The 57,671-nt window shown below is 44.0% G+C and carries 52 protein-coding genes, 1 pseudogene and 1 riboswitch (1 of these 54 running past the window's edge); of the genes and pseudogenes, 7 read left to right on the forward strand and 46 right to left on the reverse strand.

The window, feature by feature from the left end; genetic code table 11:
* The 6 genes and pseudogenes from NE638_RS04530 to NE638_RS04555 all read right to left on the reverse strand — a co-directional run.
* A pseudogene (locus NE638_RS04530) lies at window positions 1-427 on the reverse strand (ABC transporter ATP-binding protein); the annotation flags it as partial.
* A 111-nt stretch (window positions 428-538) separates the two neighbouring features.
* Window positions 539-1,168: a TetR/AcrR family transcriptional regulator gene (locus NE638_RS04535; protein WP_008369863.1), complete on the reverse strand. Its 630-nt coding sequence runs from the start codon at window positions 1,166-1,168 to the stop codon at window positions 539-541.
* A 398-nt stretch (window positions 1,169-1,566) separates the two neighbouring features.
* Window positions 1,567-1,752: a hypothetical protein gene (locus NE638_RS04540; RefSeq protein ID WP_256137123.1), complete on the reverse strand. Its 186-nt coding sequence runs from the start codon at window positions 1,750-1,752 to the stop codon at window positions 1,567-1,569.
* A gap of 78 nt (window positions 1,753-1,830) precedes the next feature.
* Complete coding sequence (locus NE638_RS04545) at window positions 1,831-3,321, reverse strand: ABC transporter ATP-binding protein (protein ID WP_005333781.1); 1,491 nt, start codon at window positions 3,319-3,321, stop codon at window positions 1,831-1,833.
* 11 nt (window positions 3,322-3,332) lie between these two features.
* Window positions 3,333-4,070 (reverse strand): energy-coupling factor transporter transmembrane component T, encoded by a 738-nt coding sequence (locus NE638_RS04550; RefSeq protein ID WP_005333779.1) that lies wholly within the window; start codon window positions 4,068-4,070, stop codon window positions 3,333-3,335.
* Window positions 4,070-4,654: an MptD family putative ECF transporter S component gene (locus NE638_RS04555; protein ID WP_005333775.1), complete on the reverse strand. Its 585-nt coding sequence runs from the start codon at window positions 4,652-4,654 to the stop codon at window positions 4,070-4,072. Before NE638_RS04555 ends, NE638_RS04550 begins: the two co-directional genes overlap by 1 nt.
* 192 nt (window positions 4,655-4,846) lie before the next feature.
* On the opposite strand from NE638_RS04555, the gene NE638_RS04560 reads away from it, so the two are divergent.
* The gene (locus NE638_RS04560) at window positions 4,847-5,836 is read left to right on the forward strand and encodes a helix-turn-helix domain-containing protein (RefSeq protein ID WP_173745832.1); all 990 of its coding nucleotides are present in this window, start codon (window positions 4,847-4,849) and stop codon (window positions 5,834-5,836) included.
* A gap of 214 nt (window positions 5,837-6,050) precedes the next feature.
* Here the strand turns inward: NE638_RS04560 and NE638_RS04565 are convergent, their stop codons facing one another.
* The 5 genes from NE638_RS04565 to NE638_RS04585 form a co-directional block, all read right to left on the reverse strand.
* A complete protein-coding gene (locus NE638_RS04565) occupies window positions 6,051-6,764 on the reverse strand; it encodes a DUF6040 family protein (RefSeq protein WP_242981852.1) in 714 nt (237 codons plus the stop codon).
* Window positions 6,697-7,938, reverse strand: a complete 1,242-nt coding sequence (locus NE638_RS04570; protein WP_227189164.1) for a relaxase/mobilization nuclease domain-containing protein — start codon at window positions 7,936-7,938, stop codon at window positions 6,697-6,699. The genes NE638_RS04565 and NE638_RS04570 overlap by 68 nt, the downstream gene beginning before the upstream one ends.
* Window positions 7,887-8,267 carry a plasmid mobilization protein gene (locus NE638_RS04575; RefSeq protein WP_172675350.1) on the reverse strand — a complete coding sequence of 127 codons (381 nt, stop codon included), beginning with the start codon at window positions 8,265-8,267 and terminating at the stop codon, window positions 7,887-7,889. The genes NE638_RS04570 and NE638_RS04575 overlap by 52 nt, the downstream gene beginning before the upstream one ends.
* A 511-nt stretch (window positions 8,268-8,778) precedes the next feature.
* A complete protein-coding gene (locus NE638_RS04580) occupies window positions 8,779-8,913 on the reverse strand; it encodes a hypothetical protein (protein WP_015540887.1) in 135 nt (44 codons plus the stop codon).
* A gap of 111 nt (window positions 8,914-9,024) precedes the next feature.
* Window positions 9,025-9,288, reverse strand: a complete 264-nt coding sequence (locus NE638_RS04585) for a hypothetical protein (protein ID WP_005333764.1) — start codon at window positions 9,286-9,288, stop codon at window positions 9,025-9,027.
* Between the two features lie 106 nt (window positions 9,289-9,394).
* Between NE638_RS04585 and NE638_RS04590 the strand changes: the two genes are divergently transcribed.
* Entirely contained in the window at window positions 9,395-9,628 is a 234-nt protein-coding gene (locus NE638_RS04590; RefSeq protein WP_015540886.1) for a helix-turn-helix domain-containing protein, read from the forward strand.
* Between the two features lie 51 nt (window positions 9,629-9,679).
* Here NE638_RS04590 and NE638_RS04595 read toward each other — a convergent pair whose 3' ends face one another.
* From NE638_RS04595 to NE638_RS04620, 6 genes are all read right to left on the reverse strand, one after another.
* Window positions 9,680-10,132, reverse strand: coding sequence for a hypothetical protein (locus NE638_RS04595; protein WP_005333760.1), 453 nt, complete (start codon window positions 10,130-10,132; stop codon window positions 9,680-9,682).
* Entirely contained in the window at window positions 10,129-11,073 is a 945-nt protein-coding gene (locus NE638_RS04600) for a ParM/StbA family protein (protein WP_044998622.1), read from the reverse strand. The genes NE638_RS04595 and NE638_RS04600 overlap by 4 nt, the downstream gene beginning before the upstream one ends.
* Window positions 11,074-11,268: 195 nt before the next feature.
* Complete coding sequence (locus tag NE638_RS04605) at window positions 11,269-13,107, reverse strand: DNA primase family protein (protein ID WP_233420475.1); 1,839 nt, start codon at window positions 13,105-13,107, stop codon at window positions 11,269-11,271.
* Window positions 13,108-13,218: 111 nt separating this feature from the next.
* The gene (locus NE638_RS04610) at window positions 13,219-13,566 is read right to left on the reverse strand and encodes a TnpV protein (protein WP_040015519.1); all 348 of its coding nucleotides are present in this window, start codon (window positions 13,564-13,566) and stop codon (window positions 13,219-13,221) included.
* Window positions 13,567-13,761: 195 nt separating this feature from the next.
* The gene (locus tag NE638_RS04615; protein WP_173745833.1) at window positions 13,762-15,483 is read right to left on the reverse strand and encodes a S8 family peptidase; all 1,722 of its coding nucleotides are present in this window, start codon (window positions 15,481-15,483) and stop codon (window positions 13,762-13,764) included.
* Window positions 15,465-15,740 carry a hypothetical protein gene (locus tag NE638_RS04620; RefSeq protein ID WP_147238614.1) on the reverse strand — a complete coding sequence of 92 codons (276 nt, stop codon included), beginning with the start codon at window positions 15,738-15,740 and terminating at the stop codon, window positions 15,465-15,467. Before NE638_RS04620 ends, NE638_RS04615 begins: the two co-directional genes overlap by 19 nt.
* On the opposite strand from NE638_RS04620, the gene NE638_RS18195 reads away from it, so the two are divergent.
* Window positions 15,685-15,849: a helix-turn-helix domain-containing protein gene (locus NE638_RS18195; protein WP_180214222.1), complete on the forward strand. Its 165-nt coding sequence runs from the start codon at window positions 15,685-15,687 to the stop codon at window positions 15,847-15,849. The two genes, NE638_RS04620 and NE638_RS18195, sit on opposite strands and share 56 nt — an antisense overlap.
* 107 nt (window positions 15,850-15,956) lie before the next feature.
* On the opposite strand, the gene NE638_RS04630 is transcribed toward NE638_RS18195, so the two are convergent.
* The 6 genes from NE638_RS04630 to NE638_RS04655 form a co-directional block, all read right to left on the reverse strand.
* On the reverse strand, window positions 15,957-17,654 hold the full coding sequence (locus tag NE638_RS04630) for a carbon starvation CstA family protein (RefSeq protein ID WP_022426195.1): 1,698 nt from the start codon (window positions 17,652-17,654) through the stop codon (window positions 15,957-15,959).
* 540 nt (window positions 17,655-18,194) lie between these two features.
* Window positions 18,195-18,416 (reverse strand): hypothetical protein, encoded by a 222-nt coding sequence (locus tag NE638_RS04635; protein WP_059086708.1) that lies wholly within the window; start codon window positions 18,414-18,416, stop codon window positions 18,195-18,197.
* 179 nt (window positions 18,417-18,595) lie between these two features.
* Entirely contained in the window at window positions 18,596-19,093 is a 498-nt protein-coding gene (locus NE638_RS04640) for a nitroreductase family protein (RefSeq protein WP_173745834.1), read from the reverse strand.
* 33 nt (window positions 19,094-19,126) lie between these two features.
* Window positions 19,127-19,261 (reverse strand): hypothetical protein, encoded by a 135-nt coding sequence (locus NE638_RS04645; protein ID WP_256137117.1) that lies wholly within the window; start codon window positions 19,259-19,261, stop codon window positions 19,127-19,129.
* Window positions 19,262-19,523: 262 nt separating this feature from the next.
* Window positions 19,524-20,552 (reverse strand): zinc-dependent alcohol dehydrogenase, encoded by a 1,029-nt coding sequence (locus NE638_RS04650; RefSeq protein WP_015526214.1) that lies wholly within the window; start codon window positions 20,550-20,552, stop codon window positions 19,524-19,526.
* A gap of 381 nt (window positions 20,553-20,933) precedes the next feature.
* A complete protein-coding gene (locus NE638_RS04655) occupies window positions 20,934-22,118 on the reverse strand; it encodes an SAM-dependent methyltransferase (protein WP_015526215.1) in 1,185 nt (394 codons plus the stop codon).
* A 348-nt stretch (window positions 22,119-22,466) separates the two neighbouring features.
* Between NE638_RS04655 and NE638_RS04660 the strand changes: the two genes are divergently transcribed.
* Window positions 22,467-22,988: a hypothetical protein gene (locus NE638_RS04660; RefSeq protein WP_118608861.1), complete on the forward strand. Its 522-nt coding sequence runs from the start codon at window positions 22,467-22,469 to the stop codon at window positions 22,986-22,988.
* Window positions 22,989-23,033: 45 nt separating this feature from the next.
* Here NE638_RS04660 and NE638_RS04665 read toward each other — a convergent pair whose 3' ends face one another.
* A complete protein-coding gene (locus tag NE638_RS04665; protein ID WP_173745835.1) occupies window positions 23,034-23,645 on the reverse strand; it encodes an NUDIX hydrolase in 612 nt (203 codons plus the stop codon).
* A 183-nt stretch (window positions 23,646-23,828) separates the two neighbouring features.
* On the opposite strand from NE638_RS04665, the gene NE638_RS04670 reads away from it, so the two are divergent.
* Window positions 23,829-25,217, forward strand: coding sequence for an MATE family efflux transporter (locus tag NE638_RS04670; protein WP_022426190.1), 1,389 nt, complete (start codon window positions 23,829-23,831; stop codon window positions 25,215-25,217).
* A gap of 127 nt (window positions 25,218-25,344) precedes the next feature.
* Here the strand turns inward: NE638_RS04670 and NE638_RS04675 are convergent, their stop codons facing one another.
* The 14 genes from NE638_RS04675 to NE638_RS04740 form a co-directional block, all read right to left on the reverse strand.
* Window positions 25,345-25,980 (reverse strand): ECF transporter S component, encoded by a 636-nt coding sequence (locus NE638_RS04675; protein WP_147602659.1) that lies wholly within the window; start codon window positions 25,978-25,980, stop codon window positions 25,345-25,347.
* Window positions 25,981-26,116: 136 nt separating this feature from the next.
* Window positions 26,117-26,234: riboswitch (FMN riboswitch) on the reverse strand.
* 110 nt (window positions 26,235-26,344) lie between these two features.
* Window positions 26,345-29,485 (reverse strand): fibronectin type III domain-containing protein, encoded by a 3,141-nt coding sequence (locus NE638_RS04680; protein WP_173745836.1) that lies wholly within the window; start codon window positions 29,483-29,485, stop codon window positions 26,345-26,347.
* Between the two features lie 295 nt (window positions 29,486-29,780).
* Window positions 29,781-31,085: a phosphomethylpyrimidine synthase ThiC gene (thiC, locus tag NE638_RS04685; RefSeq protein ID WP_118608864.1), complete on the reverse strand. Its 1,305-nt coding sequence runs from the start codon at window positions 31,083-31,085 to the stop codon at window positions 29,781-29,783.
* 475 nt (window positions 31,086-31,560) lie between these two features.
* Entirely contained in the window at window positions 31,561-32,562 is a 1,002-nt protein-coding gene (locus NE638_RS04690; protein ID WP_173739473.1) for a bile acid:sodium symporter family protein, read from the reverse strand.
* Window positions 32,563-32,565: 3 nt separating this feature from the next.
* Window positions 32,566-33,405 (reverse strand): pantoate--beta-alanine ligase, encoded by an 840-nt coding sequence (panC, locus tag NE638_RS04695; RefSeq protein ID WP_022426185.1) that lies wholly within the window; start codon window positions 33,403-33,405, stop codon window positions 32,566-32,568.
* 101 nt (window positions 33,406-33,506) lie between these two features.
* Complete coding sequence (panD, locus tag NE638_RS04700; RefSeq protein ID WP_015526224.1) at window positions 33,507-33,899, reverse strand: aspartate 1-decarboxylase; 393 nt, start codon at window positions 33,897-33,899, stop codon at window positions 33,507-33,509.
* A 512-nt stretch (window positions 33,900-34,411) separates the two neighbouring features.
* Entirely contained in the window at window positions 34,412-35,275 is an 864-nt protein-coding gene (locus tag NE638_RS04705) for a mechanosensitive ion channel family protein (protein ID WP_330383034.1), read from the reverse strand.
* Between the two features lie 284 nt (window positions 35,276-35,559).
* Window positions 35,560-37,716 (reverse strand): Tex family protein, encoded by a 2,157-nt coding sequence (locus NE638_RS04710; protein WP_173745837.1) that lies wholly within the window; start codon window positions 37,714-37,716, stop codon window positions 35,560-35,562.
* 72 nt (window positions 37,717-37,788) lie between these two features.
* Window positions 37,789-38,736: an L-lactate dehydrogenase gene (locus NE638_RS04715; RefSeq protein WP_015526226.1), complete on the reverse strand. Its 948-nt coding sequence runs from the start codon at window positions 38,734-38,736 to the stop codon at window positions 37,789-37,791.
* A 347-nt stretch (window positions 38,737-39,083) separates the two neighbouring features.
* Window positions 39,084-40,688, reverse strand: a complete 1,605-nt coding sequence (locus NE638_RS04720) for an FMN-binding protein (RefSeq protein ID WP_173745838.1) — start codon at window positions 40,686-40,688, stop codon at window positions 39,084-39,086.
* A gap of 143 nt (window positions 40,689-40,831) precedes the next feature.
* Window positions 40,832-43,081 carry a penicillin-binding Tp47 domain C-containing protein gene (locus NE638_RS04725; protein ID WP_173745839.1) on the reverse strand — a complete coding sequence of 750 codons (2,250 nt, stop codon included), beginning with the start codon at window positions 43,079-43,081 and terminating at the stop codon, window positions 40,832-40,834.
* 126 nt (window positions 43,082-43,207) lie between these two features.
* Window positions 43,208-44,272 carry an FAD:protein FMN transferase gene (locus NE638_RS04730; protein ID WP_173745840.1) on the reverse strand — a complete coding sequence of 355 codons (1,065 nt, stop codon included), beginning with the start codon at window positions 44,270-44,272 and terminating at the stop codon, window positions 43,208-43,210.
* 3 nt (window positions 44,273-44,275) lie between these two features.
* Window positions 44,276-45,049 (reverse strand): 4Fe-4S binding protein, encoded by a 774-nt coding sequence (locus NE638_RS04735; protein ID WP_173745841.1) that lies wholly within the window; start codon window positions 45,047-45,049, stop codon window positions 44,276-44,278.
* Window positions 45,046-45,648: an FMN-binding protein gene (locus NE638_RS04740; protein WP_173745842.1), complete on the reverse strand. Its 603-nt coding sequence runs from the start codon at window positions 45,646-45,648 to the stop codon at window positions 45,046-45,048. The genes NE638_RS04735 and NE638_RS04740 overlap by 4 nt, the downstream gene beginning before the upstream one ends.
* Before the next feature lie 447 nt (window positions 45,649-46,095).
* On the opposite strand from NE638_RS04740, the gene NE638_RS04745 reads away from it, so the two are divergent.
* Entirely contained in the window at window positions 46,096-46,470 is a 375-nt protein-coding gene (locus NE638_RS04745) for a NusG domain II-containing protein (protein ID WP_129974765.1), read from the forward strand.
* A 115-nt stretch (window positions 46,471-46,585) separates the two neighbouring features.
* The gene (locus NE638_RS04750) at window positions 46,586-47,074 is read left to right on the forward strand and encodes a Gx transporter family protein (protein WP_173745843.1); all 489 of its coding nucleotides are present in this window, start codon (window positions 46,586-46,588) and stop codon (window positions 47,072-47,074) included.
* Between the two features lie 1,148 nt (window positions 47,075-48,222).
* Here the strand turns inward: NE638_RS04750 and NE638_RS04755 are convergent.
* The 8 genes from NE638_RS04755 to NE638_RS04790 all read right to left on the reverse strand — a co-directional run.
* A complete protein-coding gene (locus NE638_RS04755) occupies window positions 48,223-49,011 on the reverse strand; it encodes a DUF975 family protein (protein WP_092069774.1) in 789 nt (262 codons plus the stop codon).
* Between the two features lie 100 nt (window positions 49,012-49,111).
* The gene (locus tag NE638_RS04760) at window positions 49,112-50,320 is read right to left on the reverse strand and encodes an aspartate kinase (protein WP_118608874.1); all 1,209 of its coding nucleotides are present in this window, start codon (window positions 50,318-50,320) and stop codon (window positions 49,112-49,114) included.
* Between the two features lie 21 nt (window positions 50,321-50,341).
* On the reverse strand, window positions 50,342-51,553 hold the full coding sequence (locus tag NE638_RS04765; protein WP_021652697.1) for a homoserine dehydrogenase: 1,212 nt from the start codon (window positions 51,551-51,553) through the stop codon (window positions 50,342-50,344).
* 4 nt (window positions 51,554-51,557) lie between these two features.
* On the reverse strand, window positions 51,558-52,010 hold the full coding sequence (locus NE638_RS04770; protein ID WP_021652696.1) for an ACT domain-containing protein: 453 nt from the start codon (window positions 52,008-52,010) through the stop codon (window positions 51,558-51,560).
* 171 nt (window positions 52,011-52,181) lie between these two features.
* Window positions 52,182-53,301, reverse strand: a protein-coding gene (gene prfB, locus NE638_RS04775) for a peptide chain release factor 2 (RefSeq protein ID WP_110104007.1) whose coding sequence is annotated in 2 segments (ribosomal slippage) — window positions 52,182-53,225 and window positions 53,227-53,301 — 1,119 coding nt in all. Because the reading frame shifts where the segments join, the coding sequence is not laid out codon by codon here.
* A gap of 73 nt (window positions 53,302-53,374) precedes the next feature.
* A complete protein-coding gene (locus NE638_RS04780; RefSeq protein ID WP_118608875.1) occupies window positions 53,375-54,208 on the reverse strand; it encodes a carbon-nitrogen hydrolase family protein in 834 nt (277 codons plus the stop codon).
* A 255-nt stretch (window positions 54,209-54,463) separates the two neighbouring features.
* Window positions 54,464-57,043, reverse strand: a complete 2,580-nt coding sequence (secA, locus tag NE638_RS04785) for a preprotein translocase subunit SecA (protein WP_021652694.1) — start codon at window positions 57,041-57,043, stop codon at window positions 54,464-54,466.
* A 232-nt stretch (window positions 57,044-57,275) separates the two neighbouring features.
* Window positions 57,276-57,671, reverse strand: partial view of a fibronectin type III domain-containing protein gene (locus NE638_RS04790; protein WP_118608876.1) — the final stretch only. 1,416 nt of this gene lie beyond the right edge of the window; only the last 396 of its 1,812 coding nucleotides appear in the window; the start codon falls outside the window, past its right edge — the gene reads right to left on this strand; it ends in the stop codon at window positions 57,276-57,278.

A 57,671-nucleotide genomic window follows, 5' to 3' on the forward strand; every position in this document is an offset into this window, starting at 1 on the left:
ATTCCGGGACAATATGCGCCAGTGTTGTCTCGATACTGTCGATTCTTTCCACCATAATATTTTTAAATGTACCGGAAGGTGTGTCTTTCACATAGCCAAGAGGTACCCGCGCCAGCTTGTCACAGCAGGATTTTCTTATATTTGCAAGTACTGCAAACGTTGCTTTATGTGACAATGCTGTCGAAAGTGAATGAAGCAGTTCTGCAATGATAAACGATAATGCAATCAGAACCGCTTTTGCAAGATATATTTCAAACTCCTTTTCACCATTTAAAAACAGCTTTACTATATCTGCAATAATAAAATACGGCAAAATCTTAAAAATCACATTTCCGATTGCAAGTAACACACTCCATACATAGGCAATTCTTTTTTGTCCGGCCCATGTCAGGATCCAGCTGATTGCCGACTTCTTTTTTTCTTTCACATTCGTTCACTCCTTACTTTGGTTTTATTGTTGTTTCTTTCATTAGTTTATTCTAACTCATATATAATAAAATAGGTGGCTTACTGGCATTAGCCACCTGACTTACATTAGTTATACCGGGAATTCAATATTCCACAATCGTTCCCAGCCACCTGTATTGAATTCTTTCAGCTGATGCACATTTTTCTTTGCAGTCTCCCTGTCTATATCATGCTCAATGATCTGAAATACTGATGAAAAAAATCCCGTATAGATCATATGCATAAGGCTTTCCTCTACAATCGGTATTTTCACACCGTTCTCTTTCATCTTTTCCATATATTTCAGGCTGGACTTCATTTCCCGTTCTACCATATTGTGTATGAATAGTTCAAATTTTCCACTGTCTCCACATTTCAACAATAATCTGAAATTATCATAATGATCATAAATATAATCAACCATCTGCTCCATTCCATCACTGGATGTATACGACATATTCCTTGTCTGATCACTGGCCGAAAGCTTTTCAAACTCCTCAACGATCTGATCATAAATCTGATAAATGTGTTCCATATAGGGATCTGTCAGTGCATCAAAAAGTGCCTCTTTCGTCGGATAATATTTGTAAAATGCACCAGTAGTAAGTCCGGCATCTTTTACAATGTTTCTTAAAGATGCTCCGGTCAGACCATCTTTCAGGAAATGTTTTCTGGCTGTATTTAATATATTTTTTTGTGTATCTTCTGCTTTTGTCGACATTCTTTTCGTATCCTCTAAAGTTCTTTCCAAAATATAACAGTGCTATATAGCACTGTTATATTTTAACTCATTACAGGAATTTGTCAAGTCTGCTGTTTCGATTTTTTATTTTCCCGTGTATTCAATTTTCACTTAGCAGATGCATCTGTAGTTTGATTTTGCCGTCGTCACACCACATGATTCTCTTCAGCATCTTTCCTTTTGACCAATATAAACTTTTCATTGCTATATATAAGAACGGAACCATGATTCTGCGTGTTGCCTTTCCAATTTGTACAAACTGTCCACCATCAAAAAATACATGCTTTAACGGTATTTTTGCCTATGTCAGAAATGCCATGGCAAGATCTGCACCAATCGAAGATGCAACTACAAGTTCTATTTCTTTGATTCCATGTTTAAGCCTCCTCTTCGACTTTTTCAAAATCTACTGTCAGTTCCTTCATAGAAATTTTTACCACATTAAAACCATACTGCAAAAGTTCCTTTTTGAATGTAAGGAACGAATGATCTATAGGCACTCCGGCAATGTTTTCAATTTCAGCAAAAGTCAACTTGAAATCGTCTGTTTTATTTTTATTGATTCACTTCCATAAAGGATTATATTTGCTCATAATTATCATTCATCTACTTTCCAAAACTATTTACAATATCCTTTGCCATCAGTCAGATTTACTCCACTTGCCACAACACTTTTCCTGGATAAAATATTTTCTTATCTTCTCCATTCCTTCTGCATCCATCTGATACTGATCTGCAATAGTTCCATTTTCAAAATGAATGACATCAGTGCAACACTCTATAATCAGTTCCAAATCATGTGTGATCACATAAACCGAAATTCCGGTATCCCACACTTCTCTTAGAACCTCTGCAACCTCCAGCATATGCTTATGATCAAGACCACTGGTTGGTTCATCCAAAAACAGCACAGAGCGCCCGGAGGCAATTGCAGATGCGATAGCCGCCCGCTGCTTCTGACCTCCGGAAAGTGACATTGGATGACGGTCTTTGACTTTTATCAGATCCAGCATATCAAGAAATTTGTCTGCTTCTTTCTCATTTTCTTCTTTCATGCTAATCATAACTTCATCCTGTATTGTCTCTGTAAAAAGCTGATGATTCACTTCCTGCATAACCATATAACAGGCTTTCAGCCTTTCTTTTGGTCTGTAAGTTTTTCCATTCCAGATGATTGTGCCACATTGTTTTTCCAAACCACAGAAACAACGGGAAAAAGTAGATTTTCCAGCTCCATTATTGCCCGTAATTGCGACAATCCGATTTGCCGGAATCTCACATTCTCTGATATATAAAATCTGTGGACCATTCTTATATGCAAAATTAAAATCATGAAGTTCCATTGTGGTTCTTTCTGATATCAACATCTCTGGCATAAGGAGATTTTCCAGAACATAAGCCCGCAGTCCCATCTCTTCTCGCTTTTCTTCTGTCAGATTTTCAAACTCTGTGGCTGAATAATCCTGAATAATCTGTCCCTCTTTCATATAAATAAACCGATCCGCCAGCCCACGCAGATAATACAGGCGATGCTCCGATATAATAATCGTTTTTCCCTGTTCCTTCCAGTGGGCGATTATTCTTCGCAGATCCATGATTGAAGCTGCATCCAGATTAGAAGAGGGTTCGTCCAGGACAAAAATATCCGGTTTCATAATAGAAACCCCTGCACAGGCAATCTTCTGCTTCTCTCCACCTGAAAGCTGAAAAATATTGCGTCCAATCAATTTTTTCAGATGCAGCTCCTGAATTGTAGCCTGCAATCGATCTTTGATTTCTTCCTTTGGCATTCCAAGATTTTCACATCCAAAAGTAATCTCGCTTGTTGTATCTACATTAAAAAACTGTGACCGTGGATTTTGAAAAACACTTCCAACAATTTTTGCTGTATCATACAGTGGCTGCTGCGAAACATTTATCCCATTTATCCATATCTCACCAGTTAATTTTCCTTCATAATAATGTGGAATCAACCCATTGATCATTCGAGTGAGTGTTGTTTTTCCACAACCGCTCTCCCCACATAGCACAATAACCTGACCATCTTCTATCTCCAGATCAATATCCCGGATTCCCACAGAATATTCATTATTTTCTCCATATGTAAATGTTGCATGATCTATTTTTATCATAATGTACTACCTCAAAAAACAATATACTGATGCAAAAAGAACAATATAAAGCATGCAAAGCAAACAACAATGGCACTAAAATCCTGTACATGAAAGCCAATCTCGCAGACATTGGTTCTTCTGACCGGTGCACCAAGTCCCCTTGTTAGAGCTGCTGCAGACAGCTCATCACCAATTTTTATTACGGATACCATCAATGGTATCAGCCGGTATTCAATCATAAGGAATGGATTTTTACCACCAAAACGGATATTTCTCATTTTCATTGCATCCCGGATTGCCTGATATTCTTCCTTGATTGTAGGAAAGAAACGGAAAATAACTGACAACGGTATTATGATTTTTTCTGTGACATGCATCCGCTCCATTGCACTGATAAACTCACTTACAGATGTAGAAGAAATCAGATATGCGCCTGTCATAATTCCCGGTGCAAAACGCGTCATAATTGATGTTGCTGCCAATATCAGAAAAGAAATCATACCACTCCAAACATTCAATGCCAGCCGCTCCAGTACAAAGCATACCGCATAGAGAACTGCATATTTACCGGCTGTTTTGAATTTGTGCTCTGACAAAATCAATGCAAATGGTATAAGGCTTAGTATTGGTTTCACTATATTCATGATTCCATCATTGCTGGTACTGAACATCAATGTTGTAATCGTTATAAGCATAAACAATTTTGTTCTAGGATCTAAAACAATTCCATTTCTGCTGTCAACAGTAGCAGATAATATCTCATCCATTACACGATTCCTGCTTTTACAAAGTGTTTTTTGAGCAACGCTTTTCCAATCATTCCTCCAATGATTGCGCAGATAAAGATACCTGCAATCACAAGAACAATGCTCCACATAGGCATGACAGCCATTACTTTATCTGCATACTCTTTACCAAAACTGGCTGCGAAGCTGGCTCTTGAATCTTCTACCATGAAGTACATTGGAATATATGTACCAACCATCCAGAGACTGAATACTGCATATCCAATCAGGCTCCTTTTAGCACTTTTATAATTGCCAAATTTCAGAATCAAATCTCCCAGCAGCCCAAAGATAAGCCCCAAAGGTACACCCCAATATCCCATTCCGGTAAGTCCCATCAAAAGGCCACTCAGAATTGCCATCAGCGTTACCATACCAAACTTCTTTACCCTTGTCAGGAATAACATAAATGGAATTCCTGTGATCAGTGTCCACAATGCACCAAGAATCGGAAGAAATATCGGAACAAAGCCAATCGGAATTGCCACACAACATCCGAGTACAAAATAAAGGACTGTGAAAAGTCCCAGATTAATCAGGTCCTTCGCCTGTAATTTGTTATTCATACAGAATACCTCCCTTGTATAATTAGCTCTATCTAACTACTCCATAAAATACCATATGTTTTGTTATATCTCTACAACCAAATATCATTTTAGCTCCAAACAGCATTGGGTTTTATTGTTGACTCTGCTCTCTTCAAATCCTATAATATTATCTGTTACAGGGCAAAAGTACTTATATCAGGGAGATCTTCTATGAAAATTAACGACGTGATCAAAAAATGTATCAAAATACCAGGTATATCCATAAAACAGGCTGAATATAATATGGAGCTTATATTAAATACGAAGGAAGGTAAAGGTTCGATGACCTTTTTTTCACTTTTTCCCGGTCTGTCTCTGGCATATATTTTTATAAATTCTCCAACCTGGACGGCTCCCGACCTTCGATCAGACAGCTCCATTACAAAAGGTCCATTGCTTCTTAACTATTGTGTGACAGGTCGTTGTGAAATGATCCTGAACAACAAAAATTTTGTCTACATCAAAGACAGAGAACTTTCTCTCACAGAATGCTTCGCCCAAAAAGAATATGTTTATCCAAAGCGCATCTATGAGGGGCTTGAATTCTTTATTGATATAGATACATTTACTTTAGAAAATACATGGGTACAAAATGAATTTAGCATTGATTTCAGAAAAATCTCAAAGATGTTTTGTCCTCATGGAAGCACTTATATATCGACAGCGACCCACGAAACTGAGGAAATTCTCAAAAAACTATGGGAATTATATGATTTTCCGGCCTCTTTTGCAGTCATTCAAATGAAAATATATACGCTCGCTTTATTCTCAGTACTACAAAATTTGGAGGCTATCCCTAAGTCTCAGGCCTGCACTTTCTTTACTGAATCTCAGGTTAATATTGCTAAAAAGGTCGAAAATATCATCACCTCAGACCTAAGGCTGCATCATCCTGCGTGGGAATTGGCTGAATATTTTTCTATCAGCGAAACCAGTCTAAAAAATTATTTTCGCGGTGTTTACGGACAGAATATTTCTGTCTATCTGCGTGAAATGCGTATGAATAAAGCAGGCGAACTGCTTGCCTCAACACGACTGTCTGTAGCTGAGATTGCAGCACAGGTCGGATATCTGAATCAGAGCAAATTCGCCTCTGTGTTTAAAAAGCATTTTGGTGTATCACCTTTGGAATATCGCCGCACCAGACATTTAGACTCCTAAACTCTCCATTTTGTTGCCTCTCTTCTTTCAACAATAAAATGACGATAAATCCCATCCTGTCTCACAAGTTCTTCATGTATTCCCTGCTGTGCGGTTTTCCATTCTCCAGAGCGAAAATCCGTTCAGCTTTCTGTACTGTTTTTAGGCGGTGTGCAATCATAATAACAGCTTTATCATTTGTCAGGTACCACCCACTGGTCATTAAAATAACAAATTACATATAATCAAACTTCTTCCGAAGATATATTCTGAGTAGCATGATACCCATATTAATGAGTATAAATAGCAAAATCAAATTCACCGGCAGATATTTTCTAGTTACATCCCCAAGCACTGCTATCCCTGAAAGGCTTCCAATCAAAAACATTTGTGAAATTTCGTTCCACATTTTTTTGTATTGTTTTATTGTTTCCATAATTATCACCATTATGATTCCCATTATGAAAAGCACAGCTACGATTGCCAGAATCCTGATAACCCATACTTCCCCACCTGTATATGCTATTTTCTGGTTAAATCCATTATCATAAGTTGGATATACCAGCCATTTACAAAATCGAACATACCACATGAATGGAGCCATAAAAAAATCTATGAAATCATGTTGAAAAGCACCATTCTGTAGAATTGCAAACAGGACTACCGTAATGTATCCCATTCCCCAGAAATATTCTATAGACTTCATGCTTTCCGTTCTGTCCTTTACTTCTTTTTTCGCTTTACGAATTTCCAGCTCAGCACGTTTCTTTTCGTTACGGGCTTTGGATTCTGCCTGCTCTATCTTTTTCTCTGCTTCTTTTTGTTTCTTCTGTGCTTCATCTACTGCTTCAACAGATGATTTATTAACCTGTATCTGCAATTTAGAGTTCTGGTCCCGAACGTCTTTTATTTCTTCTTCGAGCTGCTCTTGCTCGCTCCTGCTCTTCAAGCCGTTTCTGTTCCTCAAATCGTCGTTGTTCTTCTGAAGCGATTGATTCAGCTTCTGCGTTTCGGACAGTTCGGTTGTCAAACGATGAATTTCGTCGTTTAATTTCCGAATTTCGTCTTGCATTTCGTGATTCTCGAAGAATAGCTTCTGTTTTTCCATTTTCAGCTTGTGTGTCCTTTCCTGAAATTTCTGGATAAACTCGTTCATCTTCTGATTTCTCACCTGTAACTCGTCTCTCTCTTCCGTCACTAGCTCCAGTGACGCCGCCTGCTCCTTCGCAAGCTGCTTCCACTTGTCGGTAGTATCCGGCAAGTTCTTCATCTGATCTGCTGTCTCTGTTGGCTGAATCTCTGGCTTTTTTCCTATTTCCATTAAATTCATTCTCTAGTCCCTCCTTGCTGATATCCAAATGAAATGTTTTGAACAGATTACTGTCACGTACTTTCTTTCCCTCTTGGTTCTGAAAAGTAATGTGCTTCCGTTTCTCTGTCCAGTTTACGTTCCATCCGAACTGCTTCATTTTTTCTATAAACTTTTCTTTGCTGATACAATTTTCCAGTGCTTTTAACACTGCCATTGCACAGTCCGCTACAAAGCTATCCTTTACCTGCTGACGGAACAGATTATATTTGTCTTTGCTCCATGCAATGACTTCCCCTTTTTCAATCTGACTTCCATCAAAATGCTTTCCTTTTTCGGCAACGGTCAGTCCTCGTTCCCGGCACATCTGATTGGTAAGCTGTTTCATACGTTCCAGATCTTTTCTGGTGTTATGCAGCTTTCTCCCATCTTCATAACTCACTGAATTAGTAACCAAATGGCAGTGGATATGGTCTTTATCCTTATGCACAGCCACTAAGGTCTGGAATCCACTGAACCAATTTTCTGCAAACTCTTTTCCAAATTCAAATGCCTGCTCCGGGGTGATCTGCTCATCCTTATGCCAGGAAATAATGTTGTGGGCATACATTCTCCCTGTATCTTTATTCCACATCTTCTTTTCTTCCAAAAAGGTTCTGTACACCAGATCATAATTAATTTCATTGTGACAGTACGGGCCTGTTATATAAGTAAGCAGCTCACTTGTCTTGTCCTGTCGTAAAACATATTCAATACAATTTCTCATTGCTCCATGTGTATTTGTCCGCTTATTAATCGTCTTATTAACTGCCATATCCTTTCACTCTCCTTCCGATACTTGAGAATATTTTTATTGAGGAAATACAACATACTGTCGTTTGGGATTTCTCCATCTGTATGCAGTTTTCTTGCAATCTGGTTGATATTTGTCGTAGCTCCCCGGAGCTGACAAAGGATATCCGCAAACATCTGGTTCAGTCTTTTCAGTTCTTCTATTTCCTCTGCCGTTGCTATCTTCAAGTCTGCGATTGCTTTTATCACAACTTCCTGCTGTGTTCTTCCGGATTCTTTAACCTTGCTCTGAAACAAATCGTATTCCTCTTTATTCATCCGTATGGTTACTGTATGATTTCGTTTTCTCATAGGCTTTTGTCTCCTTTCATTGCTTGATTTTCATTCTTTGTTAACAGCCACAGCGTTCTGGCGGCATATTGGTAGGAGATTTATAAGAGAGTGCAACGCTCTCTTATACAGGTGCAGGACAGCGTCCTAGTCAATCAGTAAGTGTTCCGTAGGAATGTCCGGTGGACATTTCGCAGGAATACTTACGCCATTGACGTGCCGGGGTTCCAAGGGGCGGAGCCCTCTGGCAAGTTTAGGAACAGCCCAAAGGCTGGCTCCGGTGCATAGTGGCTTGCCACTTTGCGAAACTTGCCTGTCATCTCCCCACCACTGAATCGACACCCGCCAGGCAATATTTTCCACCCTACATTATCAAATCCAAATGGAGATGACGGTGGGTTTGTGGTGCAGGAGCCGACTGCGGAAGAAAAAGAAAAGCTCCACCTTTCATAGATTTTCCCTTTCTGAAACAGGCTGGTCATGCACCACTCCGATGCGAAGTATCGGACAATCATGTGCCGTATCCGGCACCCTATATCTTTTCTTTGCCTGTTTGTACACCCCTCTCATCTGCAAACACCTTTCTGCCATATTTCCCTGTTATTTCTGTCTTTCTTTTTCTGAACTGCTTTCTATTTCTGCTGAAAGGCATAAAAATAGCAGTCATGAACATTTCTCCAACTCATAATGTCTGAAATGCTATCACTGCTATTGTCTTTTTCTGCTATTCTGTTTTCGTAAAACTATTCTTTACTGTCAGTCCTTTTTCCTGTTACTGCTATTTTATTTTGTCGCAAATTTCAAGCAGGTCATGTAATAAATTCTCCAGTTTCATAAGTCTGCGATGCTGATACCAGATCAATCCTGGCAATCCCGCTGCAAGAAAGAACGAAGCACACAAAATCTTTATTGCCTGTCCTCTGCTGCTTATCCCTCCATATCCAAATCCACATACCAGATTCACGAATAAAACATAGAAATATCCACAAAATAAGACAAACTCAAAAATCCACACCAGCACCTTTTTCACTTTCTCTTTCACTCTGTACTTCTCCCTCCTACATTTTTAAATTCAGTGTAGCGAATTTCCCGCTATATTTCAATAGTGAATATCTCGCTAAGTTATTATTATGCTAGAGGTGAAACACATGTATCAGAGAATACGGGATCTGCGTGAAGATCGTGACCTTACGCAGAAGAATATGGGTGAAATCCTAAATTGCAGTCAGCGTATTTACAGTAATTATGAATGTGGTGATGTCGATATCCCTACTCACATTCTGATTAAACTGGCTGAATTTCATAATACCAGCGTTGATTATCTGCTAAACCTGACAGATGATAAACGTCCTTACCCAAGAAAAAAGAATAGCTCCACTTAAAGCAGTCTGATTTATTTTATGTAAGCCAGACTGCTTTTCTTTTATAATCAGCTAAAAACTGTCTGCAAAATCCAGTGCTGCATCCATATCAGCTTCTTTCTCCCAGTCCAGATTATCTTCTGCGATCTCTTCATCCGTTTTCTCCATTGTTAGTGTTCTGTCTGGCAGATTAATTTCTCCTACCGATTCTTTTACAAACGGTACAAGCATTTCCATCAGATTCTTCGCTATAGCCATCGGGGCAGATTCTTTCACTCCATCCCGGACAGCTGTTTCCACTCTTTCCAGAAAAGCATCTTCCTTTTCTCTGGTTTCCAGATACGGATCTGCTTCATTCCTGTACTCTCTGGAAAAATAATCGTTTAAAGCAACTACAACTGCTCTGGTGTACGATTTATATTTTTCCCTGTCCATCGTCTGCAAATATTCCCATGCCTGCCTGTCCTGTTCATCACAAAGATTCAAACGGATATTTGTGTTGATGATTTTCCGTTCTTTTCTCATACAAGCATCCCTCCGTTTCTCTGGATTTTCCTTACGCTCATTGCTTCATAGCCTTTCGCTGTGGCACAGATGTCCCGTACAATTGTCACCCGGCTCTTGTCATATTCTCCAAAATTCTGGATCATACAACCGCCACCGCCGACCACATACAGACGCATCAGTTCTGGATTATATTCCCGTTCTCTCAGCTTATGAAAGATTTCTTTCGTATAATCTCCGGCAGCTTTACGAATGACTGTCAGATATTTCTCACCAATATCTGCTGTCCCGGTACGGATCACCTGCTCAATCACCAGATCATCCACCACTGTTCCCAGTTCTTTCAACAAAGATTCCCTGACTGCAAGCACACACTGGTGCGTTCCATATTTCTCTGTAAAGCATTTCTTCTCTAATGGACGGGAATTATTGATATACATGATGTTCATAGTCCCGTTTCCAATATCCACAAGCATGTTGATTCCTTTGAAATCCTGTAAACGGTAAAAAGCTGCTGCAAATCCCTGTGGGTAAATATCAGCTCCTGCAAACTCCACACGATATTCTTTATTGCGGAATGTAAAATCCACACATTCATTCTGGAGAAGATATTTCTGGAAATCTTCTTTCTGTATAGCTACCCAGGTAAGTGGAAGTCCGGCTGCAATGTGTACCTTTGCCCGGTTCATACCTTTCCCATCCAGTTCCCTTGCGATAGCCGCCAGTGTCAGCACATAATAGTCCTCGTCCTGCGTTTTCTCTGCATAGAACTCCTTGTGTTCCTCTCCGATCTGGTAATACATGTCATTGTAAACAAGAAGATTATTCTGGAAGATTGGCTCCTTGTCATATCTGGCTACACCGGATGGAAAGCATCTGGTGGCTGTTTTCATGTTTCCATACCCATGATCAATCCCGATCACCATAACTGTCTCATTATTGTTGTTTTTCATCATTCTCATAATCATACCTCATACTTTCTTAATATTTATTTTTGACTTTCTCCCAAATTTGGGAAAAACCTATATTTGTATCAGCTAAAACGTTGATACATGAAAAAGGGCAGTCAGTGTAAAAAAAGCAAAATTTTATGTACTCTGGCAGCTATCTTTGTTATTTCTCCTGCTCCGGTAACATTTCTTTTTGCTTATTTTGCCCTAAATGCCCTTAATTTCCTGATTCATATTTAATTGTAACTGTTTATAATCTATATCTGTTTCTTCAAAAGGTATTCTTTCTTCTGGATCTACAGGGCAAAAATCTTCTTCCTTAACTGCAATATCCTGATAATAAAACTCACCATTGTACTGCTTCAGAAGGAAACCTTTATCTGTCATATTTCTGAAAAAGTTGGATTTACCATGCCCCTGTCTGCCATTCTCTTTACAGTATTCCTCATACATATGGAACACTTCACTTCGTTTCAGACGTTTTCCTTTGGCACGCACCAATGACTCATCAATAAAAGCACAGATACTATCTGACGTCCGTTGCACTTCTCTTACACATTCTTTGCTGTGTTCGCTCTCCGTGAACTTTCCCTGTTCGTACAGATTTTTCAATGCAATCATCGCCATATGAATTGCATAATCGGATTCTGCCTGTACCTTTTCCTTTAAGTGCAGATCTTTTTCACCACTTTTTACTACCCGGTTCATATCAAGAATCAGTAGTCTACGGTAAAAAGCATCTGACTTATCCTCAAGATTCTGCGGCATTTCATTGGTAGAAAAAAGCAGCTTCGCATAAGAGTGGAAATGAATTGCATCCTGTCCTTTTTTCTCATAAATCAGTGTGTCCTCACCGACTGCTTTCTTTAATACATCTGTGTTCTCCATTGCTTTGCATGGAATATCTGCACAGGCATTTAACAGCTTTCCATACATTCCAGTCGCATAGAATCGTTTATTTAAATCCTGTAAAGAAATACTGGACATATTGGTGATTCCAACTACATGCTGGATCAGCGATACTGCCACAGACTTTCCGGTTCCACCATTTCCTTTCAGTGTAAGGAATTTCTGAAACTGCGTATCCTGTGTCATGCAGTATCCAAAATACTCCCAGAATGTCTGCTGTTCTTCTTTGTTAGGAAGAGACGATGCCAGATACTTTTTTATATTTTCTCCACCTTGTAACACCTGCTCACAATCTTCTGGATAATAGGGAAATGGTATCTGATTGATTGTCAGATAATCTGGATTGTGTTCCAACATTTCGCCTTTAACCGGATCATAATATCCATTTTTGAAATTGATCCACCGCACAGGTTGTTTATTTAGTTCATATGCCTCTCGGTGAACTTTTGGCTGTGCGATCAGTAGATTATAGATTCTTTTGATCACTCCACTCTGTACCTGATCACGATAGATCAGCTTCTGGATACGGTATTTCATTCTTACACCATCATGGTCTTCCAGGAAAACACCATGCTCATAATAATACGGTGTGATTCCCACCACAAAAAACTGAACATTCTCCACCAGGTAATCTACAATCTCCATATCCCGGACACCTTTCACATTCCCTTTTGCATCAAATAAGTGAAAACGGCTCAGTTCCGGTTCTTCTTTCGGATCTCGCTCAAACCGAAGAATATACTGTTCCAGTAATTTCTCAACTTCTTTCTGATTATCCAGTTTGCCAAGGTACTCCTTCTCTTTGAACAACTGCCAGCCTGCTTTTCCGTCAAGACCAGCGTCTTTGAAAAATGTCAGTATCTTATCATTTACCCACTTCACCGTACAGGAAGCCACATAATGATAGGCACTCTGACAGCTTCCAGTAAACTGAATAGATCTCATTTCCTCTATAAAGGAATCTGCACTGAAATAATATCCGTCATCTTCCTGCACCAGACAAAGTGCCTGATAACCTGACATCACAATATTCAACGCTATATCCTGATTGTCCACCAAAAAGATATAGGTCTGTGCTGTCCCTTCTGGATTGGTTTCCATATAATGCTTCAAAAACTTCTTGTTCAAACTTATCACTTCCTTTCAGGCAAAGAAAAAGACGCAAGCCATATCTTATGACTCACGCCTTACTTCGCTCACAATATTCTATTTTTATCAGTTACCTGCCAGATTAGTTACTGACAATCCTTATACATAAATCAATTCTTTCAGGATAATCTCTTCTGCAATCGCTCTGTGCTGATTGGCAGCTCTTACCCATGCCATCTGATTTTTCTCCTTATCCGGCAGTGGTTCTTTTTCTTCCAACTGTTTCAGAATCACTTCTTCCCGTTCCCTGGCTGCCTTGTCCACTTCCAGAAGATGCTCTCCAATCGTATCCTGCAGAAGCATCACCTGATAGGTTGAATTTCGATGGTTCTTCAGATAATCTCTGCGTAAGAATCCATATTTGCCAAGCTGCTCCATCTGCTCACCGGATTTATAGGTGAGGTTCGGAATCAGGTATCCATTTACATTTGTATAAGTCAGTTTCATATCCCTATGACCTCTCTTTCGTTTAAACTGTTGTCTGTAATAGAACCAACTGTTCATGTTACGTCATTGCTACAAATCTTTCTTTCCATATCATTTTGAATCCAACCCGGGCAGATTTTCTTCAAAATCATGGTAAAAGTGCTTCGTTTCTGTGTTGGGAAAATGAACGGAAACACTTGATTTTACTGACTTTCTTCAATGTAACCTTATTATAACGTCCTCCCCCCATCCCACCTCCACATTCGGATATTCCTCATATCCGCCCACACTCTGTGCGCCTTTCCTCAGATACGCCTTCACCTTTTCCCCATAAAGAAACGGATCATTTCCTTTCACGATCCCCCATTCCATAAGCAGAGCTGCGCTTCCGCTGACAAAGGGTGCCGCAAAGGAGGTTCCGGTGACAGTGGCGTAGCCTCCGCCGGGAACCGGGGCGGAGATGGATACACCGGGAGCTGCGAGGTCAGGCTTCCGGATCGGCAAGAACTGACTTCCCCTTCCGGAAAAATCTGCGTAGGCATTCTGTCTGGAATCATAAGCTCCAACAGAAATAACTTTTCCGGCAGTGGAAGGAATCGTCAAAGTTCCCACAGCCCGCGGAGAATAAAACCCGGTTCCGCGATTCAGTACATTTCCACCCGGCAGCCAGAGGAAATACTGTCCGGAGCGCACACGTTTTCCACTTAAAAGAACTTTCCAGACACCGCTATCCACATAATTACCCTCAGGAATGAAATCTATGTAGATTTCCTGGGACAGCTGATAGGGACCGGGTTTTCCATAATAGATCAAAAGCTCTGTATTTTCCAGCAGATGCCGCTGTGGACCCAGCCTTTCATATAATGGACCGATCCGTTCTCCGGACGGACTTTCCAGATAAATTTCCATCTCATCTTCATAATCCTTCCATAACTGTACATTTAATGTGGGCTCAAAAGCTCCCACCGCCAACTGGATTTCTTCTGTTTTCCCCTGCTGCAGGATTCCTCCTGCATGCCAGGGCTGGCTGCCGTTATTTCCGGTTCCTGTAACGATCACAGTCCGCCCCATGGCCGCAACTGTATCAATATAGTTTTCCAGAAGAGAATCCCCTCTGTGAGAACCATAATTATTCCCAAAGCTGACGTTTATAACGATCGGTTTTCTCATCTTCACTGCCTGCCGTATCAGGTAATCAATACCCTCCATCAGCTCCGTTGTCCGCGGAAATGAATTTTCCCGTGGATTTCCCATCTTTACCACCAGAAGATCACTTCTATACGCAACGCCTCGCTTCACTCCCTCCGATGCTCTCCCATTTCCTGCTGCTATTCCAAGAACTGCTGTTCCATGTCCGCTGAAATCCCCAGACGGAACAAGGCGCCTGCCTTCGGTTTCCCCGAGTGCAAGCGCCTCATCAATTTCTTCCTTCGTATATTCAGTTCCTGATACATAGCCTTTCGGTGGATTTCCAGCTACACTCTGATCCCACAGTCGCAGGATCCGGGTACTTCCATCCTCATTTCTGAAATCCGGATGAAAATAGTCCACCCCGGAATCCACAATACCCACCAAAATCCCCTTGCCGGTTAAGCCATCGGCTCCATTCTGCACCGGCAAAATGCAGCTTGCCTCCCGCTCTTCAAAGGTCTCAAAATAAAGTCTCTTAGGCTTTTCTATAAACTCGATCTGCTCTCTAACTGAGTATGCAGAAATTTCCGTTTCCGGCAATGTCACTACTGCATAGCTGCCAAGCAGCGGGACCACCTGGATCCTCTCACCACCAAGTCCGCTTTCCGGACCGCTGTATTTCACGATCACATCCCACAGCCTGGTAGTGGGATCATATCCCACATTCAGATTTTCCGATTTCGCCCGTTCCTGCGGCAGGGCATTCATGGCAAGATTAAGTAGATTCTCTAATTTCTGGTCTGGCATAAGGCTTTTATTTCCATTGATACATTTTTTTTATTATATGCAACGCCTTCGTTTAAAGCACCAACCATCTGTTCCAGTATTTCTCTTTTAATTCCGGGAACGAAGCTTAACAACTGACGAAGCGGCATTCCTTCCATCATCGCAGCCATCATTTCCTGATTATTTAAAAAGACCCTTGGTTTTTCTGTCAGCGCATTTATTTTGCGCTGCAAGCTGGAGGAAGGTAAAGAATTGCTGCAATATACAAACAAATCCATCCGTACGATCAGCACCTTTTTATGCTTCTCCAGCCAGAGCCACTTTCAGACTGCTTTCAAAAAGCAATTCGGAATGACTCCCAATGAATGCAGGCGCATGGAGTCATAAATCGTCTTTAGATATCTCAAAATTCCATGGATGTAAAAAGGCATGAGCCATTTATATGACTCATGCCTCTTCAGCCAAACAGAAATCCGTGATCTCATCCGATAATATTATGCTGTTGCTTTTTTATCATCTGTCTTCTCAAGCAGCTTCTTCACACCCTGGATTGCTACCAGTACACCAAGGATCAGCAGTAATACTGCAAATACAAGCTGTAAGGTGTTTCCAAGATCCAGCCCTGTTGTTACCAGTGCCTTTGAAAGCTTTGTGATGGTCATGCCAAGTGCTGTGAAGGTAACTGCCATCATGAATACCATCGGGATCCAGAGCATGCAGCCCTGACGTTTTGTTTTCTTTAAGAATACTGCACAGGCTACAAGAGCGAGTACAGATAACAGCTGGTTTGCGGAGCCGAACAGCGGCCAGATCTCAGCATAGCCGACCTTTGTAAGCATGTAGGCAAGTACCAGTGTAATGACTGTTGCGAAATATTTATTTGTTACTACCTTCAGGAACGGGCTCATGTTTTCCTCATCTGTATCAGAATCAAGGAAAAATTCCTGGAATGACAGACGTCCGACTCTGGCTACAGAATCAAGAGAGGTCAGTGCAAATGCGGATACAGCAAGGTTGATCAGGGTAAATACCAGGGAATGCGGAAGGCCAACTACAGAAAGGAAGTTTGCGATAGCACCTGCAAAAATCTGCGGCTGTGTTGTAAGTCCCTGTGCTGCTGCTTCACCATCTGCAAAGGATGCAACTGCGATCAGTGCGATGATGGCAAGCATACTTTCCATCAGCATTGCTCCAAAGGAAACAGGAAGCATATTTTTCTCATTTTTGATCTGCTTGGATGCAGTACCGGAAGATACCAGTGAATGGAAGCCGGAAACAGCACCGCAGGCGATGGTTACAAACAGGATCGGGAACATATACTGTCCGTCTACGTTAAAGCTTGTAAATGCCTTCAGGTTACAGGAAGGATTGGCAACAAATACACCGATAACCGCACCGACGATCATAAAAATGAGCAGATAGCTGTTCAGATAATCACGTGGCTGAAGCAGTGCCCATACAGGAGCGACACTGGCGATCAGAATGTATACAAAAATGATGATATGCCAGGTTCCAAGACTTACATACATGGGGAAATTAAGTCCCAGCACAATTGCTGCTACCAGCAGTAAAATTGCGACTGCAGTGTTGACCCATTTGTTGAATTTTGTATATTTAAGGAAAAATCCAAGTGCAACAGCCTCAAATATAAATAACATGGAAGTGGTTGCAACAGCTCCGTTTGCCGCTACCTTTGTAACTGTTCCTGCATCATTTACGGCAAATCCGTTAAAGGTTCCTGCTACAACATCTGCAAATGCGGCAACGACCAGAATACAGAACAGCCAGCAGAATAAAAGAAATAATTTTTTTCCAAGCTTTCCGATATACGCTTCGATGATATATCCGATCGTACGTCCTTTATTCTTTACGGATGCATACATGGATGCAAAATCCTGCACAGCTCCGAAAAATACACCACCGATGAGGATCCATAACAGAACCGGCAGCCAACCGAAAATTGCGGCCTGGATCGGTCCGTTGATGGGACCTGCACCTGCTATGGATGCAAACTGATGTCCAAATACTACATTTGTATCAGCCGGTACATAATCAACTCCGTCCTCCATTTCGTATGCCGGAGTTTTTGCTTTCGGATCAATGCCCCATTTGTTCTGGAGATAACGGCCATACAGAAGATATGCGCCTCCGAGAACTACAATGGCTATGATCATCATTGTGATTCCGTTCATAATATCAACTCTCTTTCCTTTGTGTTTTTTATACATGATACAATGACCGTAAAACAGTTATTGCATCAAAAAACGCCCTTGCTATCCTTTCGGATAACAAAGGCGGAATGTTCCGTGGTACCACTTTGTATTATCGTATTTATTGCTAAACGCGACCACTTATTACTGTCATATCAAACAGCCTCTTCTGTAACGTGAAGACTACGTCCCGGCTTACTTAAAGATTTCTATTCAGCGGGATGCTCCCAAATGATATCACAAAATACCTTCTGCCGCTTCTCACCAGCTGCGGCTCTCTGTGATCCGGTCTGCTTCTTGTGATCTGTCCTGTTCCATGCATTTCTCTTTTTTATTTATCTAATGTTTTACTCCTTTTTTTATAAAAATTCAACAAATAATTTATATATATTTTATAAATTTGCATATGTTTTTTTATGCATTTTTTAGGTAAAAGCCAAAACACGGCGTATGTAACGAAGCCAGATCTGATCCCAGCTCTGCTTTACGATCCGTTTCCCGTCACATACGCCGCATTATCCATTATTCAGAAAATGTATATCTTACCATGTATCCTTTTCCGTCACCGGTTACGATCACGACTCCGCCATCGGGATTCTCGATCTTATCAATGATCGGAAATCTTCCTTTTTCTTTTACGAAAGCTTCCGGGCTCTCGATATTTGCTTCAATGATCTCCTGCTGAGAATGACGATCGCCGCCGCAGGGATTAATGGTTTCAATGATGATCTCATATTCCTTCATACCCTTCACCTCTTTCATTTTAATGCAGTTTTTCAGTTCTTATACTTACATTTTATCGTAAAAATCCCGGTCATGCAAAATGCGTTCTGCACAAATTTTCAGAGGATTTATTGGTATTTTTCACTACATTCAGACTTCTTCTGTTTCCGGATGTTATCTTCCTCAAAGAAGGCTTTTTTTTATTCTACAAAGTGGATCCTGCTCTTATCAAAACGATCCTGCTGCTTTCTGCTCTCTGCCGGGTACCCCAGGGCAAAAAGAGAAAATACCTCCACATTCTCCGGAAGCTTCAGAATATCATGGACCAGCGCCATACGATCCTTAAGCGGTGCAATTCCGATCCACACGCCGCCAAGTCCCAGTGCATCCGTTTCCAGCCAGATATTCTCCTGTGCGATAGACATATCGATCTGTGCCATATCCTGAACAGGCAATCCCTCTTTCCGATATACCGGAACGATCACAACCGGTGCACCTGCTGCACATCCGGAATAGGGAGTGGCTTTGGAAAGCTCCAGGATCTTCTCCTTATCTGTCACAACATAAAATTCCCACGGCTGCTGATTACATGCGCTTGGCGCCTGCATACCTGCTTTCAGGATCTGAAGGAGTTTTTCCTTCTCTACGGGTTTATCTTCATATTTACGGATACTTACTCTGTGAAAAATATTCTCCATGCTATTTTCTCCTCGTCATACTCATATCACTTGTTACAGTTCATACTCATCATACAGCTTCTGACGCCATTTTACATCCGTCATCACACGCTGCACTTCATTCGACCGTCCATCCAAAAACAAACGATTGATCACTCCCACCGGTATATACAAATTATACCACATCATCCAAACATAAAAACCCCATAAAACGTATTTTTACAAACTCTACAGGAACTTAAAATGGAAAACGCTCCAGAATACGAAGCTTTCAGAATGTCCATACAGACAAGAATCCTATAAGATATAATAACCATACCACACATCAATAAACAAATCACTCAAAACTGTTCCAAAAATTCTCCCATAATCTGACACCGCCACCATCTGAAAACTCCCGGACAGCCAAACATCCGGGAGTTTTTCTTATATCACTTATAAACTTCAGAAATTATTTCTCCTGCACATTGATGATAACCTTCATGGTTGTCTCGCGGTTCTCATCAATATACTGATAAGCCTTCAGATAATCTGCGAACTTAAATGTCTTTGAGATCAGCGGCTTTAAATGAACCTTCCCCGCATTTACAAGATCAATGGCATCTACATAATCATCATGACGGTACATCATAGTACTCTTGATATCCAGCTCGTGGTCATTGGCAACAGCAAGGTCAACGGTTGCCATATCCGCAAATACCGCTACCAGTACGATCACGCTGCCTTTTCTCGCATACTGGATGGCCTGTCCCATGGTGATGTTATTTCCGGCACAGTCATAGATCACATCTGCCTTATCCGGACCAAACGCCTCTACCAGTGCCTCTCCGAAATTTTTCTCCTTTGTGTTTACACAGATATCAATGCCGCACTCTTTTGCTTTTGCAAGACGAAGGTCACTGACATCCGTGATCATAACCCTGGCTGCCCCCATTCCTTTGGCTGTCTGCGCAACAAGATTTCCGATGGGACCTGCACCGATCACTGTGATGTTCATCCCTTTTACATCGCCCATCTGCTTCACTGCATGGACTGCAACTGCCAGCGGCTCGATCATTGCACCTTCCTCGTAAGACATCTCCTCCGGGATCGGTGTTACCTTAGATGCATCTACTGCAAAGAATTCAGAAGCTGTTCCTGTTGTCTGGAAGCCCATAACCTTCAGTTCCTCGCAGAGATTATATTTTCCATGGCGGCATGGATAACAGTGTCCGCAGTATACCTGAGGCTCGATGGTTACTTTCTGGCCAACCTTAAAACCTGTCACATTCTTTCCAAGTCCCGTGATCTCACCGGATACTTCGTGTCCCTGTGTTACCGGATATTTTGTAAAAGGATGCTTGCCGTGATATACATGGATATCTGATCCGCAGATACCAATGTTCATGATCTTAACCAGAACCTGGTCATCTCCCACTTCCGGAACTGGAACCTCTCTGAAAATAATCTCTCCTGGATTTGTCATTACCTGCTGAAGCATCTTATTCTCCTCCTTTAATTTCTTTCTATTGCATATCATCTTTTATTAATTATTTTATTAAAGTAATTACATTATTATTCTTTTCTCCTGATCTGTCAAGATAGTTTTCTATGATTCTGCTTATTGAACAAGTTTGCAGCTTTGTTTTTATGCACATTCCATAATTATCGGTAAACGGAATAGTCAAGCGAATATTCGCAATACGCTTCGCTACTTGCTCATGACCGAATAACTCCTTCGCGGTTTATCGGTTAAAAAACAAAGCCTGCGGATTCAGCATTTCTGTAATCATATGCTGAATCCACAGGCTCCTTATACGCTTTAATAAATAATTTTATAGAAGTATGATATTCCTCTCCGGCAGGTTTGTAAAGGCTTTTATCAATACCAGCGTGTCATCGGCAGATCATTATTCACACCCTTGGTCATAAGAATCTGGTGAAGATCGATAATTCCGTTGTGGAAGGTTGCCGCACATGCTGACAGGTACAGATCCCACATACGCAGGAACTCTTCGTCAAACATAGTCTTTTCTTTTTCAATATTGTCCCGGAAATTCTTCTCCCAGTGAAGCAATGTCTTATTGTAATGCAGACGGAGATTTTCGATATCCAGGGTATGGAAATTGTCCTCTGCCATATGGTTCAGGATCTCACGTAAGCTCGGAACAGTTCCGCCCGGGAAAATATATTTCTTGACCCACGGGTCACCCGGATGCTCCTTCAGAGCACTGATAAAGTGAAGCAGAAACAGTCCGCCCGGCTTCAGAACCTTTTCCACACAATCAAGAAACAGCTGATAATTATCACGTCCAACATGCTCCAGCATACCGACACTGACAACACGGTCAAACTGATACTCCTTCTTCGGCAGATCACGGTAATCCATCAGCTCTACCGTAAGATAATCTTCCAGCCCCTGATCCTTAATCCGTCTCTGAAATTCTGCATACTGTTCATGACTTAAGGTGATACCGGTACCATGAACCTTATATTTCTTAGCTGCCTCGATCAGCAGAAAACCCCAGCCGCAGCCGATATCCAAAAGACTCATACCCTCTTCCAGATGTAATTTTTTAAGGATATAATCAACTTTATTTACCTGTGCCTGATACAACGTATCATCCTCATGGATAAAATACCCGCAGGAATAACTCATAGTCTCATCCAGCCAAAGTTTATAAAAGTCATTTCCAATATCATAATGGCTGGTCACTTCCTTTTCCTGGTTCTTCTTTGATGTTGAACTGAACATGATCTTTTTCAGAGCAGATTCATTGGTAGAAAATTTCCCCATCTGACCTAGAAAATGATCCAGCGCTTCATAAAGATTTCCCTCGATATCCAGATCCCCACGCATATACGCCTCACCCAGTGCAAGGGATGTGCTCTTCATCAGATCCGCCAGAGGAATCGCTTTCTTAAAATTCACCGTAAATGTAGGTTCACCCTCTCCGATGTGATACTCGGAATTCTTGAACTTTACCAGAAATGGATAATCTGTAAAGCGTTCAAGGAACTGCACCATTGCTTTCTCTTCCGTCTTCTCCTGTAATGTCTCAAACATAATAGTCTACCTCCTTTAACACAGCACTATGATACACCCAGAGGAAGGCTTTATGTCAAGGGAGATATACAACAAAATTTTATCAATAAAATGAGAATATTTGGTAAAACTCTTCCTTATAATTATTTATAGTGATCCAAATTAACTTGATATTTAAAGTCCACATTTAACCCAGACCTCAAAAGCACTGACATTTTCAAAACATAATCGTTAATTATATATCATTTCCCGGTAATCATCTTTGTATTTTACGCATTTTTTATTGCTTTATATACAATTCAGACTTATAATAAAAGATACAAAAAAAGAGCGAAAACCATATAAAAATCCAACACTGGAGGGAACCTTATGAACGAAGAACTTTTTAATGAAGCATCAAAATCCAACATCCTGTCAAAACAGCTGGTCGATCAACTTCAGGAAAGCATGACCTACAGCAGCATCTCCTTCATCAATTGGACCATCGAAGTCCTCAAGCTCCTGAAAGCCCGCATCGAACGCGGCGACAAGATCAAAAATGAGACCACCGGCGTAATCTACGATCTCTACACCTTCCGCCAATTTGTAGAAAACAACTTCTCCACCTACATCACCGGCCAGGTCTTCAACACATCCATCCGATCCCAGAAAATCTACTTCACCCTGGAAGCCTGCCCAGGCGGCTACAACCTCCTCATGGCAGACTCCGGCAACGAAAAAACCTACCGCTGGATCTCCAGCTTAAGCAAACGCTTCTCCCTGGTAGAAATGATCGCCACCGGAATCGTCTACGTCAAAGACAACCGTACCGACACCTACCAGCCATTTATCTCCGAAAACGGCAAATACTGCAAATACAACAAAGACCTGGGAAAACTCATAGAACTCTGATCAAAACGGGGAATCCGCCAACGGCAGATTCCCCTTGATTTTTTCTCAGATTTCTTTCAAAAAATCAAATGGTTCTTCATCTTTCAAAAAATGCATCAGCATATAAGCACACATGATCGCAACCCTCTCCTCCTTCAGGATCCTCCTGATCTCATCCCGGTCCGCGATCACAACCTCGATCTCCTCACTATCCTCCTGAGCATCCTTACTAACCTCACCACTGGCATACCCATAAACCGTAGCACAGGATTCATCTGTCATCCCGATCGTCGTAAAATAAGGCTTCTCAAAAGCCTCCGCAACCTTGATCGGCTCCAGCTTCAACCCGGTCTCCTCAAACATCTCCCGCACAGCACCCTCATGGAAATCCTCCCCAGGCTCCACAAGCCCCGCCGGAAACTCATAAATATACCCGCCGATCGTATACCGATACTGACGGATCAGCACAACCTTATCCCGCTTCTCTCCATAAACACTGTAAATGATCACCCCATCCGGATGATTCTCCCCTGTAGAAAGCTTCATATCCTCCACACTCTTCGCCCTGGAGGCCACAAAATAAGAAACCGGCGTATCATGTACACTGGTCGCATCCACTCCATAAAGATTCACGAACTTATTATCTGTAAGTTTTTTCACACTGTTGATCTTACCCATCTGAAAAACTCCTTCCCGAAAATTTTTTCTAAAAACATTTTATCCCATCCAAAACCAAAGGTCAATTTTTTATACTTACACTCACTTCACAATAGTGCTATAATAAATACTCTGCTATAAAATTAAAAATCCACTTATCACATTACCAAACAGCTACTGTAGACAAGAAAGAAGGAAAAAACATTGAAAAACCAGACCAATGCTGCCCAGGCCGAAAACCCTCTGGGAACCGCCCCTGTAGGCAGCCTGATCGCCAAATTCGCCATTCCCGCCATCATCAGCATGCTGGTCAGCGCTCTGTACAATATCGTTGACCAGATCTTTATCGGCCAGGGCGTAGGAATGCTTGGAAACGCCGCCACAAACATCGCATTTCCCGTAACCATTATCTCTACTGCTGCTGCATTGCTCCTGGGAATCGGCAGCGCCTCCAATTACAACCTGGAAATGGGCGCAGGAAACGAAAAAAAAGCCAGCTCCATTGCAGGAACCGGACTCTCCGCGCTGATAATCTCCGGTACGATACTCTCTGTCATCGTCCTTCTGTTCCTGAAGCCACTGCTTCATTTTTTCGGCGGAACACCGGACGTCATGCCCTATGCCATTGATTACATGGGGATCACCGCCATTGGACTTCCCTTTTATGTTTTAAGCACAGGCGGCAACCACCTGATCCGAGCAGACAGGAGTCCTACCTATTCCATGACCTGCATCCTGGCCGGTGCCGCCATCAACACCATCCTGGACCCGCTTTTCATCTTTGGATTCGGCTGGGGCATCAAAGGTGCAGCCTGGGCAACCGTGATCGGCCAGATCGTATCCGGACTTCTGATCATCTTTTATTTTTCTAGACTCCGAAAAATGTACCTGGACCACTCCATGCTGATTCCTAAGGCACGCAATCTGTCTGCCATTTTTTCTCTGGGAATGGCATCCTGTATCAATCAGGTTGCCATTGCTGCAGTGCAGATCGTCATGAACAATACACTTCGCCATTACGGAGCACTCTCCGCTTACGGAAGTGATATTCCAATCGCCTGTGCAGGGATCATTTCCAAAGTCAATCAGGTATTTATGGCCATCTGCATCGGAATCTCCCAGGGCTCCCAGCCCATCTGGGGATTTAACTACGGCGCCGAAAAATACAGCCGTGTACGCCAGACATACCGCTATTCCGTAACCTTATGTACTGTGATCGCAACCATATTTTTTATCTGCTTCCAGTTCTTCCCGCATCAGATCGTAGGCATCTTCGGAAACGGCAGCGACCTGTACTTTCATTTTGCAGAAAAATATCTCCGCATCTTCATGCTGATGACCTTTGCCAACGGGATCCAGCCTATGTCCGCCGGCTTTTTTACCTCCATTGGAAAAGCCAGGCTTGGTGTGATCATGTCCCTCACAAGGCAGGTGCTCTTCCTGCTGCCGCTGATCGTCATCTTCCCGGTCTTCTTCGGAATCGATGGCGTCATGTACGCAGGACCAATTGCAGATACCTCTGCATTTGTGCTGGCCGTTGTTTTTGCCAGACGTGAGCTTGGAGTCATGAAAGCTGCAGAACAAAACGCCTGACATAAAAAATGCCATGTAATTTACTGCCCATCGGCAATATATTACATGGCATTTCTCACATTCTCAGATATTTATCTGAAACCACCAATTTCTGATCTTTTCTTCATCCTCCGGCAGCTGCTTATGATCAGTCACCCTTCAGTACAACACGGATCTTCTTATAAATTACAAATACGATCAGAGATGTCAGTGCATATTTAAAGATATTAAACGGAGCAATGATCAGCAGTGCAAAGGTAAGCAGTCCGTTTACGGAGCCGTGTACTGCGCTTCCCATCTGGATAAAGGTCTCGATTGGCATTCCAAACGCCTTACCGTAAGCCGGAAGCAGCACAAAGGCATTGACAAAGCATGCAAGGATCGCTGTCAGAACTGTTCCCACTGCCATACCTGCAACTGCATGTACTCTGCTCTTTTTGTGACGGAAACGATAGATCAGACCGGCCGGTACCACATAGGCACATCCAAACAGGAAGTTGGCAACATCACCAACACCGGCAGTCATGGTTCCCTTCGTCACAAGATGTACGAGAATCTTCACAAGTTCGATCAGGATACCTGCCACAGGTCCCATAGCGAAGGTTCCTACCATAACCGGTACCTCGGAAAAATCAAGCTGATAAAAAGACGGTGCAAGAAACGGGATCGGAAACTCAAGATTCATTAATACTCCTGCCACAGCACCAAGCATGGCTACCTGCGCGATGGTCCTTGTTCTGCTTCTTTCCACGGCATTTCCTCTCTGTAATATCTGTTCACTCATAACTCTCTCTCCTTCTTCAGAAATATTCAAAGAAAATTTCCACAAGAAATCTTTATGCGAAAAAAATTTCTATTTCTTCACATAAAAAGCCCCGGGAGCTTCTTCCCGGGGCACTGAGCACGTTCTTTAAATACTGCGCGTTCTTCTCTCATCCAGACTTTACTGTCGGTTCCGGAATTTCACCAGATCAGCCGCCAAAGCGGGTCGCGGACTATACCGCCGGTAGGGAATCACACCCTGCCCCGAAGAAATTTTCTTTTTTATGAGTTCATTATAACGCGCTCTTTTTATAATTACAAGGCTTAATTCTGTCACAGAAGCATTCTGCTCCATTTATATAAATCTAAGATCCACTCCTTTATGATCAAACCCAGATTTTCTTTACCGTACTCCAGCTACTGTAAAGAACCTTTTTTCCGACTCTTTTATATGACCGGATGCGGACATAATAGGTCTTTTTGTTTTTCAGTCCTGATATCTTATATCTGGTCGCAGACTGTTTTCCAACTGTGACCGTTTTTCTTTCTTTTGTAAATCTGCTGTCTGCTGCATACTGGATCTGATAGCCGGTTGCCTGTATATTTTTCTTCCAGCTTGCGGTAAAGGATCTGTTTGCTTTTTTCAGTCCTGTCAGCAGAGTTTTTGGAGGCAGGATCTTAAAGGTAAGCGTTTTGTTGATACGACTGTATTTTCCGGTCCCTCTGACCTGCACAGTTCCAATTCCGGAATTTTTATTATTTTTGTAATACAGCTTATAAGCACTCGAACCGATCTTCTTTCCATTTACAGTTACGGTTACTGATGGCCGGATGGTTTTTCCCGTATAAGTGTAAGAGGTTCTGTTTAGCTTAACATTGCTGACAAACTTTTCTGTCTTTTTTATGATCTTGAAATGAATGGTTGCGGTACCTTTATAATAACCGGTACCATAAATGGTTACCGTTGCCACACCCGGATACTGATTATCCTCGTAGTACATATAATAATCTTCGCCGGCTTTCAATCCGGGGATTACGATGGCAGGTGTGAGTTCTTTTCCTGTATATGTCTGATCAGCTATTGGATCCGCAGCCGGTAGTTTTCCGTAAATAGTAAAATATAATGTTTCCGATCCTTTATAATTGCCGATTCCCGTGAGCTCTGCACGAGCTTCACCAGGCTTTTCATTATTAACATAGGTTACCGTATAATCTTTTTCCTGTACCAGTCCGTCAATTACCACTTCCGGTTCCACTTTTTTTCCTTTAAAGGTGGTTTCCAGGTAGGTTTCATTATTTTCCGCAAAATAGCACACATACATTCCATTTTCATCTGGCGTAATCTTGAAACTCCGCTCTACTGTACCGCAGAAAATATCTTTTCCCGTGATCTTTACAGTCGCAGTTCCTGCATTGATGTTATTTTCATAAGTTACTTCATAATCGGAGCCCTGCTCAAGTTCCGGTGCGGATTCACTGGATTCTATTTCGGGTTCATGGCTTTTTCCATTATATTCATAGTCTGAAGTGATCTGTTCAAACCATTCATTCTGAAGCGGTATCCGGTTGTCTGCTGACAGCTCCACAAACGTGTAGCCACGGTCCTCTGCGTATTTCTGAAGTGTGGAATCCTTTTTTCCCGCGATCAGTGCTGAATCCCTGAACGCATCATCCGCCCAGACAGTATCTGTGCTCAGTACTCTTATCCTGCACCCGGAAGACAGACGAAGTCCATTTTTCCCAACTGATTTTACAGATGCGGGAATTATAATATCACAGATCCCTGAACTGCTCTGGAATGCATATTCACCGATTTCTTCCAAGCCTTCGTTTAGGACAGCTTTCGTAAGCGACGAACAGTTTCCGAATGCACCTTCTCCAAGGCTTCTGACACTTCCCGGGACTGTTATGGAAGAAACATTTACACAGTAATAAAAAGCATAGTCTCCCACGCTTACAGTTCCATCCGGAATCTGGTAATCTCCGGAACGTCCGGACGGAAACACGATCAGTTTTGTGCCATCCTTGCTGAATACCACTCCGTCTTTTTCAGAAAAATACGGATTTTCCGGATCTACTTTAATTTCTGTCAGACTGGACTCAGACAAGCCCTCCACAAAAGCAGCCAGCCCTATAGATGACACGTTTTGGGGAATCGTAACAGATTTCAATTTCTCACAGTTGTAAAAAGCATTCTTTTCGATGGTTGTAAGCGAATCCGGCAAAGTAACAGACTCTATATCAGAAGCCTGGGTGCAATACTGGAAGGTACTGTTTCCAAGAACCGTTACTTTTCTTCCGTCAATGGTATCCGGAACTACGATATTTGTATCCGTTCCTTCATACTGATACAGCCTGAGTGTTCCATCATTCAGAATCTTATAAGAATAGTCATAGTCCATTTTGGACAATTCATAATGTCTGGGGGCATTTCCCGTATATCCGCAGTCAACCAGATATCTTTCTCCGTCAATGATGACTACGGAGTTCCTGTGACCGCTTCCCGCCCCCGGATCATTTGCCGCATACCTTGCATACACGGTCAGTCCCAGTTTTTCGCACATATAGTTCACTGCGCTGGTATTGGCCCAGCAGTCTCCGCCGCCATCCAGCATCAGGCCTGTATAGCCGGAATGATACTGACTGTAATTGAAGTTGTTGGCAAGCCATCTGGCGATCGTCTCAACCTTTTTATAATCGGACATTTCCGCAGTAATATTTTCTTTGAGGAATGTATCCATTTTTTGTTCTGCGTAATACTCCGCATAATCTTTAAGTATGAATTTATAATAAACGGTACTGTTTCCATCCTGTACAGAGATCAGGGTCTCTCCAAACATGTATTCCCACTGGCTCTTTACGTCATTTCCGTTTTTGTCTACATAGGTTACATACTGCATTTTAGGAGTAACAAGACCAGTTTTGCTGACTTTCGCAGTATAACCAGAAACAACCGTATATACCGGATTTTTGCCGGATGTCTGGATCTGATAAGATGTCTGCATGGTATCCGGCATGGAGATCACACTGCTGTAAGTATCATTCATCGCATACAGATATATTTCTGTGCTCTCCACATCTGTTTCTTTTTCGGAAGTGCCTGCTGCCGGAATATCATCTGTGAATATATCTTCCTGCTGCTCCTGGTTTTCTCCGTCACCAAAAATTTCTTCCGGTGCCGCAGCCTCCTCTGTATCCTCTGTTCCTTCTGCTTTTCTGATGACCGCCGAAGGTTCTTCCAGAATTAATCCTTCATCAGAATCCTGTTGTATTTCCTCACTCTCTGAGCTTTCAGCTTCATCCGTTTCCGTTCCGATATCTGATCCCGGAAACTCTTCTTCTGTAATCTGATCTGTGTTTACGGTATTTTCTGATTCCTCAGAATTCCCATCATCTGTAAAAGTATCAATGGCGTCTGTCATATCCGTCTGTGCGTCTGTAAAATCTTCGGCCGCCACCGGTCCACATGGAACAACAGACATACATAATGACAGACCAAATGCTATCAATTTTTTCGGAAATTTCATTTCGTACCTTTCCTTCCTTTTTATGTAAACTGTTTATATGTAAGTTCTGTTTTTATTATAACGCGGCCCTGTCTTTTCGCAAGCTGCAATAATGTCCCCTACTCTGCAAAAAAACCGCTGTGATCTTCATTTTAGATCACAGCGGTTTATGTTTTATTATCGGAACATCAGACTTTCCACAATTTCAGCATTACTGTTCTTTCCATATCCGCATTCGATCAACCAGTTTTCTGGCTAGATACTGCCAACACCACGTTCTACTGTGATGCTGCATGCTCATATGCATTCTGTATTCTTACAGAATATCGATATGTTCTCCTGCAAGTGCCTTGTTCATGCTTCGTACTGCGCAGAATTTACCGCACATGGAGCAGGTATCATCATGCTCCGGTTTGCGCTCGTTCCAGATACGTTTTGCTGTTTCTGGATCCATGGCGCATTCCCACTGTGCCTCCCAGTCAAGCTTTCTTCTGGCATCTGCCATCTTGTCATCGATCTCACGGGCACCGCGGACACCTTTGGCAATGTCTGCTGCATGAGCTGCGATCTTAGATGCCATGATTCCCTGTTTTACGTCCTCAAGATTCGGAAGTGCAAGGTGCTCGGCCGGTGTTACATAGCAGAGGAATGCTGCTCCGGACATAGCAGCTACTGCTCCGCCGATCGCGGATGTGATGTGGTCATATCCCGGTGCAACGTCAGTTACGATAGGTCCTAATACATAGAACGGTGCACCCTGGCAGATAGACTGCTGTACTTTCATATTTGCCTCAACCTGATCAAGCGGCACATGTCCCGGTCCCTCAACCATAACCTGAACGTCCTTTTCCCATGCACGTTTGGTCAGCTCGCCAAGACGTACAAGCTCCTCGATCTGGCATACGTCTGTTGCGTCAGCCAGACATCCCGGACGGCAGGCATCACCAAGGGAGATGGTCACATCATACTCGCGGCAGATATCCAGGATCTCGTCGTAGTATTCATAGAACGGATTCTCCTCACCGGTCATACACATCCATGCAAATACAAGAGATCCTCCTCTGGAAACGATATTCATTTTTCTCTTGTGATTACGGATCTGATCGATGGTCTTTCTTGTGATTCCACAGTGAAGAGTTACAAAGTCAACACCATCCTGTGCATGGAGTCTTACTACATCGATAAAATCTTTAGCTGTCAGCGTATCAAGATCTCTCTGATAGTGGATAACGGAATCATAAACCGGAACGGTTCCGATCATTGCCGGACACTCGGATGTCAGCTTGCGTCGGAACGGAATGGTATTTCCGTGGGAAGAAAGATCCATGATAGCATGGGCGCCCATGTTTACAGCTTCCATTACTTTCTGCATCTCTACATCGTAGTCCTTGCAGTCTCTGGATACACCAAGGTTTACATTGATCTTGGTGCGGAGCATGGAACCTACGCCCTCCGGATCGATACATTTGTGATTTTTATTTGCACAGATCGCCACCTTACCGGAGGCTACCAGCGGAAGCAGTTCCTCTGTTGTCATGCGTTCCTTCTTAGCTACGATCTCAAGCTCAGGTGTGATGATGCCTTTACGGGCTGCCTCCATCTGTGTACTGTAATCTCTCATGTAAAAAAAATCTCCTTCCATAAATTCTTTGTGTTTATACAACAAAAAACCGGTTGCTGCAACGCATACGCATCACGGCAACCGGCTCTTACTCTTACGTACTTAATGAAAATCTTCTGTACTTCTGATCTCTTCTGTACTCTCTGATCTTCTGTGTCTTTAAGAATCCTTCGTGCATATGTCCCTACGTTGGCATTATCCAAATCAGGTTATGGGTCAAGACATTTACAGTCTACTCTCAGCTCGCTTCAGCGGGCCCCCCTGTTTTCATATGTTGGGGACGTTTGTTCGTCCATGTGGTTATTATAGTATACCGGCTAAAATTTGTAAACCACAATTCTGCATTTTATGACTTTTTCTTTCGACATAATCTGTCATTTTATCTCTCAAACTCCCCGGGATCTTTCTTTACAGACATTCTTCCACAGCTTTGCTGTTCCCCGTCAGGAGGATATCCGCAATCCGCATTCACTGCTTATTGCTTTTCGCAATTACAGCAGTCGATTTCCCTGATCCGGTCAAGCTCTGCAAGGTTTTCTGCACCTGCACGGCGGATCCCCGCAAAAATGGAGCCCGCAATATTGTGCCATACACTGAAGATCGCGCCCGGAAGTGTTGCAAGCGGATTGGCTGCAAAATTAGCTGCTGCCAGTGAGACAGCAAGGCCACTGTTCTGCATGCCTACCTCTATAGCTATAGCTGTTGTTCTGGAATACTCCACATGGAAGATTTTTGCAGCCAGAAATCCCAGCATCATACCGCAGAAATTGTGGATCGCCACTACTCCAAGCACCAGAACTCCACAGCTTACGATCTTCTCTGCATTTACAGCCACAATTCCTCCGATGATCATAACAATAGCTACAACCGACACCAGCGGCATAACGTCGGATACCTTATCCACATGCTCTCCCGCAAGGCTCCGAAGAAAAACTCCCAGGAGAACCGGGATCAGAATTACCTTTACCACAGAAAGCACCATGGCCCAGAAGGATACTTCCACCCAGGCTCCTGCCAGAACATATACAAGAAACGGTGTCATCAGCGGTGCTGCCAGTGTGGAAACTATAGTCATTCCCACAGAAAGCGCTACATCACCTCCTGCGATATAGGTGATCACATTGCTGGCTGTTCCGCCCGGACAGCATCCCACCAGGATCACTCCCAGCGCCAGATCTGCCGGAAGGTTCATCACTTTACACAGAAGCCAGGCGATCACCGGCATAATGGTATACTGAGCCACTGCACCGATCACCACTTCTTTGGGTCTGGAAAAAATTGCCCGGAAGTCATCCAGTTTTATGGTCAGACCCATACCAAACATGATCACTCCCAGAAATACAGACGTATAGTTCGTCATCCAGGAAAATCCGTCACGCCAGAAAAAAGCCAAGCAGGAAAAAGCGATGATAATGATCCCGATATATCTGGATGCAAGGCTGCTGATAATTCCGATTTTCTTTAAAACTTTCCCCATACATTATACCTCGTAGCTGAAGTTGTCGATCAGTCTTGTTTTTCCGATGTAAACAGCCATTGCTACAAGAACGCTGCGGTCAGCTTTTTCCACCGGCTGCATGGTAAGTGCATCTACCATGGATACATAATCAATCTTTGCCAGAGGCTCTGCTTCGATCACTGCTCGCATTTTTCCGAGAAGCTCTTCTGCCGGGATTCCTGCGTGAATGGCTTCCTGTCCGGCTTTTACTGCCTTTGACAGGCAAAGAGCTGCTTTTCTCTCTTCAGGGCTTAAGTATGTATTTCTGGAGGATTTTGCAAGTCCGTCCTCCTCACGGATGATCGGACAGCCTACGATCTCAATATCGAAGTTCAGATCACGCACCATCTTGCGGATGATGGCCAGCTGCTGTGCGTCTTTCTGTCCGAAATATGCTCTGTCCGGTGCCACAATGTGGAACAGCTTGGTCACAACGGTACACACACCTTTGAAATGGATCGGACGTGTTTTTCCGCAAAGTGTCTCTGACAGAGTATCTATACTTACAAATGCGTGGGGATCATGATACATCTCGGAAGGCTCCGGGCAGAAGATCAGGTCTGCTCCCAGACTTTCGCAGAGTTTGCTGTCACGCTCAAAGTCTCTCGGGTAGGCTTCCAGGTCCTCGGTAGGACCGAACTGTGTAGGATTGACGAAATCGGATACCACTACGATATCATTCTGCTCTCTACATTTTTTGATCAGGCTTGCGTGTCCCTCATGGAGAAATCCCATGGTTGGCACAAGGCCTACTGTTTTTCCTTCTTTTTTCCACGCTTTGATCTGTTTTCTTGTTTCTTCTACTGTTTTTGTTACCTGCATTGTGCTCTCCTCTTTTCCGGTTCTGAAACCGGTTTTCTTAATAGATTCGAGATAGCCTCTTTTCTGAATTCACCTTCGTCTTATTATCTTCCTGATCTGCGTCAGGCCATATCCTTCAGCAGTCCGTGTTTCTCATAATTGGTCACTCTGCTGATCCTGTTCTCTTCATCTACAAATACAACTGCAGGCTTGTGAGTACGGGCTTCTTCCTGCTCGTACTGTGCGTAAGCCATGATGATGATCTTGTCACCGGTGCTCACACATCTTGCTGCTGCTCCGTTCAGGCAGATCATACCGCTTCCGCGTTCTCCGCAAATGGTGTATGTCTCGAAACGGCTGCCGTTGTTCACATCTACGATCTGGACCTTCTCATATTCCAGTATCCCGGCAGCTTCCAGCAGTTCCTCATCCACAGTGATACTTCCTACATAATCCAGTTCCGCCTGGACAACGGTTGCTCTGTGGATCTTTCCTTTTAACATCTCTATTGTCATCTTATATAAGTCCTTTCCTGCAGGGAATAATTTTCAAGTGGATAAAAGCATCCGCTTCTGTATTTAATAAAAAAGCGTCTCGGGGTACACTTCGACCCTGAAACGCTTCTGATTGATTCCCTGTATATTGAGTCCTGTTTTTTATACACGAAAAGCATGCTCTTCAACAGTTGCTCAAAATTCCCATAACTGTTGTAACGCCTTCGTTATCATCGATACAGGCTCGTATCTTTTATAATTTTCATATATCCGTCCGTTCCCGATCCCGGGTTCCGGCTGGCTATTTTTATATAAGATTCCAGTGATTTCAGCCAGAGTATAGTTTTGAGTCCAAATACTATCTCTGTGGGGTATTATTGCACCCCGACACTGGTTTGTCAATAATTTTCATATTCTCTATTATCGTGAATGGCAGTAATAATCCCAAAACCAGTTACTTTCATCAAAAAACCCTCCCACACAGCAATTTCTCTGCCATGTGAAAGGGCTTTAGCTTTCTTCCTTTATGCACATTATTTATGGATATGCACATCCAGCTGATTATAAGGAATCTCAATTCCATAATAATCAAAATCTTCCTTGATCCTCTGGTTCAATCTCCATCTGGCTGCCCAGTAGCGGTCGGTATCTACCCAGACACGAAAGCCCATGATCACAGAGCTTTCTGCCAGCTCGTCTACAAATACCACCATCTCTTCGTCTTCTCTTGTATCCGGATCCTCGGTGAGGATATCTTCCAGGATATCCTTGGCCTTCTGGATATCTGCATTGTAAGAGATCCCCACTTTGATCTCCAGCCTTCGCTGATCCCTTGCTGTTACGTTGGTGATGGTCACATTGGAAAGAGTACCGTTCGGGATCACGATGTGCTTGTTATCAATGGATAACAACGTTGTATAACAAATCTCGACCTTGGCTACCGTTCCCTCGCTTCCGTCCTGTCCGTTAACGATGATGTAATCCCCTACCTGGAAAGGCTTGAACAGAAGAAGCATCATGCCTCCTGCCAGGTTGGCAAGTCCGCCCTGGAGGGCAAGACCCATAGTAACACCTGCAGTTCCGAGAAGTGCTGCCAGAGATGATTCCTTTACTCCAAAGCTTATGGATATGTTAAAGATCAGGAGTATGTAAAGTACGATCTTGACCAGTGAGGACATAAACTGTGCCACTCCTGTATCCAGCCTGGATTTTGTCAGTGATTTCCTCACAAACTTTACGATCCATTTAATTACCGTGCTTCCTACCCAGAAAGCAACAATAGCCAGAACAACCTTGATTCCGAATTTCGTGATGTCCGGCAGATAATTTTCAAACATCTGCCTGTACTGGCTTACCTGATTTCCGACCTCCTGCACGGTCTGTACAGTACTATCCAAATATAATCCCTCCTGTCTGATCGATTATTCGATATACATATGCGGATCGATCTATGAGCTTCAAAGCTTATTTCTGATATAAGCATTTCCTATAATCCGCATCTGGTAATATAATAATACAGCAGTGGTTTTTCCCTGTAAACCTGATTTCTCCGGTTCTATAAAGTATAGGGTATAAACCACTGCTGTATTTCTGTTATAGCTTTATTGTATATCTGTCCGGTAATCCGCCGCAGAATGCTGCAGAATATACTTGCCTGCTTCTCTTTACTCAGTTTTTCTCTTTATTTACTGATTCCCTTCATGGAAAGGCTGATACGTTTTTTCTTCATATCAACACCAAGAACACGGACATCCACGATATCTCCCACACTGACTGCTTCCAGCGGATGTTTGATGAATTTCTCGCTCATCTCGGAAATATGGACCAAGCCATCCTGATGCACACCGATATCCACAAAAGCACCGAAGTCAATAACATTGCGGACAGTTCCCTTGAGGACCATGCCTTCTTTCAGGTCCTTCATATCCAGGACATCGGTACGGAGGATCGGTTTCGGCATCTCGTCACGTGGATCTCTGGCAGGTTTTTCCAGTTCCTTTACGATATCACGTAAGGTTGGCTCTCCGATCTCCAGCTCCTTTGCCAGTTTTCCGTAATCGCGGATCTGCCCAGAAATACCGGTAAGCTTACGCTCTGCCACATCTTCCGGTGTGTAGCCCAGCTTTTCCAGGAGTTTTTTTGCTGCGTCATAGCTTTCCGGATGGACACTGGTTGCGTCCAGAGGATTTTTGCCTCCTGTGATCCGTGTGAAACCTGCACACTGCTCAAAGGCTTTCGGACCAAGCTTGGCAACCTTAAGAAGCTCTCTTCTTGTCTGGAAACGGCCGTTTTCCTCACGGTAGGCTACGATATTCTTTGCGATGGCCTTGCTGATTCCGGAAATATACTCCAGAAGGGATGCAGACGCAGTATTCAGATCCACTCCGACCTTGTTTACACAATCTTCCACAACGCCGTTAAGGGCTTCTCCCAGCTTTTTCTGGTTCATATCATGCTGATACTGACCGACACCGATGGATTTCGGATCGATCTTTACAAGCTCTGCAAGCGGATCCTGTACACGTCTTGCGATGGATGCGGCGCTTCTCTGTCCAACATCGAAATTCGGGAATTCTTCCGTGGCAAGCTTGCTTGCGGAATATACAGAAGCACCTGCCTCGTTGGTGATAACATACTGGACCTTTTCAGGGATTTCCTTAAGAAGCTCCACGATGATCTGCTCGGATTCTCTGGATGCCGTTCCGTTTCCTACAGAGATCAGTGTCACATGATATTTACTGATAAGCTTTTTCAGGGTTTCCTTTGCGGCACGGATCTTGGTCTCATTGGTTGGTGCTGTGGGATAAATAACTGTGGTATCCAGAACCTTTCCGGTAGGATCTACCACTGCCAGCTTGCATCCGGTACGGAAGGCAGGGTCCCAGCCAAGAACTACCTGTCCTGCAATTGGAGGCTGCATGAGAAGCTGCTCCAGATTTTTGCCAAAGACATGGATGGCACCGTCCTCTGCTGCCTCTGTAAGGGCGCTTCGGATCTCACGCTCAATAGCCGGTCCGATGAGACGTTTATAGCTGTCCTCAATGGCTTCTTTCAGAACAGGTATAGTGTATGGATTATCGCGGACGATCACCTGTTTTTCAAGATAACGGATGATCTCTTCCTCAGGTGCAAGGATCTTCACAGTAAGGAATTTCTCTTTCTCACCACGGTTCAGAGCAAGGACACGATGACCTGCAAGCTTTTTCACCGGCTCCTCAAAGTCATAATACATCTCGTATACAGACTGCTCCTTCTCATCTCTTGCGGTAGAACATATAGTTCCCTTATCCATTGTTCTCTTACGGATACTGATACGATAATCTGCTTCATCAGAAATGTGTTCTGCAATGATATCTCTGGCACCGCTGATGGCCTCTTCCACAGTTTTGACTTCTTTTTCCTCAGAAAGAAATGTTTTTGCCTCTTCTTCAAGAGGTTTCTTCGTCATCTGGAGAAGGATGATGTCGGCCAGCGGTCCCAGACCTTTTTCCCTGGCGATGATGGCACGTGTACGGCGCTTCGGGCGGTACGGACGGTAAAGATCCTCTACCACAACGAGTGTCTGCGCTGCCTCGATCTGTTTCTTCAGCTCCGGAGTCAGCTTGCCCTGCTCCTCGATGCTGCCCAGAACCTGAGCCTTTTTATCCTCAAGATTTCTTAAATAAGTAAGTCTCTCATTAAGATTACGAAGCTGTTCGTCGTTCAGTGTACCGGTTGCTTCCTTACGGTATCTGGAAATAAAAGGAATGGTGCAGCCTTCATCGATCAGCTTAACCGCTGCCTCGACCTGCCATTTCTCAACGTTCAATTCTCTGGTAATTACCTGAATAATATCCATTTTTATCTTTCTCCCGTTGTTTCAAATTTGCCTGAGGCTGCTTTTTCCTCTTTACACAGCTTCTGACATTTATCAAAGATCAATCTGTGCGATCACGTCCTTCAGAGCATTGGCGCTTGCATGAAGCTTCTCTGTCTCCTCCTCGGTCAGCGGAACACGAACGATACGTTTTACACCTTCCGGTCCGATAGAAGCCATGGTACTAAGACATACATCTTCAACACCGTACTCTCCGTGAAGCATGGTTGATACACTGACTATTGTATCAGATGCTGCAAGAAGAAGCGAGCAAAGTCTGCAAACAGATACGGCTACCGCATAAAATGTAGCACCCTTCTTGGCGATCACAGTTGATCCTGAAGTATGAACATACTCCAGAACCTCTTCTCTGTCAAGTGGTTGCAGATCTTTCTGATCCTCATGAACGATCTTGTCAAACTCATCAAGGGTCGCACCTGCAACAAAGGCTCTGGACCACGGTACAAAGGAAGTATCTCCATGCTCTCCGAATACATAGGCGTGGATGTTTTTCTCAGATACACCGTAGTGCTGAGAAAGTCTGCAGCGGAGACGGGCCGTATCCAGGGCGGTTCCGGAACCAAGGATCTGATTTTCCGGCAGTCCGGAAAGCTTTGCAAATGCATAAGTCATAATATCACATGGATTACTTACGATAATATAAAGCGCTTTGGGAGCCACCTTTACGATCTCCGGAGTAATACTCTTCATAATGTTGACGTTGGTCTGTGTCAGCTCGATGCGAGTCTGTCCCGGTTTTCTGGCAATACCGGAAGTGATGATCACAATGTCAGAATCTACAGCATCCGGGTAATCTCCTGCCACGATGGAGATCGGCTCACGGAAACTGGTTCCCTGCTCAATATCCATAACCTCACCTTCAGCCTTATCTTTGTTAATATCGATCAGAACAATCTCTGATGCAATACTCCTCTGTGATAAGGTATAAGCGATAGTTGCTCCTACACTTCCTGCTCCGATGATCGTAATTTTACTGCTCATATTTGTTCTCCTTTCAGCGTTGTTTGTCATTTTAATAACAACTTTAATTACACACATTCAAACATAACATAAAACATTGCCCTGTGCAATAAAAATTTTATTGTATTTCTCAGGTTAATTCCCGCTAATTTGTATTTCAAATTATTTAAACCGATTATATTTTCTGATATTTTCCCTATTATTCTGTATACATTCCTGTTATTTTTTTATCGATTTATAGAAGCAATTTCAGAAACCTAGCAAAAAACCTCTGAACTTCAAAAAAAATCAAGAAGTCCAGAGGTTTCTTTCACCTCTTATTATTGGCTTAGATTCAGATGTTTATAGCTGCTCCAACGTTCACCCGGTTAATTCTTTGCCTGGGCAAGGGCTTTTTGTGCAGCGTCCAGGATCCCTTCGGAAGAATATGTGGCTCCGCTGACAGTATCGATTCCATCCGCCGACTGGTTTGCCATGATCTGAGAATAGATCGTGCTCCATGCAGGATCAAAAAATTCCGGTGTATCCTGATTTGTCTGCTCAATGGATACGATCTGGCCTCCTGAGATCGTAATTATCAGATATGTTTTTCCTCCATATCCAAAAGCCGAGCCTGTATACGTTCCATCTCTGTACATTCCCACCGGTTCCGGTGCTTCCGTTGGCTCCGGTGTTGCATCCGGCTCATCTGTCCCTGGTGTTGGAGTTACATTGGGTTTTTCAGGAACCGGCGTCACATCCGGGTCGTCCGGCTCCGGCGTCGGGGTTGCTGCCGGCGTCTCTGTTGGCTTCGGTGTGGCTGTTGGTTTCGGCGTTGCCGTAGGTTTCGGTGTGGCTGTTGGCTTTGGTGTCGGTTTCTTTGTCGGAGTTGGTGTCGGTTTCTTTCCATACTCCGGATTGATCGCTTCTTTAAGAGCTTTTTTTACAGCGTTGAGAATTCCGTTGGAGGAATAGGTTGCTCCGCTGACTGCATCAATATCATCTACAGAATCCGTACCAATGATCTGTTCCTCCAGCACGCTCCATGCTTTTTCAAAAAACTGCTCCGTGTCCGTATTTTCCTGTTTCAGGGCTTCGATCACTCCATCCTTGATGGTCACAGTTACCTTCACGTCTCCATTGAAGCCCTTTGCCGAAGCTGTATATTTACCGTCCAGATATTTTTGGGGACTGTCCGGATCTTCCGGTTTCTTTGTAGGAGATGGTTTTTTTGTAGGTGACGGAGCTGATGTCGGAGTTGGTAAAGCAGTTGCTGCAGGTGTAGGGGTGACCTGCTGGCTGTTTCCATCTGCCGCTGCCTGGGAGAGGGCATTCTGAACTGCCTGGATGATTCCGTTGGAGGAATAGGTTGCTCCACTTACTGCATCTACATTCGGTGTATTTCCGGCGATCATCCTGCTGATCACACCCTGAGCTGACGCAAAATACGACGCAGTTTCTCCAGATGCCTCCAGAATATCTATGGCCGCAATCTTTCCACCGCTGATTGTTACTCTCACGCGAATCGTCCCGCCAAATCCGGTTCCGCTTCCTTCATACGTACCGTCCTTATATCCATCTGCCGGAACGCTTGCTACCGGTGTCTGCGTGGTTCCCTGTCCTGCGGCGCTGGCATTGCTTTTTGCAGATTCGGAAACCGTTCTTGTACCTGAGCTTTTTTTCGCTGCTGTTTTTTTTGCACTTTTTTTCGATGAGCTTTTCTTTTTTGTTGTACTGTTTTTCTCAGCTGTGGCAGTTGTGCTGTCAGAAACAGTATTTTCTTTTTCATACCCGAGATATTTTTCCAGCTCTGAAGCGGACATTACGGTCGTCTCTGCCTGCCCGACTGCTTCTGTCTCTCCATCAGAGCCCTTCGCCTTTATGCCTGAAAACACAAGCGCCGCAATCACAGCAGCTGCAGGGACCAGCTTGGTCCAGGGTATCTTCGGAGTATTTTTTTCCTCCTGCTTTTTATCTTTCAGATCTTTTTCCATGCTTCCTTACTCTCTCCTCTTTTCTTGCGGCCTCTGTCAGACATTGCTCTTCAGAAATCAGCAGACCTCTGCCGCAGACATTGCTCTATGTCTGCGGCAGAGGCTTCTGGATATCTGTGATCACATTCGGTTCAACAGCAAAATTATTTAACTGTTACCACAAATTTCTTTGTAATTCCGTTGCATTTCACTGTGATCGTTGCTTTACCTTTTTTGATTCCCTTTACAACACCCTTGCTGTTTACAGCTGCAACTTTTTTATTGCTGCTTGTATATGTAACCTTGCCTGCAGGTGCTGCTTTGGATCTGATGGTTGTTGTTTTACCTTTTTTGATCGTTGCAGAAGATTTTACAAGACTGAATGCAGGATTCTTGACAACTACCTTGCAGGTTGTCTTCAGGGCTCCTGCCTTTGCTGTAATCGTAACGGTTCCTGCTTTGATTCCTTTTACAACACCTGTTTTGCTGTTTACAGTTGCAACCTTTGTGTTGCTGCTTGTGTATTTTACAGTTGCAGATGGTGTTGCAGTTGCTTTTACAGTTGCTGTTTTTCCTTTGTAGATCGTTACGGAAGCCTTTGCGAATTTAATTTTAGAAGCTTTTACTGTTACCTTGCAGGTTGCTGTGGCATTTCCGACCTTTGCTGTGATAACTGTTGTTCCGGCTTTTACACCTTTAACAACACCCTTACTGCTTACCGTTGCAACCTTTGTATTGCCGGACTCAAATGTCACTGTTGCATCGCTGTCATTTGTTGTTGCCTTAAGAGTCGTTGTTTTTCCTGTATATACAGCTGCTGCTGTCTTATCAAGTGTAACTGTTACTTTCTGAAGCTCTTTCTCTGCTCCCTGAAGATGTTCAAGCGCTTCATTTACCTCAGCCTGACTTGCGTCTGTTTTTGCAAGAATGTCTTCTGCTTCCTGAAGCTCACCGGCAAAGGACTTCCAGGTTGCAATTGTGTAATCCTTCTCTGCCAGAGCTTTTGCAGCTTCCACTTCCGTTTTAAGGCTTGTAAAATCAGTCGGCTCCATTGTAGGATTTACGATATTCTCTGCAGTTGCCTGGAAGCTGTAAGTATAGTCATTATATCCAAGAGCATACACTGTCAGTTTCCAGTATCCTGTTCCGTCTGTTCCTCCCGGAAGCTTGCAACGTGCAGATTTTGTAAGTCCAAGCTGGATTCCCATTGCTTTATGCATCCAGTTATCTGCGGCAAACTTGGTTCCATAAGAAGCGAGGCATTTTGTATATGTAGAATCATCTCCATAATAATCCCAGCGTACAGCCTGCATATTTGCACCAAGATCGCCATAATTTCCATTGAGATCCACACGGAGGAATTCACCGTAGCTTCCGCTTGCTGCTTTTACACTCGGCTTGATCTCTGTTGCTGTTTTTAACGCCTGATCCTTGATACCGGAAGCTGTTCCGTCTGATTTTCTTGCTGTAAATGTAAAGCCGTCACCATTTTTCTCCACATATTTCAGACCATTTGTCTGTGCATTTACGTCTGCCACAAGGCCTTTGTAATACTGGAGATTGTTTTCACTGTATCCTCCAGAGAGCACAGCTCCATCCTGTACAACATTATACTTTTTGCAGAAATCTGCAAAATCTGCGGTCTTAACTGCTACCGGGACATATTTCAGACCATATATCTCATAATGATCCATCGTATAGGTTTTTCCATCTTCTGTTGTTATACTGCCTCTGTTCCATTTTACCTTGGAACCGTCTGTAAGATAAAGTGTGCTTCCTTTATCCTCCCAGTAGGATACGTCGAATCTGGTTCCGTCTTCAGCAATGATCGTAGCTTCTGTCTGATAGCTTCCTCTGTGGAGTCCATGATTTGCAGTCGCTCTTGTTACTGTATCAAAAGCTCCTGTATCAAACTCACTATGTGAATCCTTCTCTTCTGAAGAGCTTGTATCTCCAGCTGCATATACGCCTTCTGCTGCCCAGTACTCACCCCAGGTAAGTCCTGCATATACGTACTGATACTCGCCTGTCAGCTGGTCAGAATCGGAAAATGCTTCCGCCACTTCATCGCCTTCTGTGAAATCCTCTTCCCCTGTAGAGAACGGGTCTGCTTCCTCTGCTGTATCTTCCTGCTGGATATCCTCTGTCTCGTCTGCAGCAGCTTCTGGCACTGCTGCATCCTCTGCTGCTTCTTCTGTTATGTCTGCAGCATCCTCTATAGCTTCTTCTGCTACAGCTTCAGTATCCTCTGCCGTTTCCTCTGTGCTAAAATCCTCCGTATCTCCTGCCTCTGCCTCGGAAACCACGGCTGCATCAAGATCAGATGCCATTACAGCGGTCGGAAAGGTTGTTGCTGCCACTGCAAGACTTAAAATGCATGGAGCTGTTTTTTTCAATAGATTCCACTTCTGCATTGCTTATTCCTCCTAAAAATATGATATATTTATAGAACCCTTTCCAGGTTTACTATCGCAAGTACTGCGGATATGAGCATTCCCCTCTGCCAAACAATCATAAACCGGATCGCCGGGAGATCAGCTTCACTCTGCAATATCCTCCACACTATAGGAATCCGCAAGCAGGCTGAACCGCTCCTTCATCCCCTTAGTGAGATACACATGATGGTCTTCATCCACAAAAAGTCCGTCTGCACCGTAAGCTTTCAACAGCTGTGTCCCTTTTTCCACCCCCAGCACAAAACATGCTGTGGAAAGCGCATCTGCCTCCAGACCTGAGTCACAGACTACCGTTACCCCGGTCACTCCGCTTTCTGCCGGATAGCCGGTAGACGGGTCCATAATGTGGTGATACCTTACACCATTTTCGATAAAATATTTCTCATAATCTCCGGATGTGGAAAGAAATTCTGTACCATTTAAGGCAACCACACCAAGATAGTCATCCTCATTTTCAGCTCTGGGATCTGTCACTGCCACATTCCAGGAAGAACCATCCGGCTTGCTTCCGTAGGTCATGACACTGCTTCCTCCCAGATTCATAAGTGCTGCTGTTACATCCTTCTTTGTTTCCAGTTCTTTAAGGATCAGGTCACAGCCAATACCCTTTCCCGCTGCTCCAAGATCCAGAGAACAGCCCTCCTCCATGTGGACCGTATTTCCGTCAAGAAAAATCTTCTGATATCCGGAATCCTTCAGAACATTCTTAATTTCTGCTTCTTCCGGAATTTTCTGGTTTTCCCCTCCAATATCCCACAGGCGGATCAGCTTCCCGATGGTTGGGTCAAAGGCTCCGTCAGAATCCTCTGCGATCTTCAGAAGACGTTTCAGGTATCCGGAAAGCTCGTCGGAAATCTCCGTATCTTTTCCGCTGTCTGCATTCACCTTATAGATCTGGGACTTCTCATTGGTCCAGGAAAGAAGGTTCGTCTCCACATCTGTCAGCACAGCTGTCAGCTTACTGTTTATATCGTCACCTGTGGTATAGAGTGTTTCTGATACCACAGTATCCATTGCAAAATCTGTATCGGTATATGTCTGTACATCATTTTCCGAAGCAGCCATGCACAGCACAGGAAACAACACCGCAATTCCTGTAAATGTAACTGCTGCCAGAAAAGTTTTCTTTTTCAGAGCCTGATATCTCATAGATCATTTTTCCTCAATTATTCCAATGTGAATATTTTTTCTCGGGCATGCTGCGGCACATGCGTGGCAGCAAAGACATTCGCCGGATCTGCCTGTGTCGCCGTCGATATCCAGATGAGCCGGACATCTTTTTTTACAGAGACCACATTTCGGCGGACATTTCTCACGGTTTCTCCGAAACAGTGCACCCGGAAGGATTGGCATTAATGCAAAAACCGCTCCCATGGGACAGAGAAACTGGCAGAAAAACCTTTCCTGTGTACACATTCCCACAATGATCAGCACCAGGAGCACAATTCCCACCAGATATTTGCTGTTCGGGAGCCGTCCTGCCGTGAGCATGGAAAAAACATCCCACGGGCTGGTTCCCGTAAGCTTTCCGTATACACCTGTAAGGCAGGAAAGCAGGATCAGTGCCAGTACGATATATTTGACTTTCTGAAGCCCGTGAACCATTTTTTCGGAAAGATCCGGTTTCTTTTTTTTGTGAAAGCATTTCATCCGGATCCAAGAAAAGCCTTCATATACGGCATCTCCGAAAGATCCGAATGCACACGCATATCCGCAGAAATGTCTTCCGAAAAAGCAGGTAAAGATCAGAAGCACTGCCGTTACAGTCAGAAAGGAATTCCACTCCACCGGCTGACCGGCCGCAATGGCAAGAAAGATCGATTTGATACCTGCAAAGGCTGTAGAAAACAGAGACGGGGCGGCAATAAAAAATGCCAGCTGTATTCCCGCACGCATCAGCCTTACCTCCCGCTGTCTTTTTTTCATGAGTTTTCCGCCTTTCCAAGTGCCGCATCCACTGCGTTCAGGATTCCTGTGGAGCTGAACGTTGCTCCAGATACGGTATCCACATCTGTACTCTGAGCACTCAGGATGGAATCGATCACACTCTCTGCCTGTGAAAGATATGCACTGTCCTCACCTGGGGCGCTGACTACGTTGATGGATGTGATCTCATCACCGGTAAGTGTCACCTCCACCTGAATGGTCCCGCCGTATCCCTCGGCTTCTCCTGTATAGGTTCCATCTTTATATACATTATCGGAATCTGCGGTTGCTGTGTCCTCTGCGTCTGCATCGGATACATTGCCGTCTGAAGTGTCTGTTGTTTTGTCATCGCCTGCTGTATCTGTATCACTGCTGCCTGATCCTGCAGATGCTGCCTGATTCTGCATACGATTTACATAACTCGTCTCCAGCGCACTGAGAAGTTCATTCTGCTGCTCCTGAAGTGTATCTACCTTATCTGTCAGAGCCGCGATCTCTTTTTCATTTGCCTGAGCTTTCATGCTGCTGTTATAAAAAAGTACAGCCAGGATCACCAACAGTAAGGAGATCACTCTCATATAAAAATTCAGATTTTTCATCTCTTTTCTCCCTTGTATTTTTAACAATTCTGTAAATTGCTGCATCAGACTCACGCTATGCGAACATATATTGCTACGTCAGATGCTCTCGATCCAGTCCTGTAATCTGCGTATAACTGTCTTTTGGATAAATTATATAGTTTTTATCCATATACATAAATTAGTTTTGATTAATCTTTTTTATAAAATTAGACGATGCTAACTTACAGTTAGGTATTATATCACCTGTTTTTTTTCTTGTCTACACTTTTGTTAGTAGTTTATAACTTTTTCCAATATGAATTTTTCTGTTATATGTCTTTTATAAAAGAAAAATCATCGCCACTCCTCCCTTTCCGTTGGGAACAGCTGTATGAATTATGGTTAGATATCATTAACTTATGTTTGCCTTTTAATTTCGATTATGATATGATTTTTCTGAATCTGTAACAGAAATGGAGATTTGTTTTGAAGAAAAAAGAATTGATTTTTATTGCCGGGATCCTGATTCTGGCGGGGGTTCTCTGGCTTGGTTTTCAGATTGCGGGGAAACGTTCCCATAATACGATCCGTATTACCGTTGACGGAAAAGAATTCGGAACCTATTCGCTTTCCCAGGACCAGATCATCCACATCGGAGACACCAATGTCTGCGAGATCAAAGATGGAAAAGTTACAATGATCGAAGCAACCTGCCCGGATCATTACTGTATGAAACAGAAGGCTGTGGACGAGCACGGCGGTTCCATCATCTGCCTTCCTAATAAGGTTGTGATAGAAGGGGAAAATACTGCAGAGGATTTGGATTCGGAGAGTTCGCCTAAAATTGATGCGGTGACATAAAATTTCCGGAGAATATGCGTAATACGTGTTCTCCGTAGAGTTTTCTCTGACAGACGGTATTCTGTCTGTGCTGTTTCTGCAACGATATTCCTGCAACAAATGAAAGGATTTATTTATGAAACGAAAAACAGCTTATCTCGGATTATTTGCCGCAGTAGCGATCATTTTTGGATATGTGGAGTCTCTGGTCCCTATATTTACAGGGATTCCGGGTATCAAGCTCGGGCTTGCAAACCTGGCGGTGCTTTTTATACTGGACCGATATTCTGTAAAAGAAGCGGCTCTCGTGTCCGTTGTCAGGATCCTGGTGATCGGATTTATGTTTGGAAATCTGTTCAGTATTTTGTATAGTCTGGCTGGCGCTGCGCTTAGCCTGACTGTGATGGATCTTTTGAAAAAACATTCCGGCTTCAGTCTGATCGGTATCAGTGTGGCCGGTGGTGTCACACATAATATCGGGCAGCTGATCGTTGCCATGATCGTGGTGAGCAATACGAGTTTGATGGTTTATGCACCGGCACTGCTGGTGTCAGGTGTCCTGGCGGGGATTCTCATAGGTGGATTGACAAAGGAGGTTGTGGGACGACTTCCTTTGAATCTATAATTATGTGGTTTACTTTTTGGATTATGGTTTTCACTTTTTTAAGTGAGGGGAAATTGTGTGGTTTGATTTTTTAGATTATAGTTTTCACTTTTTGAAGTGAGATAAATTGGGTAGTTTGATTTTTTGGGATTGTAGTTTTCACCTTTTGAAGTGAGAGGAAATTGGATGGTTTGATTTTTTTGGATTATAGTTTTCACTTTTTGAAGTGAGATAAATTGGATAGTTTGATTTTTTGGGATTGTAGTTTTCACCTTTTGAAGTGTGAGGAAATTGGATGGTTTGATTTTTTTGGATTATAGTTTTCACTTTTTGAAAGTAGGTAATTTGCGAGAAGGGGAAGCACTCATAGTTGCGAAGGCCGTCTCCCCTTCTCGCGCTCTTCCCCTCCTGGCCACGCCGCTGTGATGCGTTGTGGAACGTGTAAGTGCATCGGCTCAGTCCTGTATTCTGCTGTATCGGCAGTGACAGGCTGAGCCGATTATTGATTCGGCCATGTATTCTGCTGCACTGGCAGTAGCAGGCTAAGCCGATTATTGATTCTGTCTTGTATTCTGCTGCACTGGCAGTAGCAGGCTGAGCCGATTATTGCTTCGGCCATGTATTCTGCTGCACTGGCAGTAGCAGGCTGAGCCGATTATTGCTTCGGCACTGTATTCTGCTGTACCGACAGTAGCAGGCTGAGCCGATTGTTGCTTCGGCACTGTTTATTGCTTCTTCACTGTTTATCGCTTCTGGCTGAATGGGAAAGTGGACTGCGTAGCGGGCTTGTTCTCTGGATTGTGGTGTATCGCTGTTATTCAGGAACAGGCTTCGCCAATATATTTACGTCAGCATAAATCGGCTCAACCTTCCACAGCCAACGTAGTAGAATCCATCGCCCCTCCAATATCTTCACATATTCCTACAACCTACAATAGCTGCGTGCCCGGAAAGGGGGAGCTCGAGGGGGAAAAGCGGGCTTCGCAACTTTGAGTGCTTTCCCCCTCGTACCTGCCCATGCCAAAATGGTCCCCCTGAAAGGGAAAGTACCTGCGTCTCAAGCATCCCCCGGAAAGGGCATCACCTGCGTCTCAAGCATCCCCCCGGAAAGGGCATCACCTGCGTTTCATGCATCCTCCCGGAAAGGGAAAACATCCTCCGGAAGGCGATCAGGCTTCGGTTTCATCGTGGAACTGCGGGATCGGAGTTACCGGGGGATAAGAATCCACCGGAGGTTCATCAAACTCTCCGGAAATATTCCGATAGAAAACTGCCATACAGGTTTCTATATAAGGCACCAGCCAGATCAGTGCCAGATACAATGTAAATATGGAAAAAATGATCCACGGAACAAAACTTAAGAGCATTTTCATATATTCCCAGTAATGTCCCTTCATAAGCTTTGCACTGGCTTTCAGTGCCTGCACTCCTTTTATGTCCGAATTATCGGACAGGATGTAATAGCTCATGGTGAACGGCATAGCTGCCAGCAGGTTCAGCGCGAACCCGAGAAGTGTGAGCAGCATGTAAGTTACTGCCCAGTTCATCTGCTCCTCCGTTGTATTTCCCATATTGCTTGTAAAAGAAAACCACGCCAGTGGAAGTGATGTCACCAGATTGATCAATGCCAGCACAAAGGATGCCACGATCACATGATCCGGCTGATGGCTGAAAAAGTACAGAAGGTCTCCGAAAGAGTAGGCTTCCCTTCTGGAAATATTCAGATAGATCCGGTAAAGTCCTGCGGAAAAAATACAGATCACCAGAGAAAGGACAAAGCTGAATACCTCTCCTCCAATGATCGCATACAGGGAATCTCCCGGAAAAAGTGCTGTGGAAATATAGCTTGAAACTGCGCTCATCGCCGCAACCGCAATACTCCCGATCACAGGGACCGTAAAATTACCGGCCAGAGTTTCCCCTGCCAGCTTCTTACAGCCCTTCAGATTTTTTCTCATAATTCTGTATCCCTTCGTTATAGAAGGCGGAGACTCATCCAAGCCTCCGCCCCGTCATTTTTTACTTCAGATATATCATATTCTCATATTTCACATCTGTTTAGTCTGCAAGATTAAACGCATCATGTACCGCATTCATGGCACGTACACCATCTTTCTCGTTAATGAGCACCGTCACACGGATCTCAGATGTTGCGATCATATTGATGTTCACACCCTCATTGTAAAGGCTCTCGAACATTTTTGCAGCAACACCCGGATTGCTCATCATACCTGCTCCTACAATAGAAAGCTTGGCAATGTTTTTCTCCGCATGAAGCTCAGAATAGGCGATGCGTGCCTGGTTAGCTTCCAGAACACCCATTGCATCGTCCAGATCATTTTTATCAACAGTAAAGGAAATGTCCTTGGTTCCGGCACGGCCGATAGACTGAAGGATCATATCCACATTGATATTTTTCTTAGCCAGGGTATCAAAAAGCTTAAATGCCACTCCTGGTGAATCTTTAAGTCCGATCACAGCAATACGTACTGCATCTGTATCCAGAGCAACACCGCTGATCAGCATTCTCTCCACTGTTACTTCCTCCTTTACCACAGTTCCTTCGCTGTTGTTGAGACTGGAACGTACCACCAGCGGCACGCCGTATTTCTTTGCCATCTCCACAGAACGGTTATGAAGCACTCCCGCACCCAGAGTTGCCAGATCCAGCATTTCATCGTAAGTGATCTCCTTAAGCTTGCGGGCATTCGAAACCTTACGCGGGTCAGCGGTATAAACACCGTCCACATCGGTATAGATCTCACAGGCATCTGCATGAAGCGCTGCCGCAAGAGCTACGGCTGTGGTATCAGAACCGCCACGTCCAAGTGTGGTATAGTCATTATATTTATCAATGCCCTGGAAGCCTGTGACCACAACGATCCTGCGGTTATCCAGCTCTCTGCGGATACGTGCCGCATCGATCTTTTTCAGGCGTGCGCTGCTATGTGCACTTGTTGTGTGCATAGCTACCTGAAAGGCATTCAGAGAAACAGCCGGTACTCCCAGACTGTCCATAGCCATGGACATCAGTGCCACTGACATCTGCTCTCCGATGGTAAAAAGCATATCCATCTCACGTTTCGGAGGTTTGTCATTGATATCCTTTGCCATGGTGATCAGCTCATCGGTATACTTACCCATTGCAGAAAGCACGACCACCACGTCGTTTCCTTTTTTGTAATCTTCGATACATCTTCTGGCAACATTAAAGATACGCTCTTTGTTTGCCACAGAAGTACCGCCGAATTTTTTTACAATCAACATGTTCTTTTCTTCCCTTCGACATCAATCCTTTACACGGATCATTGCCAGTACTTTTCCGGTGAGCTTGCTGATCTTCTCATAATATTCAGCCTGCTTCATCACCGGTGTGATAAATCCGAATTCGTCCGGAAGGTCATCCGGCTCGATGGTCTGTACATCACCAAAAGCTTTTTCCACTTCATCCATAGTAGTATCAGACACACGTACGAAGAAACGTCCCTCAACTTCATCCATATCCATAAGCTTCAAGGCATAGCTGCTCCAGTTTGTCATGATATTTCTGTGGAGATGCTTTGCTTCATCCACAACATCTGCAACTACTGCACTTGCAGTCGGAAGCTTACCTGCTCCGCTTCCGTAGAACATGGCATCTCCAAGAACATTTCCGTGCACAAATACTGCATTAAACACATCATTTACACTGTAAAGCGGGCTACTCTGGCCTACCAGGAACGGCGCTACCATTGCATAGAAAGAATCTCCGATCCTGCGGCTTGTGGCAAGAAGCTTGATAGTCATGCCAAGCTCTTTTGCATATTCCATATCTGCCGGTGTGATCTTTGTGATTCCTTCTGTATAAATATCCTCGTAATTCAGGAATTTTCCGTATGCAAGTGAAGAAAGGATGGCGATCTTACGGCATGCGTCAGCACCTCCTACGTCTGCAGTCGGATCTGCCTCTGCATAGCCCTTTGCCTGAGCTTCCTTCAGAACCGTATCAAAATCACAGTTCTCTGTGCTCATCTTGTAAAGCATGTAGTTGGTGGTTCCGTTAAGGATTCCTGTGATCTCATCGATCTCATCTGCTGTCAGCGAGGAATTCAATGCGCGGATGATCGGGATACCACCGCCGCAGCTTGCCTCAAAAAGGAAGTTGATATTTTTTTCTTTTGCGATCTCCATGAGCTCAGAACCATGCTTGGCTACCAGAGCCTTATTGGATGTGCTTACGCTCTTTCCTGCCTGAAGCGCTCTTTTTACAAAGGTATAAGCCGGCTCGATCCCGCCCATAACCTCAACAACAATATCTACCTCCGGATCGTTTACGATCACTTCATAATCATGAACCAGAACTTTCTCAACCGGATCTCCCGGAAAATCTCTTAAATCAAGAACGTACTTGATGTTAATCTCATCTCCAGCTCTCTTGTTAATGCTCTCATGATTGGTGTTGATGACTTCAACAACTCCGCTTCCTACTGTACCGTAGCCTAATACTGCTATGTTTATCATATGCTTACTCCCTGCCTAAAATTTTCAAATAGTGTATACCGTCTCTCTGCTCAATATTCTCCACCATAGCCTCTGCGTCACCTTCTCCCGGAAGGATGTCAACGCTCAGCGTCAGCGTTGCGACTCCGTTAATGGGAATACTCTGATGTATGGTCAGGATATTACCGTGAAAACGGGCAATCGTCTGCAGCACCATTGATAAAAGCCCCGGCTCATCGTCCATCTGAATGATAAAGGTGATGGTCTTTCCCTTGGTCTCCTCGTGGAAAGGAAAAATATCGTCCTTATATTTGTAAAAAGAACTGCGGCTGATCCCGGTCCTTTCAGCAGCTTCCTGAACAGTAGCCACCCGTTTGGATTCCAGCAGTCTCTTGGCCTCAACCACCTTGAGAAGTACCTCCGGCACTGCCCGTTCTCTTACTACATAGTATTTTTTCTTTTCAACCTGTTTCTGCATAGCAACCTCTCTAACTGCTGTTCGCATTGCGGCCAGCAGCCTCCTGTCCGTTTCATAAAGACAACTGTTTTTGTACAAGAGATATATTATCATAATAAAAGAAACTCCACAAGCGCTTTTTTGCCTGCGGAGTCCTTTTCTCTGTCTTTATGGGGTTCCGTGACAGTAATGTTATTCTTTCTTTTTCGCCAGCGCGATCCATTTCAGGTATGCATTGATAAAAATGTCAATACCACCGTCCAGAACTGCGTCAACATTACCGGTTTCTTCATTGGTTCTATGGTCTTTTACCATGGTGTATGGCTGCAGGACATAGGAACGGATCTGGTTTCCCCAGCCGATATCTGTCACTTCGCCTCGAATGCCGGAAAGCTTCTCCTCGGCTTCCTGCTGTTTCAGCAGATACAGCTTGGCCTTCAGCATCTGCATAGCCTTGTCCTTATTCATGTGCTGAGAACGTTCATTCTGGCACTGTACCACGATTCCTGTTGGGAAATGGGTGATACGGATCGCAGAGGATGTCTTGTTGATATGCTGTCCACCGGCACCACTGCTTCGGTAGGTATCGATACGGATATCGTCGTCATTGATCTCTACGTCCAGATCCTTCTTGATATCCGGCATAACATCACAGGATACAAATGAAGTCTGTCTCTTTCCTGCTGCATTAAACGGAGAAATACGTACAAGACGGTGAACACCCTTCTCGGATTTCAGATAACCGTAGGCGTTCTCTCCGTTCACCTGGAAGGTTACGGATTTCACACCGGCCTCATCACCGTCAAGGTAATCCAGGACCTCCAGCGCAAAGCCCTTCTTCTCCGCCCATCTGCTGTACATACGATAAAGCATTCCGCACCAGTCGCAAGCCTCTGTTCCGCCGGCTCCTGCGTTCAGCTTGATGATGGCGTTCTCTCCGTCGTACTCTCCGGAAAGGAGTGTCTTCACACGGATGCTGTCAAAGCTTGCCTGGAACTCGTCCAGCATTTCCTGGATCTCAGGGACGATCTCAGGATCATTCTCCTCATATCCCATCTCGATCATGGTTTCCATATCTTCCATCTGTGTTTCCAGATTATGGTATGTCTCAATATCGTCCTTGAGACTCTTTAACTGTTTCATCTTCATCTGGGATGCTTCCGCATTATCCCAGAAATCAGGCGCTTCCATCTCGCGCTCTAATTCTTCGACCTTCTGCTCTTTGTTAGCGAGGTCAAAGTGAATCCCTCACTTCCACTAATGGCTCTGTGTATGTTGCAAGAATACTCTTGAACTGATCTAACTCAACCACAGCTTCACCTTCTTTCTATATATTGATACAGGATTTCCTGCCTGTCTTATACAATACCATATGGGCATGGAAATTACAACGAAAACGTGGTCAGGGCGTAAATATCCTCTCTCCTGTGCTTCAGAAGCGGCAGCTGCTCCCGGACTTTTTTTACCTCGTCCAGATCCAGTTCCACTATCTCCACGTCCGGCTTTTCTTCCATTTCCATGAGGACTTTTCCCCAGGGGTCTGCGGCAATGGAGTGACCCCAGGAATGATACCCGGCGTTCAGGTCTCTGGCTGGTGCAGCTCCGATGGTGTATACCTGGTTATCCACGGCTCTCTGGCGGAACATCAGCTCCCAGTGAAGGGGCCCTGTTGTCATGTTAAAAGCAGCCGGCACGATGATTACCTGGGCGCCTTCGTCCACCATCAGCCTGGCAAGCTCCGGAAAACGGAAGTCGTAGCAGATGCAAAGGCCCATCTTACCAAATTCTGTATCAAAAACCGTCACCTGGTCTCCCGGTGTCAGGGTATCGGATTCTTTAAAATACTGACCGCCTTTTACATCAATGTCAAAAAGATGCATCTTCCGGTGCTTACCGATCTGATGACCATTTCTGTCAAAAACATAGGAAGTGTTATAAATATTGCCGGCTTCATCTCTCTCCGGCATACTTCCGGCTACGAGATAAATTCCGTGTTCTGCCGCCAGCCTGGAGCATTTTTCCCAGGTATCTCCGCCCTCAATTTCGGCATATTCCGGAAAGTATTTATTTTCGTAGGGGCAGCAGAACATTTCGGGCAGGACTGCCAGATCGATCCCCTGAAGCTCCGGGCTGGCAAGAAGTTCTGCTGCCTGGGTGATATTGCGAAATTTATCAGTATATACATGTGTCTGGAGAATTGCAGTTTTTATAATTGCCATATTATCATATCCCTTCTCTTACAGCGAAAATTAAGTATCTGCCATATTGGCGCAGGATGACTTTCTCATATGCAGGGCGAGGGAATGAAGCGTATCGGTGGCTACGGCGATTGACGACAACGCAGCATATGAAAAATCAGACAAGTCTATATGACGGTTATTTAATATTCGCTGTACTCTGTTCCTGTGTAACAGAAATTCCAGAAAAAATAGCCCCACCGCATCATCCGGGTGAGACTATTTTTATCTTCCTTCTCAGATCTTGGCAGCCTTACGTCCGCAGCACTGTTTGTATTTCTTGCCGCTTCCGCATGGGCACGGATCATTCGGGTATACTTTATCTTCTTTTCGCTGAACCGGTTTCTTCGGGCCTGCGCTGTCATCTTTGTTTGTGCCGGTTACCTTAGCAACCTGCTCACGCTCGATCTTCTGCTCCACATGAACATGATACAGCATACGTACAGTGTCTTCCTGAATGGAGCTGATCATGCTGTTAAACATCTCGAATGCGTTCATCTTGTACTCAACAACCGGATCTCTCTGGCCGTATGCCATCAGACCGATACCCTGACGGAGCATTTCCATATCATCGATGTGATCCATCCATTTGCTGTCGATGCATTTCAGAAGGACAACTCGCTCAAGCTCACGAAGCTGTTCCGGTTCCGGGAACTCAGCCTCCTTCGCTTCATAAAGCTTCACAGCCTCTTCCTTCACAATATGCTTGATCTCATCTTTCTTATGGCCTTTTACCTTCTCTGCGGTCAGCGGGTGGATCGGGATGATCGGAGTGATCGCAGTGTTGAACTCATTAAGATCCCACTCAGAAGAATCCATGTCATCGGAGAAGCACATGTCTGTCATGCTGTCTACGATATCTGTGATCATCTTGTAGATGGCATCACGCATATTCTCACCGTCAAGTACCTGGCGGCGCTCCTCATAGATGATCTCTCTCTGCTCATTGTTAACCTGGTCATAGTCGAGAAGGTTTTTACGGATACCGAAGTTGTTGAACTCGATCTTCTCCTGGGCTTTCTCGATGGCATTGGAAAGCATCTTGTGCTCGATCTGCTCATTCTCCTCAACACCAAGGGATGTGAACACCTTCATCAGTCTCTCGGAACCAAACAGACGCATCAGGTCATCCTCAAGGGAAATGTAGAAACGGGATTCACCCGGATCTCCCTGTCGTCCGGAACGTCCACGGAGCTGGTTATCGATACGTCTTGACTCATGACGCTCGGTACCGATGATCTTCAGACCGCCGGCCTCTCTTGCCACATCGTCAAGCTTGATATCGGTACCACGGCCTGCCATGTTGGTCGCGATGGTAACGGCATCTGCCTGTCCTGCCTGAGCTACGATCTCAGCCTCAAGCTCATGGAACTTGGCATTCAATACATTGTGGGGGATTCCCTCTCTCTTCAGCATTCTGCTGAGAAGCTCGGAAGTCTCGATGGTGATCGTACCAACCAATACCGGCTGATGTTTTGCGTGAGCTTCCTTAACTGCCTCTACAACGGCGTTGAATTTCTCTTTCTTTGTCATGTAAACAGCATCGTCAAGGTCTTTACGCTGTACTACACGGTTGGTCGGGATCTCTACAACGTCCATGCCGTAGATATCACGGAACTCTTTTTCTTCGGTAAGGGCTGTACCTGTCATACCGCCTTTTTTGTCATATTTGTTGAAAAAGTTCTGGAAGGTAATGGTTGCGAGAGTCTTGCTCTCTCTCTTAACCTTCACATGCTCTTTCGCCTCGATCGCCTGATGAAGACCATCGGAGTAACGACGGCCCGGCATGATACGTCCGGTAAACTCATCAACGATCAGGATCTCGTCATCTTTTACAACATAATCCTGATCCTTGTGCATCAGATTATGTGCACGAAGTGCAAGGATGATGTTGTGCTGGATCTCCAGGTTTTCCGGATCTGCCAGGTTCTCGATATTAAAGAATTTCTCAACCTTCTTGATACCCTGCTCGGTAAGGTTGACGATCTTATCTTTCTCATTTACAACGAAGTCACCGGTCTCGATAACCTCCTCACCCATGATGGCTGCCATCTTGGTCATCTCATGGCTGGCCTCACCACGCTCCAGCTGCTGTGCAAGGATATCGCACACCTCATAAAGCTTGGTGGACTTGCCGCTCTGTCCGGAAATGATCAGAGGTGTACGTGCCTCATCGATCAGGACAGAGTCGATCTCATCGATGATACAGTAGTGAAGATCTCTCTGAACAAGCTGTTCTTTATAGATGACCATATTGTCACGAAGATAATCAAATCCAAGTTCGTTGTTTGTTACGTATGTGATGTCACATCCGTATGCCGCACGACGCTCTTCCGGCTTCATGTCGTTAAGTACCACGCCTACAGTCAGGCCAAGGAACTCGTGAACCTTACCCATCCACTCAGCATCTCGTTTTGCCAGGTAGTCGTTGACGGTTACGATGTGGACACCTTTTCCCTCAAGGGCATTCAGATATGCAGGAAGTGTGGAAACAAGAGTTTTACCTTCACCTGTTTTCATCTCGGCGATACGGCCCTGGTGAAGGATGATACCACCGATGATCTGTACACGGTAATGCTCCATTCCAAGTACACGCTTGGCTGCCTCACGTACGGTGGCAAATGCCTCCGGAAGAAGATCATCCAGTGTTGCACCTTCTGCAAGACGTTTCTTATATTCTCTTGTCTTGTCTCGTAACTGCTCATCCGTAAGCTGCTGCATCTGAGACTGATAGCTCTCGGTTTTTTCAACCAGCGGCATGATACGTTTTACCTCACGCTGGCTGCGGGTTCCAAATACTTTTGAAAAAACATTCATGTTTCTGCTCCAATCATTTTATTCGAATAAGACTGCTGTCTCTGATCTGTCCAATTTTGGATCATTCCAGTTCTCTGTTGATATCCGTTATACTGGATCACATATGGTATATATTCTACCACTTTCCTGTTATAAAAACAATGAACAATTATTTAACAAATCATGTCAGGAACAACAGAAAATATCCCGCATAGGATCCTGTTTTCGAGGATCCCGCGGGATATTACAGATCTTATTTCCTTACTTTTGCATTTTTCACACTGCTCCAGGCACCGTAATATGTCTTTCCGCTCACTTTTTTGTATGCACGGATACGAACATAATAAGTGCTTCCCTTTTTCAAACCGGAAAGTGTTCGGGTCAGTGCACTGGTGGACACTGTTCTGGCCCCTCTCATGGACCTTGAGGCCGCATACTGGATCTGATAGCCGGAAGCGCCAGCTGCTTTTTTCCAGCGGACAGTCAGCTTCCCGGAAGCCTTGCTGGACGGTTTGTACTGCACCGGAGCTGTCAGACGGACGATCCGGCTGCCGTTTTTGTTATAAGCACTTAAAGCAGAGCCCTTGTATGCGCGGACTGTATAGGTATACATGGTTCCTGCTTTTACTGATCCGTCTGTATAGACCAG

It is taken from the genome of Blautia sp. MSK.18.38, from assembly GCF_024460535.1.
GTDB classification, from domain to species: Bacteria; Bacillota; Clostridia; order Lachnospirales; family Lachnospiraceae; genus Blautia_A; species Blautia_A fusiformis.

What these genes read in the sequence shown, in the direction of transcription:
- NE638_RS04535 (WP_008369863.1), bottom strand. Translation starts at nt 1,168, where the DNA reads ATGTCGACAAAAGCAGAAGATACACAAAAAAATATATTAAATACAGCC.
- NE638_RS04545 (WP_005333781.1), bottom strand. Translation starts at nt 3,321, where the DNA reads ATGATAAAAATAGATCATGCAACATTTACATATGGAGAAAATAATGAA.
- NE638_RS04550 (WP_005333779.1), bottom strand. Translation starts at nt 4,070, where the DNA reads ATGGATGAGATATTATCTGCTACTGTTGACAGCAGAAATGGAATTGTT.
- NE638_RS04555 (WP_005333775.1), bottom strand. Translation starts at nt 4,654, where the DNA reads ATGAATAACAAATTACAGGCGAAGGACCTGATTAATCTGGGACTTTTC.
- NE638_RS04560 (WP_173745832.1), top strand. Translation starts at nt 4,847, where the DNA reads ATGAAAATTAACGACGTGATCAAAAAATGTATCAAAATACCAGGTATA.
- NE638_RS04570 (WP_227189164.1), bottom strand. Translation starts at nt 7,938, where the DNA reads ATGGCAGTTAATAAGACGATTAATAAGCGGACAAATACACATGGAGCA.
- NE638_RS04575 (WP_172675350.1), bottom strand. Translation starts at nt 8,267, where the DNA reads ATGAGAAAACGAAATCATACAGTAACCATACGGATGAATAAAGAGGAA.
- NE638_RS04580 (WP_015540887.1), bottom strand. Translation starts at nt 8,913, where the DNA reads ATGACTGCTATTTTTATGCCTTTCAGCAGAAATAGAAAGCAGTTCAGA.
- NE638_RS04590 (WP_015540886.1), top strand. Translation starts at nt 9,395, where the DNA reads ATGTATCAGAGAATACGGGATCTGCGTGAAGATCGTGACCTTACGCAG.
- NE638_RS04595 (WP_005333760.1), bottom strand. Translation starts at nt 10,132, where the DNA reads ATGAGAAAAGAACGGAAAATCATCAACACAAATATCCGTTTGAATCTT.
- NE638_RS04600 (WP_044998622.1), bottom strand. Translation starts at nt 11,073, where the DNA reads ATGAGAATGATGAAAAACAACAATAATGAGACAGTTATGGTGATCGGG.
- NE638_RS04610 (WP_040015519.1), bottom strand. Translation starts at nt 13,566, where the DNA reads ATGAAACTGACTTATACAAATGTAAATGGATACCTGATTCCGAACCTC.
- NE638_RS04615 (WP_173745833.1), bottom strand. Translation starts at nt 15,483, where the DNA reads ATGCCAGACCAGAAATTAGAGAATCTACTTAATCTTGCCATGAATGCC.
- NE638_RS04620 (WP_147238614.1), bottom strand. Translation starts at nt 15,740, where the DNA reads ATGGATTTGTTTGTATATTGCAGCAATTCTTTACCTTCCTCCAGCTTG.
- NE638_RS04630 (WP_022426195.1), bottom strand. Translation starts at nt 17,654, where the DNA reads ATGAACGGAATCACAATGATGATCATAGCCATTGTAGTTCTCGGAGGC.
- NE638_RS04635 (WP_059086708.1), bottom strand. Translation starts at nt 18,416, where the DNA reads ATGAAGGAATATGAGATCATCATTGAAACCATTAATCCCTGCGGCGGC.
- NE638_RS04640 (WP_173745834.1), bottom strand. Translation starts at nt 19,093, where the DNA reads ATGGAGAATATTTTTCACAGAGTAAGTATCCGTAAATATGAAGATAAA.
- NE638_RS04645 (WP_256137117.1), bottom strand. Translation starts at nt 19,261, where the DNA reads ATGATGTGGTATAATTTGTATATACCGGTGGGAGTGATCAATCGTTTG.
- NE638_RS04650 (WP_015526214.1), bottom strand. Translation starts at nt 20,552, where the DNA reads ATGCTTCAGCAGGTAATGACAAATCCAGGAGAGATTATTTTCAGAGAG.
- NE638_RS04655 (WP_015526215.1), bottom strand. Translation starts at nt 22,118, where the DNA reads ATGTTTGAGACATTACAGGAGAAGACGGAAGAGAAAGCAATGGTGCAG.
- NE638_RS04660 (WP_118608861.1), top strand. Translation starts at nt 22,467, where the DNA reads ATGAACGAAGAACTTTTTAATGAAGCATCAAAATCCAACATCCTGTCA.
- NE638_RS04665 (WP_173745835.1), bottom strand. Translation starts at nt 23,645, where the DNA reads ATGGGTAAGATCAACAGTGTGAAAAAACTTACAGATAATAAGTTCGTG.
- NE638_RS04675 (WP_147602659.1), bottom strand. Translation starts at nt 25,980, where the DNA reads ATGAGTGAACAGATATTACAGAGAGGAAATGCCGTGGAAAGAAGCAGA.
- NE638_RS04680 (WP_173745836.1), bottom strand. Translation starts at nt 29,485, where the DNA reads ATGAAATTTCCGAAAAAATTGATAGCATTTGGTCTGTCATTATGTATG.
- thiC (WP_118608864.1), bottom strand. Translation starts at nt 31,085, where the DNA reads ATGAGAGATTACAGTACACAGATGGAGGCAGCCCGTAAAGGCATCATC.
- NE638_RS04690 (WP_173739473.1), bottom strand. Translation starts at nt 32,562, where the DNA reads ATGGGGAAAGTTTTAAAGAAAATCGGAATTATCAGCAGCCTTGCATCC.
- panC (WP_022426185.1), bottom strand. Translation starts at nt 33,405, where the DNA reads ATGCAGGTAACAAAAACAGTAGAAGAAACAAGAAAACAGATCAAAGCG.
- panD (WP_015526224.1), bottom strand. Translation starts at nt 33,899, where the DNA reads ATGACAATAGAGATGTTAAAAGGAAAGATCCACAGAGCAACCGTTGTC.
- NE638_RS04710 (WP_173745837.1), bottom strand. Translation starts at nt 37,716, where the DNA reads ATGGATATTATTCAGGTAATTACCAGAGAATTGAACGTTGAGAAATGG.
- NE638_RS04715 (WP_015526226.1), bottom strand. Translation starts at nt 38,736, where the DNA reads ATGAGCAGTAAAATTACGATCATCGGAGCAGGAAGTGTAGGAGCAACT.
- NE638_RS04720 (WP_173745838.1), bottom strand. Translation starts at nt 40,688, where the DNA reads ATGGAAAAAGATCTGAAAGATAAAAAGCAGGAGGAAAAAAATACTCCG.
- NE638_RS04725 (WP_173745839.1), bottom strand. Translation starts at nt 43,081, where the DNA reads ATGCAGAAGTGGAATCTATTGAAAAAAACAGCTCCATGCATTTTAAGT.
- NE638_RS04730 (WP_173745840.1), bottom strand. Translation starts at nt 44,272, where the DNA reads ATGAGATATCAGGCTCTGAAAAAGAAAACTTTTCTGGCAGCAGTTACA.
- NE638_RS04735 (WP_173745841.1), bottom strand. Translation starts at nt 45,049, where the DNA reads ATGAAAAAAAGACAGCGGGAGGTAAGGCTGATGCGTGCGGGAATACAG.
- NE638_RS04740 (WP_173745842.1), bottom strand. Translation starts at nt 45,648, where the DNA reads ATGAAAAATCTGAATTTTTATATGAGAGTGATCTCCTTACTGTTGGTG.
- NE638_RS04750 (WP_173745843.1), top strand. Translation starts at nt 46,586, where the DNA reads ATGAAACGAAAAACAGCTTATCTCGGATTATTTGCCGCAGTAGCGATC.
- NE638_RS04755 (WP_092069774.1), bottom strand. Translation starts at nt 49,011, where the DNA reads ATGAGAAAAAATCTGAAGGGCTGTAAGAAGCTGGCAGGGGAAACTCTG.
- NE638_RS04760 (WP_118608874.1), bottom strand. Translation starts at nt 50,320, where the DNA reads ATGTTGATTGTAAAAAAATTCGGCGGTACTTCTGTGGCAAACAAAGAG.
- NE638_RS04765 (WP_021652697.1), bottom strand. Translation starts at nt 51,553, where the DNA reads ATGATAAACATAGCAGTATTAGGCTACGGTACAGTAGGAAGCGGAGTT.
- NE638_RS04770 (WP_021652696.1), bottom strand. Translation starts at nt 52,010, where the DNA reads ATGCAGAAACAGGTTGAAAAGAAAAAATACTATGTAGTAAGAGAACGG.
- NE638_RS04780 (WP_118608875.1), bottom strand. Translation starts at nt 54,208, where the DNA reads ATGGCAATTATAAAAACTGCAATTCTCCAGACACATGTATATACTGAT.
- secA (WP_021652694.1), bottom strand. Translation starts at nt 57,043, where the DNA reads ATGAATGTTTTTTCAAAAGTATTTGGAACCCGCAGCCAGCGTGAGGTA.